55 protein-coding genes (1 of these 55 running past the window's edge) are annotated in these 57,671 nt (G+C 32.8%); 38 read left to right on the top strand and 17 right to left on the bottom strand.

The window, feature by feature from the left end; translation table 11 throughout:
• The 7 genes from thiC to OIU80_RS17165 form a co-directional block, all read left to right on the top strand.
• Positions 1-1,206, top strand: partial view of a phosphomethylpyrimidine synthase ThiC gene (gene thiC, locus OIU80_RS17195; RefSeq protein WP_264288218.1) — the 3' portion only. The gene continues 618 nt to the left of window position 1, outside the view; the window shows 1,206 of its 1,824 coding nt (coding positions 619-1,824); its start codon lies beyond the left edge, outside the window; the stop codon is at positions 1,204-1,206.
• A 56-nt stretch (positions 1,207-1,262) separates the two neighbouring features.
• The gene (locus tag OIU80_RS17190) at positions 1,263-1,859 is read left to right on the top strand and encodes a thiamine phosphate synthase (protein ID WP_264288217.1); all 597 of its coding nucleotides are present in this window, start codon (positions 1,263-1,265) and stop codon (positions 1,857-1,859) included.
• Complete coding sequence (locus tag OIU80_RS17185) at positions 1,826-2,581, top strand: hydroxymethylpyrimidine/phosphomethylpyrimidine kinase (RefSeq protein ID WP_264288216.1); 756 nt, start codon at positions 1,826-1,828, stop codon at positions 2,579-2,581. The genes OIU80_RS17190 and OIU80_RS17185 overlap by 34 nt, the downstream gene beginning before the upstream one ends.
• The gene (locus OIU80_RS17180; RefSeq protein WP_264288215.1) at positions 2,571-3,209 is read left to right on the top strand and encodes a thiamine phosphate synthase; all 639 of its coding nucleotides are present in this window, start codon (positions 2,571-2,573) and stop codon (positions 3,207-3,209) included. The genes OIU80_RS17185 and OIU80_RS17180 overlap by 11 nt, the downstream gene beginning before the upstream one ends.
• Positions 3,190-3,966, top strand: a complete 777-nt coding sequence (locus tag OIU80_RS17175) for a thiazole synthase (RefSeq protein ID WP_264288214.1) — start codon at positions 3,190-3,192, stop codon at positions 3,964-3,966. Before OIU80_RS17180 ends, OIU80_RS17175 begins: the two co-directional genes overlap by 20 nt.
• 148 nt (positions 3,967-4,114) lie before the next feature.
• Positions 4,115-5,236: a 2-iminoacetate synthase ThiH gene (thiH, locus tag OIU80_RS17170; RefSeq protein WP_264288213.1), complete on the top strand. Its 1,122-nt coding sequence runs from the start codon at positions 4,115-4,117 to the stop codon at positions 5,234-5,236.
• Positions 5,237-5,325: 89 nt separating this feature from the next.
• Positions 5,326-6,036: a HesA/MoeB/ThiF family protein gene (locus OIU80_RS17165; RefSeq protein ID WP_264288212.1), complete on the top strand. Its 711-nt coding sequence runs from the start codon at positions 5,326-5,328 to the stop codon at positions 6,034-6,036.
• Here OIU80_RS17165 and OIU80_RS17160 read toward each other — a convergent pair.
• The 4 genes from OIU80_RS17160 to OIU80_RS17145 form a co-directional block, all read right to left on the bottom strand.
• Positions 6,033-6,827: an MOSC domain-containing protein gene (locus tag OIU80_RS17160; protein ID WP_264288211.1), complete on the bottom strand. Its 795-nt coding sequence runs from the start codon at positions 6,825-6,827 to the stop codon at positions 6,033-6,035. The genes OIU80_RS17165 and OIU80_RS17160 overlap by 4 nt on opposite strands.
• Positions 6,827-7,468: a leucyl/phenylalanyl-tRNA--protein transferase gene (gene aat / locus OIU80_RS17155; RefSeq protein ID WP_264288210.1), complete on the bottom strand. Its 642-nt coding sequence runs from the start codon at positions 7,466-7,468 to the stop codon at positions 6,827-6,829. Before aat ends, OIU80_RS17160 begins: the two co-directional genes overlap by 1 nt.
• 75 nt (positions 7,469-7,543) lie before the next feature.
• The gene (locus OIU80_RS17150; protein WP_264288209.1) at positions 7,544-7,912 is read right to left on the bottom strand and encodes a DUF3127 domain-containing protein; all 369 of its coding nucleotides are present in this window, start codon (positions 7,910-7,912) and stop codon (positions 7,544-7,546) included.
• A 23-nt stretch (positions 7,913-7,935) separates the two neighbouring features.
• Entirely contained in the window at positions 7,936-8,820 is an 885-nt protein-coding gene (locus OIU80_RS17145) for a flavin reductase family protein (RefSeq protein WP_264288208.1), read from the bottom strand.
• A gap of 157 nt (positions 8,821-8,977) precedes the next feature.
• Here OIU80_RS17145 and OIU80_RS17140 point away from each other — a divergent pair, with 157 nt between their 5' ends.
• A complete protein-coding gene (locus tag OIU80_RS17140; RefSeq protein ID WP_264288207.1) occupies positions 8,978-10,132 on the top strand; it encodes a sensor histidine kinase in 1,155 nt (384 codons plus the stop codon).
• Between the two features lie 68 nt (positions 10,133-10,200).
• Here the strand turns inward: OIU80_RS17140 and OIU80_RS17135 are convergent, their stop codons facing one another.
• Together OIU80_RS17135 and greA are read right to left on the bottom strand one after the other, a co-directional pair.
• A complete protein-coding gene (locus OIU80_RS17135; protein WP_264288206.1) occupies positions 10,201-10,587 on the bottom strand; it encodes an HIT family protein in 387 nt (128 codons plus the stop codon).
• Positions 10,588-10,653: 66 nt separating this feature from the next.
• The gene (greA, locus tag OIU80_RS17130) at positions 10,654-11,130 is read right to left on the bottom strand and encodes a transcription elongation factor GreA (protein ID WP_264288205.1); all 477 of its coding nucleotides are present in this window, start codon (positions 11,128-11,130) and stop codon (positions 10,654-10,656) included.
• Between the two features lie 156 nt (positions 11,131-11,286).
• Between greA and OIU80_RS17125 the strand changes: the two genes are divergently transcribed.
• Positions 11,287-11,703: a Rieske (2Fe-2S) protein gene (locus OIU80_RS17125; protein WP_264288204.1), complete on the top strand. Its 417-nt coding sequence runs from the start codon at positions 11,287-11,289 to the stop codon at positions 11,701-11,703.
• Between the two features lie 58 nt (positions 11,704-11,761).
• Here the strand turns inward: OIU80_RS17125 and OIU80_RS17120 are convergent, their stop codons facing one another.
• The 5 genes from OIU80_RS17120 to OIU80_RS17100 form a co-directional block, all read right to left on the bottom strand.
• Positions 11,762-13,957 carry a TonB-dependent receptor gene (locus tag OIU80_RS17120; RefSeq protein WP_264288203.1) on the bottom strand — a complete coding sequence of 732 codons (2,196 nt, stop codon included), beginning with the start codon at positions 13,955-13,957 and terminating at the stop codon, positions 11,762-11,764.
• A 259-nt stretch (positions 13,958-14,216) separates the two neighbouring features.
• Positions 14,217-14,621 carry an alternative ribosome rescue aminoacyl-tRNA hydrolase ArfB gene (arfB, locus tag OIU80_RS17115; protein ID WP_264288202.1) on the bottom strand — a complete coding sequence of 135 codons (405 nt, stop codon included), beginning with the start codon at positions 14,619-14,621 and terminating at the stop codon, positions 14,217-14,219.
• Positions 14,621-16,729 (bottom strand): DUF4301 family protein, encoded by a 2,109-nt coding sequence (locus tag OIU80_RS17110; RefSeq protein WP_264288201.1) that lies wholly within the window; start codon positions 16,727-16,729, stop codon positions 14,621-14,623. The genes arfB and OIU80_RS17110 overlap by 1 nt, the downstream gene beginning before the upstream one ends.
• Positions 16,690-17,313 carry a nicotinamide riboside transporter PnuC gene (pnuC, locus tag OIU80_RS17105; RefSeq protein WP_264288200.1) on the bottom strand — a complete coding sequence of 208 codons (624 nt, stop codon included), beginning with the start codon at positions 17,311-17,313 and terminating at the stop codon, positions 16,690-16,692. Before pnuC ends, OIU80_RS17110 begins: the two co-directional genes overlap by 40 nt.
• Before the next feature lie 32 nt (positions 17,314-17,345).
• The gene (locus tag OIU80_RS17100) at positions 17,346-18,074 is read right to left on the bottom strand and encodes a geranylgeranylglyceryl/heptaprenylglyceryl phosphate synthase (RefSeq protein ID WP_264288199.1); all 729 of its coding nucleotides are present in this window, start codon (positions 18,072-18,074) and stop codon (positions 17,346-17,348) included.
• Positions 18,075-18,169: 95 nt separating this feature from the next.
• On the opposite strand from OIU80_RS17100, the gene OIU80_RS17095 reads away from it, so the two are divergent.
• From OIU80_RS17095 to OIU80_RS17085, 3 genes are all read left to right on the top strand, one after another.
• Complete coding sequence (locus tag OIU80_RS17095; RefSeq protein ID WP_264288198.1) at positions 18,170-18,766, top strand: Crp/Fnr family transcriptional regulator; 597 nt, start codon at positions 18,170-18,172, stop codon at positions 18,764-18,766.
• 75 nt (positions 18,767-18,841) lie between these two features.
• Complete coding sequence (locus tag OIU80_RS17090; protein WP_264288197.1) at positions 18,842-19,123, top strand: hypothetical protein; 282 nt, start codon at positions 18,842-18,844, stop codon at positions 19,121-19,123.
• 2 nt (positions 19,124-19,125) lie between these two features.
• The gene (locus tag OIU80_RS17085) at positions 19,126-19,515 is read left to right on the top strand and encodes a group III truncated hemoglobin (protein WP_264288196.1); all 390 of its coding nucleotides are present in this window, start codon (positions 19,126-19,128) and stop codon (positions 19,513-19,515) included.
• Between the two features lie 472 nt (positions 19,516-19,987).
• On the opposite strand, the gene OIU80_RS17080 is transcribed toward OIU80_RS17085, so the two are convergent.
• Complete coding sequence (locus OIU80_RS17080; RefSeq protein WP_264288195.1) at positions 19,988-20,620, bottom strand: 4'-phosphopantetheinyl transferase family protein; 633 nt, start codon at positions 20,618-20,620, stop codon at positions 19,988-19,990.
• Between the two features lie 298 nt (positions 20,621-20,918).
• Between OIU80_RS17080 and ahcY the strand changes: the two genes are divergently transcribed.
• From ahcY to OIU80_RS17065, 3 genes are all read left to right on the top strand, one after another.
• A complete protein-coding gene (gene ahcY / locus OIU80_RS17075; RefSeq protein ID WP_264288194.1) occupies positions 20,919-22,235 on the top strand; it encodes an adenosylhomocysteinase in 1,317 nt (438 codons plus the stop codon).
• A 177-nt stretch (positions 22,236-22,412) separates the two neighbouring features.
• Positions 22,413-24,731, top strand: coding sequence for a patatin-like phospholipase family protein (locus OIU80_RS17070; protein ID WP_264288193.1), 2,319 nt, complete (start codon positions 22,413-22,415; stop codon positions 24,729-24,731).
• 278 nt (positions 24,732-25,009) lie between these two features.
• Positions 25,010-25,495: a hypothetical protein gene (locus OIU80_RS17065; RefSeq protein ID WP_264288192.1), complete on the top strand. Its 486-nt coding sequence runs from the start codon at positions 25,010-25,012 to the stop codon at positions 25,493-25,495.
• A 60-nt stretch (positions 25,496-25,555) separates the two neighbouring features.
• Here the strand turns inward: OIU80_RS17065 and OIU80_RS17060 are convergent, their stop codons facing one another.
• A complete protein-coding gene (locus OIU80_RS17060) occupies positions 25,556-27,400 on the bottom strand; it encodes a hypothetical protein (RefSeq protein WP_264288191.1) in 1,845 nt (614 codons plus the stop codon).
• 344 nt (positions 27,401-27,744) lie between these two features.
• On the opposite strand from OIU80_RS17060, the gene OIU80_RS17055 reads away from it, so the two are divergent.
• The 13 genes from OIU80_RS17055 (at position 27,745) to OIU80_RS16995 (ending at position 36,119) form a co-directional block, all read left to right on the top strand.
• Positions 27,745-28,311, top strand: a complete 567-nt coding sequence (locus OIU80_RS17055) for a hypothetical protein (protein WP_264288190.1) — start codon at positions 27,745-27,747, stop codon at positions 28,309-28,311.
• Positions 28,312-28,540: 229 nt separating this feature from the next.
• Positions 28,541-28,825 (top strand): hypothetical protein, encoded by a 285-nt coding sequence (locus OIU80_RS17050; protein WP_264288189.1) that lies wholly within the window; start codon positions 28,541-28,543, stop codon positions 28,823-28,825.
• A 6-nt stretch (positions 28,826-28,831) separates the two neighbouring features.
• A complete protein-coding gene (locus OIU80_RS17045) occupies positions 28,832-29,455 on the top strand; it encodes a hypothetical protein (protein ID WP_195737790.1) in 624 nt (207 codons plus the stop codon).
• 10 nt (positions 29,456-29,465) lie between these two features.
• Positions 29,466-30,557: a WG repeat-containing protein gene (locus OIU80_RS17040; RefSeq protein WP_264288188.1), complete on the top strand. Its 1,092-nt coding sequence runs from the start codon at positions 29,466-29,468 to the stop codon at positions 30,555-30,557.
• A 45-nt stretch (positions 30,558-30,602) separates the two neighbouring features.
• Complete coding sequence (locus OIU80_RS17035) at positions 30,603-31,061, top strand: hypothetical protein (RefSeq protein WP_264288187.1); 459 nt, start codon at positions 30,603-30,605, stop codon at positions 31,059-31,061.
• Positions 31,062-31,065: 4 nt separating this feature from the next.
• Positions 31,066-31,656, top strand: a complete 591-nt coding sequence (locus tag OIU80_RS17030; RefSeq protein ID WP_264288186.1) for an SMI1/KNR4 family protein — start codon at positions 31,066-31,068, stop codon at positions 31,654-31,656.
• A gap of 2 nt (positions 31,657-31,658) precedes the next feature.
• Positions 31,659-32,270 carry a hypothetical protein gene (locus OIU80_RS17025; RefSeq protein WP_264288185.1) on the top strand — a complete coding sequence of 204 codons (612 nt, stop codon included), beginning with the start codon at positions 31,659-31,661 and terminating at the stop codon, positions 32,268-32,270.
• 65 nt (positions 32,271-32,335) lie between these two features.
• Positions 32,336-32,668, top strand: a complete 333-nt coding sequence (locus tag OIU80_RS17020) for a DMT family transporter (protein ID WP_264288184.1) — start codon at positions 32,336-32,338, stop codon at positions 32,666-32,668.
• Between the two features lie 105 nt (positions 32,669-32,773).
• Positions 32,774-33,235 carry a GNAT family N-acetyltransferase gene (locus tag OIU80_RS17015; RefSeq protein ID WP_264288183.1) on the top strand — a complete coding sequence of 154 codons (462 nt, stop codon included), beginning with the start codon at positions 32,774-32,776 and terminating at the stop codon, positions 33,233-33,235.
• Positions 33,236-33,500: 265 nt separating this feature from the next.
• Positions 33,501-34,352: a bifunctional helix-turn-helix domain-containing protein/methylated-DNA--[protein]-cysteine S-methyltransferase gene (locus OIU80_RS17010; protein ID WP_264288182.1), complete on the top strand. Its 852-nt coding sequence runs from the start codon at positions 33,501-33,503 to the stop codon at positions 34,350-34,352.
• 130 nt (positions 34,353-34,482) lie between these two features.
• Positions 34,483-35,196 carry a 2OG-Fe(II) oxygenase gene (locus OIU80_RS17005; RefSeq protein ID WP_264288181.1) on the top strand — a complete coding sequence of 238 codons (714 nt, stop codon included), beginning with the start codon at positions 34,483-34,485 and terminating at the stop codon, positions 35,194-35,196.
• A gap of 82 nt (positions 35,197-35,278) precedes the next feature.
• A complete protein-coding gene (locus tag OIU80_RS17000; protein ID WP_264288180.1) occupies positions 35,279-35,524 on the top strand; it encodes an Ada metal-binding domain-containing protein in 246 nt (81 codons plus the stop codon).
• Positions 35,511-36,119, top strand: a complete 609-nt coding sequence (locus tag OIU80_RS16995) for an alpha-ketoglutarate-dependent dioxygenase AlkB family protein (protein WP_264288179.1) — start codon at positions 35,511-35,513, stop codon at positions 36,117-36,119. Before OIU80_RS17000 ends, OIU80_RS16995 begins: the two co-directional genes overlap by 14 nt.
• Positions 36,120-36,152: 33 nt before the next feature.
• Here OIU80_RS16995 and OIU80_RS16990 read toward each other — a convergent pair whose 3' ends face one another.
• The 3 genes from OIU80_RS16990 to gldJ all read right to left on the bottom strand — a co-directional run bounded on the left by OIU80_RS16990 (position 36,153) and on the right by gldJ (position 39,970).
• Positions 36,153-36,674 (bottom strand): GrpB family protein, encoded by a 522-nt coding sequence (locus OIU80_RS16990; protein WP_264288178.1) that lies wholly within the window; start codon positions 36,672-36,674, stop codon positions 36,153-36,155.
• A 261-nt stretch (positions 36,675-36,935) separates the two neighbouring features.
• Positions 36,936-38,219, bottom strand: a complete 1,284-nt coding sequence (locus OIU80_RS16985; RefSeq protein ID WP_264288177.1) for a UDP-N-acetylmuramoyl-tripeptide--D-alanyl-D-alanine ligase — start codon at positions 38,217-38,219, stop codon at positions 36,936-36,938.
• Positions 38,220-38,284: 65 nt separating this feature from the next.
• Entirely contained in the window at positions 38,285-39,970 is a 1,686-nt protein-coding gene (gene gldJ / locus OIU80_RS16980; protein WP_264288176.1) for a gliding motility lipoprotein GldJ, read from the bottom strand.
• A gap of 222 nt (positions 39,971-40,192) precedes the next feature.
• On the opposite strand from gldJ, the gene porU reads away from it, so the two are divergent.
• The 8 genes from porU (at position 40,193) to OIU80_RS16940 (ending at position 52,420) form a co-directional block, all read left to right on the top strand.
• Positions 40,193-44,035 (top strand): type IX secretion system sortase PorU, encoded by a 3,843-nt coding sequence (gene porU, locus OIU80_RS16975; RefSeq protein WP_264288175.1) that lies wholly within the window; start codon positions 40,193-40,195, stop codon positions 44,033-44,035.
• A gap of 35 nt (positions 44,036-44,070) precedes the next feature.
• Positions 44,071-45,240 (top strand): type IX secretion system outer membrane channel protein PorV, encoded by a 1,170-nt coding sequence (gene porV, locus OIU80_RS16970; RefSeq protein WP_264288174.1) that lies wholly within the window; start codon positions 44,071-44,073, stop codon positions 45,238-45,240.
• 73 nt (positions 45,241-45,313) lie between these two features.
• Positions 45,314-45,796: a cytidine deaminase gene (gene cdd, locus OIU80_RS16965; protein WP_264288173.1), complete on the top strand. Its 483-nt coding sequence runs from the start codon at positions 45,314-45,316 to the stop codon at positions 45,794-45,796.
• A 155-nt stretch (positions 45,797-45,951) separates the two neighbouring features.
• On the top strand, positions 45,952-46,950 hold the full coding sequence (gene pdhA, locus OIU80_RS16960; RefSeq protein WP_264288172.1) for a pyruvate dehydrogenase (acetyl-transferring) E1 component subunit alpha: 999 nt from the start codon (positions 45,952-45,954) through the stop codon (positions 46,948-46,950).
• A gap of 3 nt (positions 46,951-46,953) precedes the next feature.
• A complete protein-coding gene (locus tag OIU80_RS16955) occupies positions 46,954-48,588 on the top strand; it encodes a pyruvate dehydrogenase complex dihydrolipoamide acetyltransferase (protein ID WP_264288171.1) in 1,635 nt (544 codons plus the stop codon).
• A 93-nt stretch (positions 48,589-48,681) separates the two neighbouring features.
• Positions 48,682-50,529, top strand: coding sequence for a hydrolase/aminopeptidase (locus OIU80_RS16950; protein ID WP_264288170.1), 1,848 nt, complete (start codon positions 48,682-48,684; stop codon positions 50,527-50,529).
• A 381-nt stretch (positions 50,530-50,910) separates the two neighbouring features.
• Positions 50,911-51,453, top strand: a complete 543-nt coding sequence (locus OIU80_RS16945) for a carboxymuconolactone decarboxylase family protein (RefSeq protein ID WP_264288169.1) — start codon at positions 50,911-50,913, stop codon at positions 51,451-51,453.
• A gap of 88 nt (positions 51,454-51,541) precedes the next feature.
• Complete coding sequence (locus tag OIU80_RS16940; protein WP_264288168.1) at positions 51,542-52,420, top strand: AraC family transcriptional regulator; 879 nt, start codon at positions 51,542-51,544, stop codon at positions 52,418-52,420.
• Here OIU80_RS16940 and OIU80_RS16935 read toward each other — a convergent pair.
• Positions 52,417-53,661: a glycosyltransferase gene (locus OIU80_RS16935; protein WP_264288167.1), complete on the bottom strand. Its 1,245-nt coding sequence runs from the start codon at positions 53,659-53,661 to the stop codon at positions 52,417-52,419. The genes OIU80_RS16940 and OIU80_RS16935 overlap by 4 nt on opposite strands.
• Positions 53,662-53,770: 109 nt before the next feature.
• On the opposite strand from OIU80_RS16935, the gene miaE reads away from it, so the two are divergent.
• Together miaE and OIU80_RS16925 are read left to right on the top strand one after the other, a co-directional pair.
• Positions 53,771-54,352, top strand: a complete 582-nt coding sequence (gene miaE / locus OIU80_RS16930; protein WP_264288166.1) for a tRNA-(ms[2]io[6]A)-hydroxylase — start codon at positions 53,771-53,773, stop codon at positions 54,350-54,352.
• A gap of 26 nt (positions 54,353-54,378) precedes the next feature.
• A complete protein-coding gene (locus OIU80_RS16925; protein WP_264288165.1) occupies positions 54,379-57,150 on the top strand; it encodes an AsmA family protein in 2,772 nt (923 codons plus the stop codon).
• Positions 57,151-57,671: the final 521 nt, after the last annotated feature.

The following is a 57,671-nucleotide window of genomic DNA, read 5'->3' as shown; positions in this document are numbered from 1 at the left end:
AGCGAACCTATGATTGTAGGACGTAATTTCTTGGTGAAAATAAATGCTAATATTGGCAACAGTGCCGTAACATCGACCATTGAAGAAGAAGTTGAAAAAGCTGTTTGGGCTTGTCGCTGGGGAGCCGATACTATAATGGACTTATCGACAGGAAAAAACATTCACGAAACTAGAGAATGGATTATTCGTAATTCGCCTGTACCTATTGGAACAGTTCCCATTTATCAAGCTTTAGAGAAAGTAAAAGGAATCGCCGAAGATTTAACTTGGGAAGTTTTCCGTGATACACTTATTGAACAAGCCGAGCAGGGAGTTTCTTATTTTACTATTCACGCAGGTGTTTTATTACGTTACATTCATCTTACCGCCGAACGTGTTACAGGAATTGTATCTCGAGGTGGATCTATAATGGCAAAGTGGTGTTTATTTCATCATAAAGAAAACTTCTTATATACCCATTTCGAAGAAATTTGCGAAATCATGAAACAGTATGATGTAGCATTTTCTTTAGGAGATGGCCTTCGTCCAGGTTCTATAGCCGATGCCAATGATGCAGCACAATTTGCCGAATTAGAAACGTTGGGCGAATTAGCTAAAATTGCTTGGAAACATGATGTTCAGGTATTTATAGAAGGTCCAGGTCACGTACCAATGCACATGATTAAAGAAAACATGGATAAACAATTAGAACATTGTAACGAAGCTCCTTTTTACACTCTAGGACCATTAACTACAGATATCGCACCAGGTTACGACCACATTACTTCGGCCATTGGAGCTGCAATGATTGGTTGGTATGGTTGCGCAATGTTATGCTATGTTACACCGAAAGAACATCTTGGTTTACCAAACAAAAAAGATGTAAAAGATGGTGTTATCACTTATAAAATCTCAGCGCATGCTGCCGATTTAGCCAAAGGCCATCCGGGAGCACAATATCGTGACAATGCATTAAGCAAAGCCCGTTTTGAATTCCGCTGGGAAGATCAATTTAATTTATCATTAGATCCAGACACCGCAAGAGAATTTCACGATGAAACCCTTCCTGCCGAGGGTGCAAAAATTGCTCATTTCTGCTCTATGTGTGGACCAAAATTCTGTTCTATGAAAATATCTCAGGAAATACGCGACGTGGCTGCAGCCGAAAAAGGAATGCAAGAGAAATCAGAAGAGTTTATTGAGCAAGGAAAAGAGATTTATATTTAATTTCAGAAGAAAAAAGCAAAAGAAAAAAATAAGAAATAGAGCATCGAAGAAAGATTATGATAGTACTATCAAATCCGACAATAATAGCAAATGAAATCAATGTAATCCATTCTCTTTTTGAGGAAGGATTACAATTGTTTCATGTACGGAAACCTGATTATTCAATTAAAGAAATGATTTCGTTTATAGCCCAAATAAATCCTGAATTCCGACAACAATTAGTATTACATAGTCATCATGAATTGATAGAAAATTTCAAAATCAACCGAATTCATTTTACCGAAGAAAAAAGAAAAAAATACAATTTAGAAAAATATAAAAACAGAGATATTCACTTATCAACGTCAACACATTCAATTACCGATTTTAATGCATTAGCTCCTGAATTTGAATATGCTTTTTTGAGTCCAGTTTATCCAAGTATTTCTAAAGAAAACTATTTCCCAGAAACAGATTTATTAGAAGCGATAAAGAACAGAACTAATACAGCTACCAAACTAATTGCTTTGGGAGGAATTAATGCTGAAAATATAGAAAAAACGCTGACAGCTGGCTTTGACAATATTGCTTTGCTAGGAACTATTTGGAATACCGAAAACACAATTAAAAATTTTAAATCATGTCAAGAAATCGTCCTTTCGTACTTACAATAGCTGGTTTTGATCCTTCTGGTGGGGCTGGTGTTTTGGCAGATTGCAAAACTTTTGAGCAACATCAAGTGTATGGACTTGCCATAAATACCGGAAACACTATTCAGACAGAAAAAGATTTTTTTGAGATAGAATGGACATCACTTGATTTTGTATTACAATCTATAAAAACACTATTCGGAAATTATGATATAAAGGTGGTGAAAATCGGTATTGTTCCTTCTCTACTTTATTTAAAGGAAATTATTTTTAATATAAAAGAACTTTCTTCTAAAACTCAAATAGTCTGGGATACGGTTTTAAAATCTAGCACCGAATTTGATTTTATTACAGTCGAAAACAAATCCGATTTAAGCGAGATACTATCTAAAATTGATTTGATTACACCAAATTATAATGAAATAAAAAAACTATTTCCTGACTTCGATTTTAACCAAAGCCTATTAAACAAACAAATCCAAACGGCTATTTTATTAAAAGGCGGACATAATACCAAAGCCATCGGAACTGATCATTTATATAGCCAAAATGAAATTTTCATGCTTCCGCCAAATACTACCAAATGTTATGCAAAACATGGCTCGGGTTGCGTATTATCATCAGCTATTACTGCTAATTTGGCTTTGGGTCAAGATTTAAAATCAGCCTGTATAAATGCCAAAAATTATATCGAAAAATACTTGAATTCATCTTCAACCTTAATCGGATATCATTATGTACAATAAACTACAATACATCTCTCAAGGAAACTCAATCGAGGCACAATTGTACAATATTCATCAAGCATTAGATAATGGTTGTGATTGGGTACAAATGCGTTTTAAAAACCAAACATCGAAGAATTCTTTCGCTTTAGCAGAAGCTGTAAAGTTTTTATGCGAAGAATATCTCGCTAATTTTATCATCAATGATAATGTATATCTAGCACAGCAAATTGCTGCCGATGGAGTTCATTTGGGGCTTTCAGACACAAAAATAGATGACGCTCGAGCTATATTAGGAAATACTAAAATCATTGGAGCAACTGCTAATACATTCGAAGATATTACAACTCATATAAAAAATGGTTGCGATTATATTGGTCTTGGCCCGTTTCAGTTTACAACAACCAAAGAGAAATTAAGTCCGATTTTAGGTTTAGAAGGATATCATGAGATTATGCAAAAAATAAAAAACCACAATCTCGAAATTCCTATTTATGCTATTGGCGGAATCACATTAGAAAACGTTGACCAATTAATAGAAACTGGAATTCACGGTATTGCTGTTTCTGGAATAATTACCAAAAGTCCCGAAAAAGGAAAACTCATTACTCAACTTAACGAAAAATTATATGCAAACGTCATTATTTAAAATAGGCGATAAATTACTTGAATCCCGTTTGTTTTTGGGAACAGGGAAATTTGGCTCAAATCTGGAAATGGAAAAAGCCATTTTGGCTTCGAGAAGTGAATTGGTTACGGTTGCCTTAAAGCGTATTGATTTAGAAACTGAAACGGATGCTATTTTATCCCACTTAAAACATCCGAGGATTAATTTGTTACCAAATACATCGGGTGCCAGAAATGCAAAAGAAGCCATATTTGCAGCGCAATTAGCACGTGAAGCATTAGAAACCAATTGGCTAAAACTCGAAATTCATCCTGATCCAAAATATTTAATGCCAGATGCTATCGAAACTTTAAAAGCCACTGAAGAATTAGCCAAACTAGGCTTTATTATCCTACCCTATATTCACGCTGATCCTGTTTTATGCAAACGCCTTGAAGATGTCGGAACAGCAGCCGTAATGCCTCTGGGCTCTCCTATTGGTAGTAATAAAGGATTAAAAACAATAGATTTCTTAGCCATTATAATAGAACAAAGCAATGTTCCTGTTATTATCGATGCCGGAATCGGAGCCCCATCAGACGCGGCAAAAGCAATGGAACTAGGTGCTGATGCCGTTTTGGTTAATACCGCAATCGCTGTAGCAGGAAATCCAGAATTAATGGCTGAGGCTTTTAGAGAAGCTGTAATTGCTGGTCGAAAGGCTTATGAGGCTAAACTAGGAAAACAATATCATCAAGCAGTAGCTTCGAGTCCATTGACTTCTTTTTTATATGATTAATCACCTTAACCGCAAAGGGCGCAAAGTTTTACGCAAAGTTAGCTAAGCTTTGTCTCTTAGTCGCAAGGCTGTGAAACTTTGTGGCCTTTGCGTAAAACTTTGCGCCCTTTGCGGTTAAAAAAACTCTTTGCTGTAAAAATCACTCCAAATGAACACATTCAAATCTGTTTTTAATCAATACGACTGGAATGCCATCCAATCCAAAATATACCAAACCTCCCCTCAGGATGTAGAACGTGCCTTGACTAAAAACAAACGTAATCTCGATGATTTCCTGGCTTTAATTTCGCCAGCAGCTTTGCCTTATTTAGAGCAAATGGCACAAGAATGCCATGAATTAACCAAGAAACGTTTTGGAAAAACAATCCAAATGTATGCACCGCTTTATCTAAGTAACGAATGCCAAAATATTTGTACGTATTGTGGCTTTAGCTTAGATAACAAGCTAAAACGAAAAACACTTTCTGACCCAGAGATTAAACTGGAAGTTGAAGCTCTAAAAAAAGTTGGATTTGACCATGTTTTATTAGTAACTGGCGAAGCTAATTATACCGTCAACATTAATTATTTCCTGAATGCGATTGCTCAAATAAGAGAACATTTTTCGATTATTTCTGTTGAAGTTCAGCCTCTTTCTACTGAAGAATACGAACGCTTACATGAAGCTGGCGTATATTCTGTTTTAGTATATCAGGAAACCTATCATCAGGAAGTGTATAAAAAGTACCATACTAAAGGCAAAAAATCAAATTTTGATTTTAGATTAGAAACTCCTGACAGAATTGGAACTGCGGGTATTCATAAAATCGGATTGGGTGTTTTGTTAGGCTTAGAAGATTGGCGCACTGATAGCTTTTTTAATGCTTTGCATATCGATTATCTTCAAAAAAAATATTGGCAAACTAAATATTCGGTTTCTTTTCCCCGATTGCGTCCCGCCGAAGGAATCATCGAACCTAATTTTATTATGGATGATAAAGACTTAACACAACTTATTTGTGCGTACCGATTATGGAATGAAGATTTAGAGATCTCGATATCCACCCGTGAAAATGAAAAATTTAGAAATAATATCATTCCAATTGGAACAACAAGCATGAGTGCAGGCTCGAAAACAAACCCTGGTGGATATGTCGTTGACCCACAATCATTGGAACAATTTGAGATTAGCGATGAACGCTCCGCCCAAGAAATAGCAAAGATTATTACTGATTGCGGCTACGAACCTGTTTGGAAAGATTGGGATCGAACATATAGTCAAATGTCTTAAAGTCGAAAGTCTTAAAGCCTTAAACTTTACCTCATAGTTTGCTTTTAACTTTTGACATTATGGCTTTCCGACTTTAAAACCAAAATTCAATGAGTATTATACAAGATTTTTTACGTTATAACCGCCAAATGATGTTGCCAGAAATTGGTGATATCGGTCAAGAAAAAATAAAACAAGCAAAAGTGTTGGTTATCGGTGCTGGAGGTTTAGGCTGTCCAATTTTGCAATATCTAGCAACCGCCGGAGTAGGTACAATTGGCATTGTAGATTTTGATATAATAGAAATTCACAACCTGCATCGCCAAATTTTATATACTAAAGATTCTGTTGGTCAAGCCAAAACTCCAACTGCCCAAACTGTAGTCGAAAAACTAAATCCACTAATTACCGTTATTCCTTTTGATGAAAAATTAACTCCCAAAAATGCATCTAAAATTATCCAGAATTTTGATTTTGTTGTAGATGGTTCTGATAATTTTAAAACCAGATATTTAGTTAATGATACTTGCGTGAATTTAAACAAAACATTGGTTTACGGAAGTATTCTGAATTTTGAAGGACAAGTAGCAGTATTTAACCGTAATGGCAGTAAAAATTTACGTGATTTATTCCCTGAAATGCCCGATCCAAAAGATGTACCTAATTGTAACCTCAATGGCGTTCTAGGAACATTACCCGGAATAATTGGTACTATGATGGCGCACGAAACATTAAAGCTAATTCTGGATTTACCTGCATTAAATAATGAATTAGTACTTTTTGATACGATAAACTGGAATTTCACCAAACTGAATTTCTAGAAAACTATAGTATTACCAACGCTAATAACTCCTGAATTTAAACTAACAATATTGGTTCCGAATAAAACGGAATTATTAACAACCCTATATTTACTTAAGGTTTTTAGAGGTTCTTTTTTTAATTTACCATTTTCAGGATCATTATTAACCATAATGCACCTTCCACATGGTTTTACGTTTTTAAATTGTACTTCTCCAATTTTAAAAGTCGTAAAATCATCTTCTTCATGAGGAGTCTGAGTGCTTATTACAATATTTGGGCGAAATCTTAAAATGGTGATTTTATCTGCTAATTTTTCATTTAGAAAATCTAAACTTTCGCTTCCTATCATTAAGTACGGATAACCATCGGCAAGGCTAACATTGAAGGTTTCTTTTAGTTGGGAACTTTCATGTTTACGATCTCCCGATTTTATGATTTTAACCAGTTTACATTCAAAACCTAATTGTTCACTAAACCAATTTGAAGTCAACTTATTTACCTCAACAACTTCGCTTTTATCATCCCAGACATTTACTCCTATCGGATTATCTAAATGTTCTTCAATAGAAAATTCATGCTTATAATCCTGAAAAGTAATGTTGATTTTCCCATCTGAAATTTGTGGATAAAACTGACTTAAAATTCGATGTTCTCTTTGTGTTATAAATTTATTATCCCCATCAACTAACATCCATCTTCGATCATGTTCGAATCCCATTTCTTCTGCAAAAGCATTTTGGTAACTAATTCCTGCTAAACTTTTTATCGGATAAATATAAATTTCTTTTACAACATAAATTGCGCTCATTACTTCTTCTTTTCTAAAATAGACATAAATTCTTCACGATCGATTTCTCGGCACCCTAAACTTTCCAAATGTGGATTATAAACCTGACAATCTAATAGTTTATAATTCTCTTTTTTTAATTGAGTTACTAAAGCTATAAAAGCAACTTTAGATGCATTAGACACCTTAGAAAACATACTTTCTCCACAAAAAACATGTCCCAAATCTACACCATATAAACCGCCTACCAATTCATCATTTTCCCATACCTCAACCGATTTTACAAAACCCTTCTCATGAAGTTTACAATAGGATTCTATCATGTTATTAGAAATCCAGGTTCCGTTTTGACCATCTCGTTTTATCTTCTGGCAATTCGAAATTACATCTCTAAAATTCTGATTGAAAGTAACTTTGAAACTATTTCGATTAAGAATATTGCGCATACTTTTGGATACAATTAATTCATCCAAAAACAAAACCATTCTAGGATTAGGCGACCACCAAATTATAGGTTCTCCTTCATTAAACCAAGGAAAAATTCCGCTACGGTAAGCTAATTGTAGGCGCTCAGTAGATAAATCACCTCCAATTGCCAAAACCCCATCATAATTAGCTTCTGAAACTGGTGGAAAAAATAAAACTTCAGATAAATGATACATCTTTAAGTAAAATATAAAACCCGACAAATTTAAAAAATTGCCGGGTTTGTTTATTATAAAATCAAAACCTATTGATTAAAATGGTAAATCATCTGGTTCGTCTTCGTTTAAGTTTGTTGCTGGAGCAAAAGCTTCTGCAGCTGGCATTGGAGGTGTTTGAGCTGGAGTAGCATCTAATCTTTCAATTCTCCATCCTTGAATACTATTAAAATATCTCGTTTCTCCTTGTGGATTAACCCATTCTCTTCCTCTTAAGTTAATTGAAACTTTTACTGGATCTCCTGTTTTATAACTACTCAACAAATCGCATTTATCTTGAGTAAATTCGATCATGATATGTTGAGGATATTGCTCTTCTGTAGTAACTACAAGTTCTCTTTTCTTGAATGATGCACTAACTTGTTGTTCTGGATTAACAACTTTTACTTTTCCTGTAACTTCCATCTCCGTTTTTATTTAATTGTTATTTATTTTTTTATTTTTTTAGCTAAAAGCACTTTCCAGGCCGATATTACATCGTTTTCATTAAGATACTTTTTAGCTTCTTGGTGTACTTTTACCTCATCATCTGAGCTCAATACTCCTTTTACAGAAAAGTTTTCTTTCACAAATATACTAACTTCTTCTGTTGTAGGCAAGGCTTCAATATTGCCTAATTTACCTAAATCGTTCCCATCAAAAACAGAACTTGCTTTTACAAAATCTGGTACGGCATCTACTCCTATTCCTAAAGTTGTAAGTGGTTTTTCAACTTCAAAAAGCCCTTGATTTGATCTTGAATACCAATTACTGCCTAAACGAGAAACCAAGTCTATTTTATATTGATCTATTGCTCCATTTTCATCTAAAATTGCTTCATGAATATGTATTTTAACTACTTCACAAAGAATAAGATTTCCTGCCCCACCTTCAGTACCCAAAGGGATAATCTGAGTTACTTTGCATTCAAACTGTACAGGTGATTCTTTTACTCTGTATGGCTTTACAATATCTGACGGAATTTGTGTTAATCCCGACTTTATAAATTCATTTACTCCATCAGCATATTCTGTACTTGCCAACGATGTTTGTTGCACGATATCATAATTAACTACATTAATAACGACTTCCCGTGTTGCTTCTGCATTTATTAAAGTATGTTTTATAGAATTATCACGTACTCTTCGAGATGGTGAAAAAACCAAAATTGGCGGATTGGCACTAAAAACATTGAAGAAACTAAATGGTGATAAATTCGGATTTCCGTCTTTATCTATAGTACTCGCAAAAGCAATAGGCCTTGGTCCAACCGCACTTTGTAAATAACCTTGCAATTTTGCAGTCGGAATTTCCTTTGGATCAATACTAATCATACTTTTATTTTTCTAATCATTTTTAGAAGACAACAAAAGTACATAAATCGTTTAAGTTTCGAAAGAGGTCTATTGATTTTAAAAATAAAAATCTTTGTATGCATACAAAATATATACTGTGTTTATTTCGTTATATTTATACCTCAAAATTTAATTTATGTTTTTTTCAGAAAGAAGAAATACAACCCGATGGATCATTATTTGCGCTTCCTTTTTGATTATTTCCTTAATTCTTTGGAATACTTACACCTTTTTTCAAATTTTTAAAAACGAAGAGCGGCTAAAAATGAATCTTTGGGCAAATGCTCAAAAAACATTGATTAACGCTGATGAAAATAGCGATGTTGAATTACCTCTTCAAATATTCAGTAACAACACTTCAATTCCTATTATTTTAACCGAAAAAGATAGCATCATAAGTGCTATAAATATTGATGAAACTATTATAAAAGATAAACATAGAGCTACCTCCTTTTTAAAAAAATTAAAACGGGAAAATGAAGCAATTGTAATCGAATATGCCCCAGGAAAGCATCAGGAACTTTATTATGGTAATTCCGAACTATTGAATAAACTCAAATATTATCCCATTGCTCTATTGTTGATTATTTTCTTGTTTGGAGGCTTGGTATACAATTTTTACAGAAGCACAAAAATGGCTACTCAAAATAAACTCTGGGCAGGAATGGCTAAAGAAACGGCACATCAAATAGGAACTCCTCTATCGTCATTAATCGGCTGGGTTGAATTCTTAAAAACCGAAAACATTGATGAATCTATTACTTCTGAGATTGAGAAAGACATCGAACGCCTACAAACTATCACAGATCGTTTTTCGAAAATAGGCTCTACTCCTGTACTTGAAAACAAAGATATTGTTCAGGAAACATTAAATACTTATGATTATTTACAATCCCGTTTTTCTAAACAGGTAAATTTCTCTTGTCAGATGCCCAAAACTCCAATTATGGTTATGATTAATCCAATCCTTCATAGTTGGACTATCGAAAATTTGGTAAAGAATGCCATTGATGCAATGAAAGGAAAAGGGAATTTGACATTGAAAATTGAACAAGATGGAAACTTAGTAAAAATAAATGTTTCTGATACAGGAATCGGAATTCCTAAGAACCAATTTAAAACCATATTTGAACCCGGATTTACGACCAAAAAAAGAGGTTGGGGTCTTGGACTTTCTTTAACAAAAAGGATTGTTGAAGAATATCATAGTGGAAAAATAAAAGTCTTGCAATCAGAAGTTGGTAAAGGAACTATCATTCAACTGAATTACAAAGTAAATTCTCCTTCATAAAAATAAAAAACCACAAACTCTTTTATTGAATTTGTGGTTTTATTTTATTTAAAACTTGCTAATTAAGACTATAAATTTGCCTGAATACTTTTGGCTAAATCTTCAAATTCTTCTTTAGTAAGTGATACTTTATTATGGAAACGCATTTCATCCATTTCGTTAAGCGGAATTAAATGCACATGTGCATGAGGAACTTCAAGTCCCACTACTGCCATTCCTACTCTTTTACATGGAACTGTCTTTTCTAAAGCAATAGCAACTTTCTTAGAAAACTGCATTAACCCAAGATATAGTTCATCATCCATATCAAAAATCTTATCGATTTCCTGCTTCGGAATACAAAGTGTATGTCCTTTGGCATTTGGATTTACATCTAAAAATGCTAAGAAATTAGCATCTTCAGTAATTTTATAACTTGGAATTTCTCCGTTTACTATTTTGGTAAATATTGACATTGTTTCGTTCTTTTATTTGGTTAATCGTTTAACCGATTTAATGATTAAACAGTTAAGCTAAAAAATTTAGTCTCTTGTGATTTCTAGTATTTCAAATTTCAAAACACCATTAGGGACAGTGATTTCGGCAATTTCTCCAACTGACTTACCAAGTAAACCTTTTCCTATTGGAGAAGTTACTGATATTTTTCCTGTTTTTAAATCTGCTTCACTTTCAGCAACAAGAGTATAGGTCATTTCCATACCATTGCTTTGATTTTTAATTTTCACATTAGAAAGCACTAATGCTTTAGAAACATCTAATTGCGACTCATCGATTAATCTAGCGCTCGAATACACTTCTTCCAATTTAGAAATTCGCATTTCAAGCAAGCCTTGAGCTTCTTTAGCTGCGTCATATTCTGCGTTTTCAGATAAATCACCTTTATCTCTTGCTTCGGCTATATCTTGAGATGCCTTCGGACGCATTACACTTTTTAAGTGCTCCAATTCATCTTTTAACTTTTTTAATCCTTCTGCTGTATAATAAGATACTTTACTCATAACTTCATGGTTTATATAAATAGAAAAAATCCCATCGGGACGGGATTTCTTATTACAAAGATACTATTATTTTTAATAGTACATAATTATATGTTAATCATATAGATTTCAAATCTAATTAAATTATTTTTGTTACACTAATTCTTTTTACAATCAATGAAAAAAATCTGGCTTTTACCCCTGTTTATTATCTTACTCATATCCTGTAGTGATAGTCGCGAAAGAAGTAAGAATCCTAACATTCCAAATTATTCAGTAAATCTTACTGTAGATACAAACTTACCTTTGTATAGCGACCTAAAATTCATTAGTAATCCTGTATTCATTCCGAACTATGGTGCTAAAGGATTAATCATAATGAAAACAGGTGAAGGGACTTATAATGCTTTTGATGCCGCTTGTCCTAATCAGGCCATATCATCTTGTAAAGCCATGACTATTGATGGTATAATGGCTGTTTGCTCCTGTGACAAAAGCTCTTATAATCTATATACAGGATTAGGTGATCTTGAGTATCCTATGAAGCAATATCGTGTCGATGCAGCTGGAAATATATTACGCATCTATAACTAAAAATAAAAAAGCCTGAAAAATAAATTTTCAGGCTTTTTAAATATAAAACTAAGTTGGCTTAAAACTTAAGTGTTAATCCTGCTAAGAAATTAATTCCTGCTTGTGGATAATAAGATGGATAGATATCCCACATGGCTCCGTTTGAAACATATTTTTTATCCAGAATATTATTTACCAATCCTGTTATAGTTATTGATTTAAATATTGATTTAGGCTTAATTTCATAAGAAACGTTCAAATCGTTTGTAAAATAATCAACTAACTTAGCTGCTGGCAATTCTATATTATTCATGTATTGTTCTCCTACATACTTTTGCAATAGCGAAACATACAATCCTTCAATTGGTTTGTAAACAATGATGTTTCCTACTATTACTTCTGGAGAATAAGCTATACTTGTAGTTCCATAATTTTCACCTTCTATAGCTAAATCAATATTTTTATTGCTACTCAACGTAAAATTTGGTCTTATTATAAATTTCTCCGATAAGGTAATAGTAGCATCAACTTCTAATCCTAAGCGGTAACTTTTTTCGGTATTAGCGCGAATTGGAGCTCCAACATCATCTAACCTTCCTGTTAAAATTAACTGATCTTTATATCCCATATAATATACATTTGAAGTCAATTGCACTTTATCTGAATTATATCTCCAACCCAACTCGAAATCATTTAATTTCTCTGGTTTAACATTCCCTCCTTCATAATCCGTTCTGTTTGGCTCACGATTGGCTCTTGCATAAGAGAAATACAACGTGTTTTTTAAATTGATTTCATAATTTAAACCCGCTTTAGGATTAAAAAAATTAAAACTATCATCGACTAAACCTGTTTCGGCGCTATTGGCTTTATACTGCACATTTCGGTATTGCAGATCTCCGTAGAAACTCAATTTTTCAGTTAATTGATAATTTGCTTTAGCAAAAATATTTCCGTCTGTTTTAACCGAATGATCGTCGTAATAATGATCTCCAAGTTCTGTTTGAGCAGCATTTCTCGCCCAAATTACTTTACCAAAATGATCCCCTTCATATCTATTCCAACCTCCTCCTAAAATTACATCTAGTTTTTCATCTTTATACTTTAAAGAGAATGTTGTTCCGTAAAAATCATTATCCAACAATTTTTGACGAATTAAATCGGTACCCGGAACCAAAACTCCAAAACCATCATCTACTAGTTTAGTTGGTTGAATCCCTCCATAACCTTCAACTGGTTCATCATACTTATAATTTTCGTAGTATCCTTTTCCTTTAGTATAGTGAAGCGCAAAATTCGTACTCCATTTCTCGGATATAAATTCGCTCCAATGTAATTGATAATGATTTTGATTATAATTATCTGTTTCATTATCATAAAAACGAGTATTCCCTAATGCATCTTTATACTTTCCTGCAGAGTTATATGTTCTGTCGGTAATTAAAGTTTCTGCGTCGATACCATTCCAAGATTGATATGTCTTTTCGGTTCCTCCAAAAACCAATGCTTTGATTAAAGTCGTTTTACCTACATAAGTTCCTTGCAAGAAATATGATTTTAAATCGGTACTTGCTCTATCTATATATCCATCTGATTTTATTGTAGATAAACGTCCCGCTATTTCAAAATGGTCATTTAATAATCCTGTGCTAAACTTTACTGTATTTTTCAATGTATTGAATGAACCAAATGATGTAGCTATTTCACCCGTAGCCTTTGCAGCATAACTATCGGTCAATAAATTCAAACTTGCTCCAAAAGCACCTGACCCATTTGTTGAGGTACCAACACCTCTTTGTAATTGCAAACTCTCTACAGAAGAAGCAAAATCTGGCATATTCACCCAAAATGTTCCCTGACTTTCCGCATCATTATACGGAATTCCGTTTATAGTAACATTTACCCTCGTTGCATCGCTCCCTCGTACACGGATTCCGGAATAACCTATTCCGTTCCCTGCATCTGAAGTGGTAACGACCGATGGCATATAATTCATAAGTACAGGAATATCCTGGCCTAAATTTCTGAATTTAATATCTTTTTTATTTAAATTACTAAAACTAACTGGTGTTTTTGTAGTAACACGCACCGCCGAAACTAATACATTATCAAGCTGATTTACTTTGGTAGTATCTTGTACTTGAGAGGTAGAAGAAAGAGAATAGAAGAAAGAAAATAAAATTAAGAAAAAAGTCTTGAAGTTTTTTGCCTTTGTACCTTTGTACCTTGGCACCTTTGTACCTATAAAAGTACCTTTAATAAAAATAGTATTCATCCGTAAAAAGATTACGAATAAAAGGGGGAATTATTCTTTTGTTAAATTAATAAATGATTGTTTCATGACAAAATATAGCATGTACGCCAACAATTGTCATTTTTTCCCTTAGCAACATTACTTGCTCAGGTTCTTTGGGTATGATCTCAGCTCGTTATTTAGAGCACCCCTTTGAGACGTCGCAAAAGTAGAAAAGATTTTTAGATATTTTGACTGTTTGTCTATTTGATTTTTTAAATTAACTAAAATCAAAAAAACACTAATCTAAATTTGGTTTTTTCCTAGATTTCTTAATTTCCGAAATGTTTTTTTTATCCTTAATTCGCTTACGAATTACAGCTTTTGGAATCTTCGTTGCTTTTCGAGGTTTCTGAATTATTAAAGCATTTTTAATCAATTCTAAAAACCGTTTTGTTACAATGCTTTTATTTTTTAATTGACTTCTGTCTTCATCGCAATTCAATATCAAAATAGCTTCTGATGTTAGTCTTGTCGTTAATTTTATTTCCAAAAGTGTTTTTTCTTCATCTGATAAAGATTGTGAATTCCGTAAATCAAAAGTTAAAACTACCTTCGAGGACACTTTATTCACATTCTGTCCACCTGCACCACTGCTGCGAACAGCTTTATAAGTTAGCTCTGTAACAATTTTTTCTATTTCCATTATTGTGGCTGATGTGCTGGTTTTAATAAATCGTTTACTGTTTTCACAGGATTAAAAGTAATTATTGGTACCGCCACAAAAACGGTTAGCCAATTTGCCATTGCTCCATTCCACAATCCTGGTAATTCGTATCCTTTCACACTATCTTTACCAACGCTTTTTTCGACTATAAAACCTGCGTTATGATTTATAAATTTTGTTAAATCAAACTTTTCATTTTTATAATTTTTGATACCGCAAACCAAATCTACTGGATTAAAATGAGTTGCATTTGCTAAAATCGCTGCTTGATTTTTATCTGCTAAATCTACCTGAGAAGCTTCTACAATCTGAAGCGAAATCACTCCTTTTTCATCCTGAACCCAAAATGGGCCTCCTCCTGGCTCCCCTTCATTTTTCACCATTCCACATACGCGGATTGGTCTATTCAGCACTTCTCTCATTATGTCTAATTTACTTTCAAAAGTCAGCTTTTCAAAATCTATTTTTATATTTAAATTTTGCTTTAAAAACAAAACTACCTCAACAATTTTTTCTTCTGTTATTTCTTGATTTTCGATTTCAATTAGGTAACCAAAAACTTTCTTCTGTAGTTCTATTAAGATACCTGCTAAGGCTTTTTTATATAAAGCAATTTTATCGACATGGTTTTGAATCACATTATCAATGTTCTTAATAAAAATAACATCGGCGTCCAGATTATTTAAATTGTCAATCAAAGCACCATGTCCACCTGGTCTAAAAACCAATTTCCCTTCTTCTGTTCTAACTGGTTTATTCTCTAAATCAACCGTAATTGAGTCCGTACTTTTATTTTGATAGGAATAACTAATATCTATTTTTGTTCCTGACTCTTGTTCAAATTTCGTTTTAACAATGGCTACACATTCTTCAAATTGACTCTGATGTATTTCTGAAACCGTAAAATGTAAATTTGAAACCGAATTTGAACTGGCGTAATAAGCACATTCATGCAAATGTTCCTCTATAGGATTTGCAATATGAGTTTTATATTGATGAAAAGGCAAAACAGCTTTTGGTTTATTGGCAAAGTCAAAATAATCTGAAGCCAATAACATTTTTATAAAATAATAATTTTTATAATCTGTACCCAAAGAATCAAAATCAGGATATACTTTTTTTAATTTTTTATCTACAGTTTCAAAGAAAGGAAACTTATCCATCCCTATAATAAAAAGAGATAATTGACTTTCTTTTTTTCTATTGATATAAGCATTAATGCTTTCTTTTTCAATATTAAAATCATTTAAGAAAGCACTCAAAAACTTAAACATTCTACTCGCCGCCCCTGATGCTGGAACGAATTTTTTTAATTTTAAAGTTGCTTTATTAGCATCAAACAAAATAGCTTTTGTTTCAAAATCTGCTTCTGATAGACTCAAAATTCCATTTGAAACTGTTGCTGGACTTATTAGATGGCTTTTATTAATTCCGTTTTTAAAAATCTGCAATTGTTTCTTTATCTTTTCAAAAGAAATACCATGCTCATAGATTTGTACAAAATCTGCCGAAGAAAACCCTAATTCTTTAGCAAGTACTAAATTATTAATGATTTCTACTGCTTTGGCCAATCGTGATTTTTTATTTCCCGAAAGGGTTATATACGGTTTTTTAGTCTCTATTAATGTTTCTTTAAAAACTGAAAAAACACTTTCTCGTTCTTTTGGACTATCTCGTATATCGTCTTTTTCCCAAGGAACATCGATATCAGTAAGAAAAAACAAATCATATTCGTGCTCTAATGCAGCTTCATTTAACAATGGATTACAATAATCATAATACATCTCTGAGAACACCTTGGTTACCATAAGATTAGTATCACAAAATAAAAATTTACTTGCTAAAACTAATTTATCGTTTTCTAATTTGGTTTGTCCGTAAGCAATTGGCATCATATCTTCTTCTACACAAATATGCTGATTTTCTTCCCATTTTTCCTGAAGATAATCACGTGCAAACTCAGGCACCCACTCTGTTTCATAATACGAAGCAAGTTGCTGAGCTAAAGTCGTTTTACCGGTACTCTCTGGGCCAAACAAAGCAAATTTTAATATTCTTGTATCTTGTTGTTTAAGATTTTCTTCCATTCTAAATAAGCTGAAATAGCCAAAATTGTAAAAATTAAATATTGGAACGATAACATTCCTAACCCACGATATGCATATAAAGGCACTACAATAATGTCGCCAATAATCCAAAGAGTCCAATTTTCTATCTTTTTCTTTGCCATATACCACATTCCAGTAAAGAATATGCCTGAGGCAAGAATATCGACATAGTTATCTTTATGTAACTCGTAATCAAAAAATTTATAGATTCCGAAAACTACAAAAATTGTAATACAAAACAAGGCAATGCCTATTATTTTTTCTTTATTGTTGGTACGCGTAATCGGCAAATTATCTTCCTGGCCAGTTCCTTTTGACCAGTTATACCAGCCATAAATACTCATAATCGAGAAATACCCATTAATCATCATGTCTCCTAGGTAACCTGCAATATAAAGTAAATAAACAGAAATAATTGTAGCAATTAATCCTGTAGGATATACCCAGATATTTTCTTTTTTAGCAAACCAAACACTTAATATTCCAAACACAAACACAAGGAACTCGAGTCCTATATGCCAAAGTGGAACATTTTTATACGCATTAAGAAAAAAATCAATCATTGAGCTTGTTTGTTTTTATTACATAAAAGAACTTACGATTCAAAAAAATGAATATCGTTTTCAAAAGCTGTTCCTATAACTACTAAATCTGCCCCCATTTCGTAAGCTTTTTGAATTTGTGACAAAGCTACAATTCCACCACCAACAATTATGGGTATATTTACATTTTGAGAGATTAGTCGAATCATTTCTAACGGGACGGCTTGTTTTGCCCCACTTCCCGCTTCCAGATAGATTAATTTATTTCCTAACATTTCGCCTGCCTGAGCGGTTGCTAATGCCAAATCAAGATTTGTTCTATCCAATGGCTTTGTCTTACTAACTCTTGCAACTGCCGTTTCATTTCCGCTCTCAATTAAAAGGTAGCCTGTTGGAATAATTTCTAAATTCATTTTTTTTAAAATCGGCGCTGCCTGAACCTGATACTCTATTAAATAATCTGGATTTCGACCTGACAACAACGACAAAAATAAAATTGCATCAGCTTGTCCTGAAATTTGCGATGGATCACCTGGGAAAATTATGATTGGAAAATTAGTTTTTAATTTTAATTGAAAAACTAAATCTTCTAAAATGGTACTTTCGACTAAACTCCCTCCCACAAAAATATGTGTAGCTGGAGATTGGTTTATTTTTAGTAACAAATTATCAAAATTTTGCCAATTTATTTTATCTGGATCCAAAAGAATCGCTAGTAATTTTCGATCCTCGACTTTGGCTAATCGTATTTGTTTGTATATGTCTTGTACTTTTTGTTCCATAACGAGTGTAAAAGTAAAAGTTTTTTTATGCTAGAGAACTATTTTGAATCAATTATATTTGTGTATTCGCTTTAACTAACGAAAGAAACAAGCTTATGATTGCTACGGAGTTACTAGAAAAATATGGCGTAATACAGAAAAAATTTGCAAAAACAACTATTATTTTTGAAGAAGGAAAATTACCTAAGTACTATTTTCAGATTCTTTCGGGTGAAGTAAAGATGAACAATTATAATGATGATGGTCGAGAATTTATTCAGGGAATCTTTTATAAAGACCAATCTTTTGGCGAACCTCCTTTATTCTTAAACCAAAAATATCCAGCTAGTGCAGTTGTTGTAGAAGATGCTGAAATACTTTGTGTTCCTAAGGAAAGTTTCATGAAGTTACTAAATGAAAACCCTGCTATAAGTATTAAGATTATCGAAAACTTAGCACAGCGATTGTATTATAAATCGGTAATGGCCGCCGAAATATCTACTCATGAACCAGAACACCGTGTGTTACGATTGATCGATTATGCTATTGCCAATTTTAATTTTAAGAAAGATGCTAACGGCTACCTCATCAATTTTACTAGACAACAAATTGGAGATTTATCTGGCCTTCGAGTTGAAACTGTTATACGTGCTATAAAATCACTAGAGAAAAAAGGCGAATTAAAAATCATAAACAGGAAAGTGTATCGATAATTATTCCTTTATGATTTGAGTCATAAATGCGAAGCGTATCATGAATGTAACTTTGTTATTCTAAAATTATATATCATGACACTTTATAACTCAACATTCGAAAATTTTAATAAAAGTTACATCGGTTCTGCAACCATGGCAATAATTGGGCAAAGCTGTCTTGGTGCAGCAGCTGCAATGTTTACCCTTGCTAATGGAACTTCTCTAACACAAATGATTCAGCTTGCCATAATTGTATTTGCTAATATCATTGCTAATACTTCTATTCTGGCACAAATGAGCCATAAAACGGTTTTTAACCTAATTATAACAAGCGTATTTTTTAGCACCTTGTTTATTATTATAAATAACATTTAGTTATGAAAAAACAAATAGAAAACAGAGACGACATTTCACTTCTGGTAAACACTTTCTATACAAAAATAAGAGCCAATACTGAAATTGGCTTTTATTTTAATGATATGATTAAAGATTGGGAGGAACACTTAGAGAAACTAACTGATTTTTGGGAAACCAATTTATTTGCTGTCAAAAAATATAAAGGCAATCCTATTGAAGCTCACAATAAAGTTGATGGTCATTTTAACCATCAAATCTCATCACATGAATTTGGGATTTGGCTAAATGTATGGTTTGAAACTCTAGACGAGCTTTTTGAAGGAGAACATGTAGATATTCTTAAACGAAGAGCTCGAAAAATGAGTACATTTCTTTATTTAAGTATGCTTGAAAATCGCCCGAAGGGATAGGTAATTATTATTCTAAGATTATTACGCTAAGTTTCACAAAGAAAACACGAAGTGACGCTAAAAGTTTTTAAAGTTGTATGATTACTGGAACTGAAAACCGTGACTGTTTTTAGCACGCAGATTTGGCGGATTTAGCAGATTATATGTTGGTTTTACTGATTAGCTGAAACTATTTTTTACTGAAACTGATTACTAAATAAAGTCGCAACTGATTACTGGAACTGAAAACCGTGACTGTTTTTAGCACGCAGATTTGGCGGATTTAGCAGATTATATGTTGGCTTTACTGATTAGCTGAAACTGTTTTTTTACTGAAACTGAATACTAAATAAAGTCGCAACTGATTACTGGAACTGAAAACCGTGACTGTTTTTAGCACGCAGATTTGGTGGATTTAGCAGATTATATGTTGAACTTTACTGATTACTGGGGCTAGAAACTGAAACTGTAAACTGCGACTGAATACTAAAAACTACTTCTCCAGTGCATAAACCAAAGTAAAGTTTTCGATTTCTTCATAATACACTACAAAGTCTTTTACTAAATCATCAAAATGTAGACTTGCCAATGTTTTGTTTTCTTCGAGCGAAAAGGAGTTCACTCGAATGTGGTCTTTAAAACTGATTCCTTTTTCGTTTCGGATTTTGAAAATAGCTTCTTTGGCTCCCCAAATTACGGTGAGTTTTTTTATGTATTCTTCTAATACATCTGGGTTTAAATAATCGAATTCTCTATCGACAAATTTATCAGCGATTCGGAGAATTTTTTCACGTTGCAATTCCATATCGATCCCTACAGTTTCTTCACTGATGATAATTGCTGCGAAATTATGTGAATGTGTGATTGATATATAATTATGACAGCTCAAATATGGTTTTCCAAATTCGTCATAATGCAAATCATGATCCGTAAAGCCCATTTCCTGAATAAGCATACGTACGCTTAAAAAGGCTCGCTGGTGCATTTGAGATTTCATTCCGTTTAAACGAAGTTGTGTTTTTTCTTTTAAAACTACTTTATCAAGCAACTCTTCGAAAGACTCAGTTATCTTCCAAATTAAAATTTGTGTTGTTGGGGTAAATTGTATTGTTTGATGTAAAGGCATTTTTTTAATTGTGAATTATTTTCCTGATTTGAAAACTGAATTTCTAATTTAATTTCTGGTCTTTTTAGCCCTGATGGAAGCGGCATCCTTTTTCTGGCTTCTTTAGCCAGGAAAAGATATAGCGGACAGCAGGAAATAGCTTCTCACTTTCAATATCTTCTTACAACAAGTAAATTATTTAGCTAAAGTTCAAAAGATTAAGAAATTAAACATTTCACAAATCTTATAGAAAGTAGTCAAAATTAAAAACCTATTCCGTAAATTTGCAAAAATTTTACAATATACAAATATACTATAAATGAGTACTACAACTACGCCTTTTGTGGCTTTCAAAGTAAAAGACATCTCTCTAGCGACTTGGGGAAGAAAAGAAATTGAATTAGCTGAAGCGGAAATGCCAGGTTTAATGGCTCTTCGTGCTGAATATAAAGACGAACAACCTCTTAAAGGTGCTCGTATTGCTGGATGTTTACACATGACTATCCAGACTGCAGTTTTAATCGAAACTTTAATCGCTCTTGGAGCTGAGGTTACTTGGTCTTCTTGTAACATTTTCTCTACTCAGGATCAGGCTGCTGCTGCTATTGCTGCTGCTGGAATTCAAGTTTATGCTTGGAAAGGTCTTGATGAGCAGTCATTTGACTGGTGTATTGAGCAAACTTTATTCTTTGGTGAAGATAGAAAACCATTGAACATGATTCTTGATGATGGTGGAGATTTAACAAACATGGTTATTGACCGTTTCCCAGAATTGGTTCCTGGAATCAAAGGATTGTCTGAAGAAACTACAACTGGAGTTCACAGACTTTACGAAAGAGTAAAAGCTGGAACTTTACCAATGCCTGCAATCAACATTAATGACTCTGTTACTAAATCTAAATTTGATAACAAATACGGTTGTAAAGAATCTGCTGTAGATGCTGTACGTCGTGCAACTGACTTAATGTTAGCTGGTAAAAGAGTTATCGTTTGTGGATACGGTGATGTTGGAAAAGGAACTGCTGCTTCTTTTAGAGGTGCTGGATCTATTGTAACTGTTACTGAAATTGACCCTATTTGTGCTTTACAAGCTGCAATGGACGGTTATGAAGTTAAAAAATTAAACACTGTAATTGCTAATGCTGATATCATCATTACAACTACTGGAAATAAAGATATCGTTCTTGGTGAGCACTTCGAGCAAATGAAAGACAAAACTGTTGTTTGTAACATTGGTCACTTTGATAACGAAATTGATATGGCTTGGTTGAACAAAAACCACGGTGCATCTAAAATCGAAATCAAACCACAAGTTGATAAATATACTATCGCTGGAAAAGACATCATCATTCTTGCTGAAGGTCGTTTAGTAAACCTTGGTTGTGCTACAGGTCACCCAAGTTTTGTAATGAGTAACTCATTTACAAACCAAACTCTAGCTCAAATCGAATTATGGAAAAATAGCGCTGCTTACAACAATGACGTTTATATGTTACCAAAACATTTAGATGAAAAAGTTGCTGCTTTGCACTTAGCTAAATTAGGAGTTGAATTGGAAACTTTACGTGACGATCAAGCTGCTTATATTGGTGTTCCAGTTGAAGGTCCATTCAAACCAGAATATTACAGATATTAGTATTACGTTTTTAGTACTAAGATTAAAACCCTTGCAGAAATGTGAGGGTTTTTCGTTTTATAGCCTCTTTCCAAAATAAGTAAATCGTTTATTTTTATGCACAAAAACATTTCTTCTAAAAAAATTATACCTTTATAGAATAAGTCTCAATTTCTCAAATACATAAACGTTGTAATCTTGCAAAAAACATCTTATTTATTCGTCTTCTTATTTTTACTTACTCTCCCACAAATTATTCTTTCTCAAGAAAAGAAACCTAAAGTCGTTTTAGTCTTAAGTGGTGGTGGAGCAAAAGGAATTGCACATATTCCACTTTTACAAAAACTAGATTCTTTGCACATCGTTCCTGATCTTATTGTCGGAAATAGTATGGGAAGCATTATAGGAGGTTTGTATGCAATGGGCTATTCTGGTGATAGTATCGAAAAATTAACCAAAGATATTAATTGGGATAAATTATTTGGCGGAGGCCAGTCGTTAAGATCTGTAAGCGTAGAGGAAAAAAGAGAATTCCAGAGATATTTAGTTGGAATAGGAATTAAAGATAAAAAACTAAACAGCGTTGGCTCACTTTTAAATGATCAGAATTTAAGAGAATATCTTTCAGAATTAACCTATCCGGTATATAATATTAAAGATTTTGACAGCCTGCCAATACCGTTTAGAGCCATGGCTACCGATTTGGCCGAAGGAAAAGAGGTTATTCTAAGCAAAGGCAATTTAGCTTATGCCATGAGAGCGAGTATGTCATTACCAGGTATTTTCAAGCCTATGACTTACGGAAAAACAGTATTAGTCGACGGAGGAGTATTGAATAATTTTCCGACAGATGTCGCCCAACAAATGGGGGCTGACATTATTATTGGTAGTGATGTTGGAGGTGGATTGGAACCAATAGACAAACTGAACAATCTTATAACTATATTGACTCAAACCAGTATGTTTCCGAGTAATATTAAGAACCCAGCAAACCGAAAACTCTGTAATATCTTAGTAGATCACCTACCAAACTTACGTTTTTCTACAGCAGATTTTTCTGATAGCGAAGAAATCTATAAAGATGGTAAAATTGCAACAGCAGAAAACCTTCCAGCTCTAATTGCATTATCCGAAAAATTAAAAGGATACACACAACGAACTCACGAATTACCAAACATACCTGCAGAATTTATTCTTGACACTATTGTTTACAAAAAAATCAGTCCAGAAAACCTTGCGTTGGTATTAGGAAGAACAAATCTCAAAACTAATGTAAAATATACCAACAAAGATTTAATAGCAGGCATTAACAGAGCAATGGGTACTAATCTTTTTGATGAGATTACATACAGCTATTTCATCAAAGATGACAACAAGCTAGGAGTCACAATATTTGGTCATGAACGTGCCAAAAACCAACTGAACACATCGGTACATTACGACACTTACCGAGGCGTTGGAATCATTTTTAATTACACCGCCAGAAATGTTCTTGCCAGAGCATCTCGTCTCCTTTTAACAGTCGATATTGCAGAGCAACCAAAAGCACGAATCAATTTTCAGAAAAATTTTGGAAAAAATAGAGATTGGTGGTGGTCATCTGAACTTTATGGAGCCTTTTTAAGGCAAGAGATTTATTTTAACGGTAAAGCTTCGGATAATGTACTTTATAATTCATTAGAATTTAATAATGAAATCAACAGAAATTTAAATTCACTAGAAAGTTATTTTGGCTACGGTTTACACTATCAATACGCCCATTTAAAACCAAAATACGACAGAGAATACAATCCTAACTCAATCGATATTACGAATTACTCCTTAAACAGTATAGAATTAAACATGCATTATTCCTACAATGATATGGATAAAGTTTTCTTTGCTGAAAATGGAACAATTATAAAAGCAAATGTAACCCGATCATTATTATCAGATGTCTACACCTCTTTTAACGACCCTGATCGAACAAGCATATCTGGTGCAACCAATGGTTATACAAAATTTGGCTTCAGCTTTGAAAAGAGAACACTCTTAAAAAAGAAAATTACAGGAATCATTGGGTTTGATTCTTATTTTATTTTTGAGGATAAACTTAAAGACAATCAAATCTCATTTTCGGATTTTGGTTATGCATCAAAATATTTCTTAGGAGGAAACATACCAAGCTCAGGTAGTAATCGTTTTTCATTTCCTGGCTTACATGAAGACGAACTCAATGTTTCACAATATATGGGCTTAAAAATTGCTTCTCAAATAAATCTTATGGGAAAAATTTATCTAACTCCCCATTTTAATATCGCGACTGTTGGGTTTGAATCTTTTGATAAATACATTAACAAGGTATTTAGCCCCAAAGGAAATTGGGATGATATCTCTGACCCTAGCCTTGTAATATCCGGAGGAGCTTCTATTTCCTATCAGTCAATTTTGGGTCCTATTCATTTTGATACTTCCTGGATAAATAATATCGACAAAGTACGATTGTTTTTTAGTGTCGGATTGTCACTCAATCCTTAAAAAAATCTCATAACTAAATTGGGTTTCTTTTTTTTAATCTAAACTCATAAATCTAAAATTTGGGCGTACCACCATTAAAAAAAGAGCCGATGAGCATTACGTTCATTGGCTCTTTCTTTAATGCTGTCGGGCTATCCGCGCTACTTCGGTAGCTTGCTCCTATCCCTCACGCAAATGATAATAGCACGTAAAAATTAATCAGATATTCGACATTCTTTTTGAAATTTAAGTATATTTTTGAAATCCAAAACCAAATTACGAGAACCTTCTTCATTACATTGATTATAAATACATTACCTCTTTTTGTAAGTGCACAAACCCATCATTTTATAACAGATATAGAAAAAGATAAAATGCTAAATCAAGCAAAGAATCAAGCAGAACAAAAACTACAACAACAAAATTCCTATATAGAGCTTCCGAAAACACTTCTTTTGAAGCCTCTTTCTCGAAATCGCATAGAAAATGCTGAAGCCAAATTAGTAAGAGAAGAGCGAAAACTGAAAAAACTGGAAAATGAAGCACAAGAAAAAAAAGATGATTTAAAAACAAAACAAGAAAAATTACTAAATCTTAAAAATGCTTTGAAGAATACTAATAATTCTGATCGCCAAAAAAATATTGAAAGAACCAAGGAGCAAATAGCTAAAATTCAGAATGAACTAAACAAAATTAAAATTTTGATAGAGTCAAGATCAAAAAAAGTAACAGACCTTGAAATAGCAATGGAAGAAGCCAAATTTAAAAGAGAAGAAGATTATTAATAATATCTCAAACCCGACAGATTTTAAAAATCTGTCGGGTTTTGTTTTTAGCACTGCTCCTTATTCGTAGACAAAAATTCGCTCAACAAAACTAGCTTCTGACTTTTCTGAACTTAGCGATCCCTCAAAAAACATTTCAGTCCAGTTTTTTTGATTATCAATTTTAAGATATTCCAGTTTTGTAGTTAACTTAATTTTTCCATCCCCAAAAAAGGAATCCGAACTTGATTCTTCTATTCTTCTATTCTCAGAGTTGTATTTTCTATAAATTACCATCTCATCCAAATAAACAGAATCCTCTTTATTATTCTTCGAATGTTCTTCTATAAGGTTTCCTTTTTCATCATAAACTAATTCATCTTGAGACTCGGTTAATTGCGTTTCTCCTCCCTGATAATCATAAGAAAAGCTTGTTTTTATAATGCGATTTTTATTATATTCATATTTTACCACATTTCTTAAAGTATCATTATCCGAAGAATAACTTTTCTCTTCTAATACTTTATTTTCTGGCCCGTAACTATAGATTGTTTTACCAAGAACATTTTCTTCGTCATCATACATTATCGATTCTATCTTTTGTTTCAAACTATTATACTTGTTCTCTGGATAATCAGATTTTTTAGGAAACATTTCATCTTTCACAAACTCTCCATTTGAATTCTTTTTATAGGTGGTATAATTTTGCATTTTACCTTTTACATACTTGCCGTTCTTTTTGATTGCATAGTAAAAATTCTCCGTGTACTCTTTAATGTTTCCGAATAATTTCTCATCCCATTCTGCAGATAATTGTGGTGCATTGTAATCTGCTGCCATCATTTTTTTAGGCTCAGGCTCTTTCAAATTCGGAATCATCTCAAAAGTCCTTTCTATGCCATAAATAGGTTCATAAAGAACAAAATCATTTTTAATTGGGGCGATAGTTTCGATAAAAATATACTTGCCTTCTTGATTTACTATATCGTCAATAGTGAATGTTTTTTGATATTCTTCAAAAGTCATTGCTGGATTGGCTTTAAAAGCATCAAAAACGCGTTTATTTACATTCCCGCTTAAATCACTATAACCTGCCCTTTTATCATTGATTTTTTTATTTTTCTTCTTTAATTCTGCCACTTCCTTATCGCTGTAATTGACCAATACATTACCTATTTCATCATAATTTATCAAATGAATTTTATTGTTTCTATCGAGATTTTTCGAATCGACTACTTCTATCAGAACCACATTATTAATAATATCAATTAACTTATATTCAATATCATTTAATCTGAATTTACTCCCTATATCCTTTTGAGAAAGCTTTACCTGAGAATAATCAGTAATGAATTTAATATTGTAAATCACACTCCCTTGAATTTCAGAAAGCTCATTATTGTTTTTAAAGTTTACTGCATTATTTACCTGATCTTGCTTACGCAGGGTCGTATAATTCAAATTAGTGACTTTTCCGTTTTTGTATTTACCCATAAACTCGCTTCCAAAAGAAGTTCCGCCAACATTCTTAATTTCAATCAACTCTTTTTTCAAATTAAACAACTTGCTTGTTACAGGGTGAAAATCTACAATATAAACCTCTTCATTCTCTTTATAATAAGATGGAAATCGAGAATTAAACAACAAGTCATATCCATATTCAGATTTCTCCAATTTCAAAACCCCTCGTGAGATAAGAGTATCTACTGAAGAATTTATTACCTCTTCAGATTGGATAATTTTCTTTTGAATTTCATCAATTCTTCTATTTACTTTTTTAAAAGGAAAATCAGGAACTTTAAAGGTTGCTTTACTTATTTCATAAGTAATTTTATAAATCATCTCTTTTTCCTCTTTACTAGGTTCCTTATTTTGGGAAAACACAGAAAGACTAAAGCCCATTAAAATCAATACAATTCTATTCATTTGTTTTTTTTTTGAAAAGTACAGTTTTTTGTACGAAAAATCCAAATCTAATAGACAAGAAAATTACGAGACATTATCTCAATCCCAACAAGTTTAAAAAACTTATCGGGGTTTCTTTTTTTTAATCTAAAATTTGGGCGTACCACCATTAAAAAAAGAGCCGATGAGCATTACGTTCATTGGCTCTTTCTTTAATGGTGTCGGACTATCCGCGCTACTTCGGTAGCTTGCTCCTATCCCTCACGCAAATGATAATAGCACGTAAAAATTAATCAGATATTTTTGAATAATTTTTAAAATATAAATCTACATTTGGATCCTACAAACTAAACTAAACCCAAATCATGAAAACACGCTTTATTTTAATGCTATTATTAATGTTACCATTTTTTGCTTCTGCGCAATTCAACAACCAAGCTAGAGCCATGCACCAGCAAATGAACAATCAGAATCAAAAATGGGCAACTGAGCGTAGAACATCGGATCAGCAATGGCAAATGAGAAATATGATGTCACAGACAAATAAAATTCAGACTGCTGAAAGCAAATTAGCCAAAGAGGAAAAAAATAAAAAGAAGCTAGAAGAGAAAACGGAGAAATTAAATGCTGATTTAAAAACAAATCAAGATAAATTGGCTACTCTTAAAAACAATAATAATCCTGAGCTTCAAAAAGACATCGAAAAATCTGAAAAGAAAATAACAAAGTCTGAAGAAAAACGAAACAAAAGCAGAACGAAACTAGAATCAAGTTCTAAAAAAGTAGACGACTTAAAAAAACAAGTAGAAACTGCTAAGTCAGAAAAAGAAGAACTAGCCAAAAAAGAAGAAGAAGAAAAAAGGGCTAGAGAAGAAGAGAAAAAAAAGAAACAAACAGAAAAAGAACAACAAAAGAAAGCTTCTAAAAATTAAACCAAATCTTTTAACATAATAAACCCTCGCTGAAATGTGAGGGTTTATCTTTTTACAACCAGGAAGTAATTCCTAGATAATATTTATATATTAGCTATGAAACATTATTAGAATAAAAAAATACTTTAAAATCAAATCAGGAATTAGTTGACGATATCAACTTAATGGACTTGAATATTTTAAAACCTCAACCACTTATAATGTAAATAAACCTGATTAGATTAAAAATATGATTGAAAAAGTTTTATGTGAGCAACATGGATCAAAAGATATGTCTTTTGCCTGTATTCATCTTGCAATGGCAATAGACAAAAAAGAAAAAGTTGGCTTTTTTTATTCCGAAGCAGAAGAAGACCTACCTCAAATTGCTTGGTGCGGATTATGCGAACAATGGCTATTGGATAATGGTGAAGAATGGAATGAAGCATTTGAAACTCTAGCCGATTTTAAGATATTATGCTCCGATTGTTATGACGAAGCCAAAGAAATTCAGTTCGAAACTGATAAAATATAAACAAACATGATTTCTACTAAAGACTTTAAATTATTACCCGATAAAAAATCATTACAGCATATCTGCAAAGCAATTTCTGTATTAGATGCTATTATTTGTCAAGAATGGGAATATCGCTATTACTTATACAACTCTAAATGGGCAGAAGATGAAGAGTACTTCGGCATGAGAGATGGATCTGGCGATTTAATGGATATTCTTTTTCTTGAAAATCATTGCGTAATTAGTGGTTTTGCACACGAATTTCAATATAATCAAAAAAGTGATTTGACTAAGAATCTGCCTGAAATTTATAATCAATTTATTTTTGATGAACCAGTTGTCACAAACGGCACAACATTTTGTTTATGGACAAATGAAACCGAAAATTGGGAAGTTGGAGAGGTTAAAGATTTCAATGATAATTCAGAAGATTTACTCGCTATTTTTGATGGAAATCCACAAACATACATCGATTGGGCAAGCGAGTATTTTGAAGAAACAGGAATTCCGTTAAAAACCGTAACCGAAATCTATGAAGGTAAGGTCTTAACCAAAGAAATGGTTTTGTCTATTGTAGATGAAATTGAAGATTGGGAATTACTAGAAGAAGATTTAAAAGAAATAAATTACGAATACGATTTTAAATAGACTAACAGCAATGAAACGCATTTTTCTGCTTTATATATTTCTCTTTATAAACTGTACGTTATTTGCACAAAGCAAAGAAGATACATGGACTGCCTTTTGGGATAAAGACACCACACATACCGGATATAAAGATAAAAACGGTATGATTAAAATCGAACCTAAATTTATGGGGATGACAATTGCCAATAAATTTGATGATATCATTGTTGTAACCGAAGAAGAAAATCAAAGCTGGAAAAGCTATTACCTAACAAAATCAGGCAAAATAGTTGGTCGAGATAGTTTGTACATATTCGATAATGGTCCTGATTGCGAGAATGAAGGTTTTATCAGATTTAGAGATCACAAAACGGATAAAATGGGAATGTTTAATCGTGATGGTAAAATTGTAGTTCCTGCCGAATACAGCAACTTAACCAAAGCTATAAACGGAATGATTATAGCGCTAAAAGGAGCAGAAAAAGCAATGGCACCAGGAACTGATGGTCATTTTAGCTGGGCTGGTGGAGACGACAATCTTATTGACATCAATAATAAAATCCTGATTGAGAACTTTGTGTCTAATGATGAGCTGAATTTTTATTCCGTAGAAAAATCTAAAGAACCTAGCAAAGACCCAACAAGAGATAGTTTTCTTGGTGTGGATGGACAATATTATTCGTTTATAAATTATGACAAAGAGTTTACATTATGGTTAAAAAACAGTTTACTATCCGATTTATCCAAAGACAATTTACTAAAACATTCCTATGAAGAAATCTTTTATTGGAAAGAACCAATTGGCTGGATAAATGAACCAAAAACTACATTCATTAATAAAAACTATAAACTCATAAAAGATAAATTACTGGAACTTAATAATCCTACTTGTGATTACTTTGTTACAACCAATGGGTTGAATCAATTTATCTACGAAGCAGACAAATACGATCAGTACTTTAATAATTGTAATGAATCTAAAGATTGGAAATACCCAATAAAGAGTATTATTATTACTCACCGTGATAAAAAAGATTCCACGCAAGATCATTTTGATTTTTTAAGAACCGAAAATGGATATCAGTTAATAAGTGTTTCGATACGTAAAGGAAAACTTAAATAGTTTTTAGATTATTGGATTTTTAGAATCCTTCTCAAAAAACAAATTATGACAAAAGAAGATTTTAAAATCAGTTTAAAAAAAGCCCTTGATGGCCTTATTGATTTTACGCAGGAAATGGTAACAAACAAATTACCGCATGTTTATAAATTCATAATTAAAACCAATTGCTCATACGATGGAAATGAATTAGAAGACGATGAAGAAATTTATCCTGATGATAAAATTAATGAGTCAAGTTCAATTAATCCCGCGACAGAATTAACAGTAATTGATTATTTATGGCGAAATGATAAAGTTCCGCAATGGATTAATGTTCAAATTAGTAGTTGTGATTCTAATTTTAGTTACATAACATTAGAATGCTGCGGAAGATTTTCAGCTTTATTAAATCACAAAGATGGTCCTTTTCGTGGTTTGGGACCTAATATTCCCTATCGTTATATTGACCAAGATTCAGGAGAACTTCTTGTAAAAGTAGATTTAAATAAAATTAATAAATCTTAAAGCTATGTGGTACGACAACTATACTTTTTTCGATAAACAAAAAGGATTTACAGAAACAAACTCAGCACAGATCTGGAATAAAGAACTTCCTGATAAGTTTTTCTTACCAATTGAATTACAAGAATTATTACAGCACTCTAATGGAGGCGGAATAATAAATGGTGACCGCGAATTTGGTTATTTCTCTTTATACGAAATAAGCGACTTTTATATTGAATATCAATTTGATAAATACACACCTCTCTTTATGCCTATTGCTTTTAACGGTGGTGGAATATTTTATGCCTACGACTTTAGGAATCCGACAAACATTAATCTTGTAGCTGTAAGTGCAGGTGTTTTGGAATACGAAAGTTCTATTATTATTGGAAAGACATTAAAAGAAGTACTTAGCAAAACAATTAATATTGAAGATGAACTAGATATTCTTTATCCTAAAATAGAACTTACTGAAGATGAAAAACAAGTAATTGAACTTCATAAACAACTTAACGAGTTGAATACTAACAGAAATAACATTACACCAAAAGATTATTTATTGACAAAACGAACACTTGAAAATAAAATTAAAGAATTAGGTCTTAAAACAAAATAAATATGACCACAATAAAAAACTATCAGGAGGTTGTCAAAAAATCGAGAATCTATGTTGACTTTAATGAAATGATTGACTTTGATTTGGTATTATTATCTCAAAAAGATAAAAAATTAAATTCCGTAGGAGTTGAAGTTGAATTGAGAGAAGGAATGGAAATTGCTATTTATATGGATGATGAACAACCAAATGGTTTTAAAGACAATTTAATTGCAAGTGGAATCGTAGAGAGAAATCATTCTAATTTATTTGAAATTGCGAAATGGTGCTGCCGAATTGATGAAAACGGAATTCAACATGAAAGCGATGAAATCGAAAAGAAATTAAAATCTAAAGATGCTACTATAGTTATAAATACATTACTAGAAACAACTTTCCATAACCAAAACTGGGAATGGGTTCAGGATTTATGCATCGAATTACTCGAAAATAAAAATCCTGATATAAGTGGCTTGGCTGTTACCTGTCTCGGACATATTGCCAGAATACATAGAGTTATAGATAAAGAAAAAGTTCTAAAAGCATTTGAAAGCAGAAAAGACGATGAAGCTATTAACGGAAGAATAGAAGATGCAATTGAAGATATTAATGTGTTTGTAACTGGTAAAAAATAAAACAATATTCAACGAATTCTTCTTTTCACTAAAATACAAAAGCTAACTTTGTAAAAACGTGAATTATGAAAAACTTTTTATTTTTAGGGATTGCCATTATATTTGAAATCATTGCAACTTCGGCATTAAAAAAATCAGAACAGTTTACTCAACTTCTCCCAAGCATAATAACATTTATCGGATATGCAGGTGCATTTTACTTCCTGAGTTTTGCTATAAGAACAATTCCTGTTGGAGTTGCATATGCTATTTGGTCTGGAGTTGGAATTGTATTGATTACCATTATTGGGGCTGTATTTTTTAAACAAATTCCCGATTTACCCGCAATAATCGGATTGGCATTAATTATAATAGGTGTTATTGTTATCAATGTTTTTTCTAAAACTGCATCACATTAGATTAAAAAATAAACTATCAAAAAGCATAAAAATTTAAGATGCTTTAGTTTTACAAATTCCTTTTTATTCGAAAAACCGCATCGCATCCATCTTAAACATCTTCCAATGAACTTAAGAAAAGCTACTATTTCTGACCTAAAAGAAATGCAGGAATTATATATAGAAACTATTAAACATGTTTGTAAAGATGATTATACGCCATTTCAAATTAATGTTTGGATTTCAGGAGCTAAAAATACGGAGCGCTGGATTGACGTAATCAATACACAATTTGTTTTACTAGCTATTATACAAGATAAAATAACAGGTTTTGGAACTTTGAAAAATGGAGATTATATTGACTTTTTTTATATTCATAAAGATTTTCAGCGACAAGGAATAGCCAACAGACTCTTAACTGAATTAGAGTTTGAAGCAAAAAAACAGCATTCAAAAGTCATATCATCTGATGTAAGTATAACCGCCAAACCATTCTTTGAGAAAAAAAGATTTATTGTAAAAGCCGAACAACGAAACATAAGATTAGGCGTTGAACTTATCAATTACAAAATGGAGAAGCAATTATAACACTAAAAGTCTAACGGAGTAAATCTCTCGCAAAGTCGCAGAGACGCAAATTTTTAAATCAATCTTTGTCGACGTACTTTACGCCCTTCGACTTCGCTCAGGATGACAATATTGCAGAAAACTTTGCGTCTCTGCGGCTTTGCGAGCAAAAAACATAGCGTGCTTTGCGTAAATCTTAGCGCTCTTTGCGGTAAAAAAACAGCAAGTTTCGGATTTTATGCCCGCAAAACCCTGCCGATATTTGCTTTATAAAATTGGATGAAAAATGAAGACTCAGGAAAACATTAATTATAATCGCATTGCCGATGCAATAGATTATATCAAAGCTAACTTTAAGCAACAACCCAACTTAGATGAGGTTGCCGAAAAAGTACATTTAAGCCCGTTTCACTTCCAGCGTTTGTTTACCGAATGGGCTGGAACAAGTCCGAAGAAATTCTTGCAATATATAAGTGTCGAACACGCCAAGAAAATCCTTAAAGAAAACAATCATGCCACTTTATTTGATGCCGCTTTTGATACGGGACTTTCAGGTACAAGTCGTTTGCATGATCTATTTGTAAATATTGAAGGAATGTCTCCTGCCGAATATAAAAATGGAGGCAAAAAATTAATGGTTAATTTCAGTTTTGCCGAAAGTCCGTTTGGGAATATTATTGTTGCTTCGACTAGTAAAGGGATTTGCTTTATGGCTTTCGCCGAAGATGAAGAATCTGGATTTGAAGACTTAAAACACAAATTCCCCAATGCAACATTTACTCGAAAACTAGATTTAACTCAACAAAATGCTTTATTTATTTTTCAGAATGACTGGAGTAAATTATCCGAAATAAAACTACACTTAAAAGGTACTGATTTTCAATTAAAAGTGTGGGAAACATTACTTAAGATTCCAATGGGCCAACTTTCTACATATGGTTCGATTGCCCAACAAATAGAAAAACCAAATGCTTCTCGTGCCGTAGGAACCGCCATTGGTAGTAACCCAGTAGCTTTCCTTATTCCGTGTCACCGCGTTATTCAATCATCAGGAACCTTTGGCGGCTATATGTGGGGAAATACCCGAAAAACAGCAATTATTGGTTGGGAAGGTTCACAGGTAAATCCAATAATATAAAATTACACATCGTATTTCTGTAAAGAATCTTGTAGACAATCTTTGCGTAGATACACTGCGGAGTACCTCTACAATAAAAAATACGCAGATATTATGATGAATCAATTTTAAATTACATCTAAACTTATTTATGCAAAACATACAATCAAAAATTGCTTCTCTTAATTGGGAAAGCATCACCGAATCTATGCACGAAAGCGGATTCGCAATTATTCCCAATGTGATTAATAACGAACAATGTGAAGATTTGAAATTCGATTATGATAATCCTAATTTATATCGAAAAACAGTTGTAATGGAACGCTATCGTTTTGGTTTGGGCGAATACAAATATTTTAATTACCCGTTGCCTGATTTAATCCAAACGATTCGTTCGACTATTTATACTAAACTTGTTCCAATTGCAAATGCATGGATGAAAGCGTTGAATATAAACACTGTTTTTCCTGAAACTCATGAGAAATTACTCGAACAATGTCACGCAAACAATCAATTAAAAGCAACTGTCTTAATTTTAAAATACGGTAAAAGCGGTTTTAATACCTTGCATCAGGATTTGTATGGAGATGTTTATTTTCCGATACAGATTGTACTTTTTCTAAATGAACCCGACGAAGATTTTACTGGTGGTGAATTTGTATTAACGCAACAAACACCTAGAGCACAATCAAAAGCCATTGTCCTGAAACCTAAAAAAGGTGACATCCTGGTTTTTACCACCAATTTTAGACCTGTAAAAGGTTCAAAAGGTTATTACCGTGTTAATATGAAACATGGTGTTAGCGAAATTCATTCTGGTGAAAGATATACGTTGGGGATTATCTTTCATGATGCGTTAAATTAAGGTACAAAGCCCTCAGAGGTTTCAATATACAGTATATCTATAGAGACGCACTGCGGTTCATCTCTACAATACAAATAAAACAATGATTTATCACATTGAAATTTCAGATTCAGATCTCCGAAATAAGATTAAAAATGCGGAAATTTGCTTTGGTGGAAACCGAAAACTAAAAATTTACGGAACATTAAAATGTGCTTCTGGCAAAAGAATGAAACGTGAGAATCGAGCTTTCTTTTTAACCGAAAATGAAGCTAAACAAAATGGTTTTAGACCTTGTGGACATTGCATGAAAACCGAATATCAAAACTGGAAAAATGGACTTATTTAATCCTCAAACTAACGAAACAACCAATCTGCTTCCTAAAGATGGAACTGTAAATTATTACGGAAAATTATTTTCCAGAGAAGATTCGAACCATTATCGAGATATATTGCTCAATACTATCGAATGGAGAAATGACGAAGCAATTATCTTTGGGAAATTAATAATTACGAAACGTAAAGTAGCTTGGTATGGCGATTCTCCTTTTGAATACACTTATTCTAACACTACAAAAAAAGCACTTCCATGGACAAAAGAATTACTCCAATTAAAAACTGTTATTGAAGAAAAAACTGGAGAAACTTTTAATTCTTGTTTGCTTAATTTATATCATTCCGGCGACGAAGGAATGGCGTGGCACAGTGATGCCGAAAAAGATTTGAAAAAGAATGGTGCTATTGCTTCGGTAAGTTTTGGTGCGGAACGAAAATTTGCTTTCAAACATAAAGATACTAAAGAAACAATTTCTTTAATTTTAGAACACGGTAGTTTATTGGTCATGAAAGACACTACTCAAACCCATTGGTTGCACCGATTACCACCAACAAAAACAACATCTAAGCCTAGAGTAAACTTGACTTTTAGAACTATTGTTGAGTAAAATAAAAAATTAAAACTATCAAGAGGTTATGATTTATAATAATCCGCATTTTTTATAAATATCTAATATTACCGATTCTTTACCTAAAAGATAATTATCTATATCGTTTGGAAATTTTTTGGCCATTTCAATTTTTATCTGGCTATATCTATCCCTTTCATCTGCATGTGTACGCAGATAATTCCGAAAAGTAACATGGCGTTTTAATTCCTTGGATTCTTTATTACATACATACAAATGATGCTCCATAAGATGTTCCTTATTTTTATAACTAAAGGCTTCTCGACCCGTGATACCTAAATCACCCACATGCTCGTAATCAATCTCTTTCAGCTTTTGCGTAACTATCGAAAACAAATCATTTTCGACTACAATATCTATATCTATAATTGGTTTTGCATGTAAACCCTCTACCGAAGTACTACCAACATGTTCAATTGACAATACCTCGTCCTTTATAGCGACAAGTAATTCTCCTTCGATTCTTTTAAATTCACTCACCCAATTAGGATTGTACGGGACAACAATTATATTCCAATTTTCAGCGCCAATCATATAGCTATTTTTCACAAATATAATAATTGATTAGTAACGCATCTTGGGTAAAACATTATAATAGAAAACAAACAATGCTTCTTCTAACATTTCGGTTAGAACTTTTGCAAGATCAACAATTGTCCAACCTTCTAGTCTCTATTTATTAAGAACAGAATAAAAAACTTTAAGCTGGTTGTCATGGATATTATCAATACTTTAAACAAAAAAAGCCATCCGACGCGTCGGATAGCTTTTTTAGGGATATTTAAGAGTGTTATTTTAAATAAAATTCAATGTTCTTTCCAGAGCCATTCCTCTGGAACCTTTAATAAGCATAGTTGTCTCATTAAAAGTTAGAGTACCTAAATAAGCTACAAAAGTATCAAATGAATCAAAAAAATGTAAATTATGCTTTTCCATTTTATGCTTATAGAAAGAAGGCCCGATGAAATAGCAAATTGCCTTATTTTCATCTAAAAGTGACGTTACAATAGCTTTATGCTCCTGTTCACTTTCGGAACCAAGCTCAAACATATCTCCCAAAATCATAACTTTATTTTGCTTCTCTAATTGAATAAAATTTTCGATAGCAACAGCCATACTACTTGGATTTGCATTATATGCATCCAAAATAATTTCGTTTGTACCTTTTATCAATAATTGAGAACGATTGTTTTCAGGAATATAACTTTCTAAAGCTTCTTTTATAGCTAAGTCTTCTATCTTAAAGTATTTTCCAATTGCAAGCGCAGCACTTATATTATTAGCATTATATAGTCCTATTAAATGCGAAGTAATAGTTTGGTCACCAAAACCTAAAACAACAAAAGGATTTGCTGTAATAGTATCTATAACAACATCGGCATCAGTTTTTTTATATCCAAATGTAAAATTCTTAATAGCAGTGGTTTTCTCTACCTGAATTGGGTCTTCAAGGTTAACAAAAGCAATTTTATTGTACATAGAAAGATACTTATACAACTCGCTTTTTCCTTCAATAACGCCTTCTATTCCTCCAAATCCTTCAAGGTGAGCTTTACCAAAATTAGTCACATATCCAAAATCAGGCTGAGCCAATTCACATAAAAAAGCTATCTCTTTTTTATGGTTCGCTCCCATTTCTACAATACCAATTTCAGTGTCTTTTGTAAACGACAACAAGGTTAAGGGAACACCAATATGATTATTTAGATTTCCAATTGTAGCTTTGGTTTTGTACTTTTTAGAAAGCACAACATTTATTAACTCTTTGGTTGTTGTTTTACCATTACTTCCTGTTAAGGCAATAATAGGTAATTGCAAATAAGCTCGGTGAAATTTTGCTAATTCCTGCAATGCGGTCAAACTATTCTCAACCAAAATTGTTCTTTGATCAATAAAGTAAGAAGCATTATCGATAATTACAAATAAGGCTCCTTTTTGCAAGGCCTCTTCTGCGAATGTATTTGCATCAAAATTCTCTCCTTTTATAGCAAAAAACATTGAATTTAACTCTATTTTACGGGTGTCAGTCGAAACTGACTGACATTGTAAAAATAAATTATGAATGTGAGCAATATCCATTTTAAAATAGATTTAAAACAATAAAAGCCCTAATCAAAGGGCTTTTATTACTATTATTAAATTTCTTAATTTCTAGGTGATTTTCTTTTTTCAGATTTTGGTCCTACTCTTGACATTGCACATCTGAAACCAATGTAATCAGTTGCCATATCTTGAGGGAAATATCTTCTTTGAGCTGGATCTAACCAATATGCTCTATCTCTCCAAGAACCACCTTTGTAAACTCTTACGTTATCATTTACCAAAGTTGTTCTTTTGCTTGACTTATCATATTTTCTAACCATGTTACCTAAACTATCTGTTGTTACATTATGTTTAGGAGAATTATACATAGCTTGTTTTGCTTTCTCTGCAGCAGTTTCCTCTCCAGATCCTCCAAAATCATAATACTTAGTCGATTGTTTATCCCCATCTCTATAATTGATGTTATCACTTGTAGAGAAGTTTTGTCTTAAATAAGTTTCTTGCTCATCAACTGGCACTTGCGCAATATCTCCAGGGAAATTTCTTGCTACAATTTTACCATTACTTAATGTATCGTATTTAATAGTTTCTTTAGTAACGATTTCTACTTTACCATCTTTACCAATTTTATTTTTAGCATAAAGATTTCCTCTAAAGTAGTTAAAGTCATTTGCTTCATTATCAATAAGAGGTCTGTAAACATCGGCAACCCATTCGGCTACGTTTCCAGCCATATCATACAATCCAAAATCATTTGCAGGATATTTTTTAACTTCGTTTGTAATATCTGCACCGTCATCAGACCATCCAGCTATACCTCCGTAATCACCATTTCCTTGTTTAAAGTTAGCCAATTGATCTCCTCTTGTTGCTCTTTTTGCAGAACGAGTATAATCTCCAGACCAAGGATATTTCTTTTGTCCTTTATAGATATTGTATTCTCTTTGTCCAACATCTGCAGCAGCAGCATATTCCCACTCTGCCTCAGTTGGTAATCTATATTCAGGTAAGATAATTCCAGAAGAACGTTGTGCATAAACATTTTTAGGCTCTTCTGCAGTTTCTCCTTTTTTAGCTCTTTTTACTTTTTTACCTTCTTTTAAAACAATTTCCTCATTTCCTCCAAATGTAGATGTAGGCGCGATTAAATATGTTTCTGTATTAAAGTTACTTTCAGCACTAACATCATTTGTTTTAGCACCTTTTTTAAGATATCTATTTTTTTCAAGAATAGCTTCGTTTACACGATTTGTTCTCCATTTACTAAACTCAACTGCTTGAATCCAGTTTACACCAACTACAGGATAGTTTGCGTATGCAGGATGTCTTAAGTAGTTATTAGTCATTGTTTCATTATAACCTAAACGGTTTCTCCAAACTAAAGTATCTGGTGAAGCTCCTTCGTATATATGTTTGTAATTTTCTTCTGTTGGTGGAAATACTTTTTTCAACCACTCAAGGTATTCTAAGTACATCATATTAGTCACCTCAGTCTCATCCATATAAAAAGACTGCACGTGTTGTTGTGTTGGCGTATTGTTCCAATCATGCATAACATCATCCTGAACCTTACCCATGGTAAATGTTCCTCCTTCTACAAAAACTAGTCCTGGGCCTGCTTGTTGTTTTTTGTTAGAAACATTTTGTGCTGTTCCATTAATACTATTAACGTCCCAACCCGTAGCTCTTGATGCACTCGAACTAGATTTTTTACTACAGCTAGCCATTCCCAGAACCAATGTCATAGATAACATTAACTGTAAGGCCATAATTTTGTTTACTTTCATACTCTTTAGTAGGTAATAATTTAGGTGCTGCAATATAATAATTAAAATTAATTTGCAACATCAATTATAAAAACAATTATAAATATTTCATGTACCTGATTTTTGTCAAATCATCTCACATTACTCGAACGCAAAAATATACTTTTTATTATTTACTATAACACTAAATACTATATTTTTACTTGCCATAATATAACAATGACATTTTCGTTAAAACATACAATGAAAAAGACACTACTATTTTTTTTTATCTTATTATATATCAACTCTTTTGCACAAACAAAAGACGATATCATTTTAAATTGGCTTGACAAAAAAGACATGTATTTTGGCGACTTTAAAGTAAATGCTCCTTTATTTTCGGGCAATAACTACCATTTAAATGCCGACACAAAGTCAATTTTATATACTTTAAACCTTACACAATCTAATTATTCTGAAAATAGCAACGTCCAATTATCCAATATAGTCTACGAAACAATTTCAGAAAATCAACTTGGAGATTTAACATTAAAAAACATACCAAAAACCACAAATGAATCGATAATAATTTCATCTGCAAGAGGAATAAATCAAGCTTTATTAACTTTATCTCCAATAATTAATGATGGAAATGGATACAAAAGAGTAAAATCCTTTACCTATAATATAATAACTAATTCTCAAAGCAGCACTTCTTCAAGAACATCATTAACTAGAAAAAGTGCAAACATCTCCAATTCTGTATTATCATCAGGAGATTGGTACCGATTTTATATCGAAAAATCAGGTGTGTACAAAATATCCAAAAGCTTTTTACAAAGCCTAAACTCAGACTTAACGAAAACCAACCCCAAAAAGATAAAAATATACGGTAATGGAGGAAGAATGCTTCCTTTATCCAATGCAGTCTTTTACCCAAATGACTTAACAGAAAATGCTATTCAAATTATTGGCGAGAATGACGGAAGTTTTGACAATGATGATTATATTTTATTTTACGCAGAAGGTGTTGACACCTGGAGCAACGAAAGTAGAACCAATAACAATTTATACGACAACAAATCATATTACTATATAACAGCTCAAGGAGGAGACGGAAAAAGAATCTCGCAAATGCAATCCCCAACAGGAAGCAGCACCATAAATATCTCAACATTTGACAGCTATCAATATCACGAAAAAGACCTTACAAACATTATACATTTAGGCCGAGAATGGTACGGTGAAGCATTTGACATTAACAACGAACAAGAATTTGATTTTAGCTTCCCAAATATTGACACTTCAATCCCTGTCAAAATACAAGTTAAAACAGCATCTGCTTCCTTTACGAATACAACTTTTAAAGTTACTGCAAACGGACAAGACATAGGAAACATTAATTTCAGTTCAATAACCCCAAATTCTGAGATTAAGTTCTACACCGACTCTTTGCCCTCAAACAAAACATTTACTGGAACAGAAAGCATAAAAATAAAACTCTCCTACAACAACGGAGGCGTTCCAGGTTCGAAGGGTTATTTAGATCGAATCAACCTAATTGCAAAAAGAAAACTACAAGGCTATGGAAAACAATTTCCTTTTCAATATGATCTAGCAGATTCAAGTATCGGAATAGTAAATTACAATTTAACAAACACCGCTGGAATTACCCAAATTTGGGATGTTACAGACATATATAACGTAAGTACTATTGAAAATTCAAGTCAAAGCACAATCAACTTTAAAGCACAATTAGGTGAAGTAAGAAAATATGTAGCTCTCGACCCTTCTGATTACTACACTCCACTTAAAGAGAACAAAACCAAAATCCCTAATCAAAACTTAAAAGGAACAATTCTAAAGAACAATCAGGGTACTTTTCAAGATGTTGACTATATCATCATCACACCTTCTTTTTTATTGAATCAAGCCGAAAAACTAGCCAATTTTCACAGATCTTATTCTAATTTAAACGTAAAAGTAATCACAACAGAATCTATATACCAAGAATTCTCATCTGGAAAACAAGATATAGCAGCTATTCGAAATTGTATCAAATACGTCTACGATAATGCATCTACTCCAGAAAAAAGAATTAAGTATGTCAATCTTTTTGGAGATGCTTCTTTCGATTATAAAAATAGAATCACCAATAACGGAAATATTGTACCTATATATCATTCATTAAGAAGCAACAGTTCAGGAGAAGCTTCATTTGCATCTGATGACTTTTATGGACTAATGGATAATAACGAAGGAAATATAATTTCTTTCTTTGGAGGAATAGATATAGCTGTAGGAAGAATGCTTGCTAACGACACCAAACAAGCAAGCGAAATGGTTAATAAAGTACTCGAATACCATGATATAAAATCATATGGGAATTGGAAAAATAATTTTGTATTAATAGCCGACGACTCCGACAAAGCTTCTGATGCTACTCTACAAAGTCGACAAAACAAATTAGCTGATATTATCACTACTGAAAAACCTTTCTTTAATGTAGACAAAATATTTTTAGACTCTTATGTAGAAGAAGCTTCAGCAGGAGGAGCAAGATACCCTAAGGCAAGAACAGACCTATTTGATGCTTTCGAAAAAGGAGCTCTAGTCTTTAACTACTTAGGTCATGGTGGTGAAGACGGCTTAGCAGGTGAACGAATTTGGGGAAAATCAGATGGACAAAATCTAAACAATCAATATAAATATCCTTTATTTATAACCATTACGTGCGAATTCTCAAGATTTGACGACCCAACAAGACCAACTGCTGGCGAATATACTTTCTGGAACCCAAAAGGAGGTGCCATAGCCATGCTTACAACCACAAGATCTATCGGGCAATTTAGCGCAGAAAATTTTAATGATATCTTATCCAAAAACTTATTATCATATGGTTCCAATCAATACACTACAATTTCAGAATCATTGCGAATATCCAAAAACAGCAATCCTAGCTCTTCTAGCAATGTCATTGTATATATTGGTGATCCAGCCTTAATGCTAGCAATCCCAAAGCCAAAAATAAAACTAACAAAAGTAAACGATGTTGTTATTTCTCAACCAATTGACGACTTTAAATCACTAGCAAAAATCAAATTATCAGGAGAGATAACAGATGAAAACAATAATTTACTAACAAACTACAATGGAGAATTAACAACCGCAATATTCGACAAAATAATTACAGCTTCTACACTTAACAACAACGGATTTAGCCCACCAATGCAGTTCAATACTCTGGGAGAGACTATTTTTAGAGGAAGCGCTTCAATCACCAATGGATTATTCGAATTTAGTTTTGTAGTTCCAAGAGACATCCGAATTCCGTTAGGCAATGGAAAAATTAGCTTCTACGCAAAAAAACAACAGCTTCTTGAGAACCAAACAGGCTATGATACTACAATAAAAATAGGCGGTATAAATGAAAATGCACCTCAAGACAATAATAGTCCAAAAGTGCAGTTATATATGAATGATGAAACATTTGTATCAGGAGGGGTTACAAATGAATCTCCTTTTTTACTTGCAAATCTTGAAGATGAAAACGGGATAAATACTGCAAGCGGAATTGGACATGACATAGTTGCAATTTTAGACGGGGACGTAAGTAATCCTTATATATTAAACGATTACTACCAAACCAAGTTAGATGATTACACGCATGGAACATTACGTTTCCCATTTCGTAATTTAGCAGTAGGCTTGCACACAGTTTCGGTTACAGCCTGGGATGTTTACAACAACCCCGTAACTGCCGAAATTCAATTTATAGTATCAGGAGATGATACAATTACATTAACGCATGTTTTAAATTACCCAAATCCGTTCACAACCTATACTGAATTTTGGTTTTCACACAACAGACCTTATGAACCCTTAGAAGTTCAAATACAAGTAATGACAATTACTGGAAAAGTTGTTTGGACTAAAAATCAAATTATTACTACCGAAGGTTTTTTATCTCGGGACATAACTTGGAACGGAAGAGACGATTTTGGAGATCGAATTGGTAAAGGAGTTTATATTTATAAATTAACCGTCAAATCGAACACAACAAATAAAAAAGCAGAAAAAATTGAAAAACTTGTCATACTTTAATTAAATATTATATTTGTTTACTATTAAAAACCTAGATGAAAAAAACTACCCTCATTTTAATCTGCCTTTTCATAGCTACCCTAGCAAAGGCACAAGAAAGAACAATCACAACCGCAGTACCCTTTTTACTAGTAGCTGCCGACGCCAGAGCAGCAGGTATGGCCGACCAAGGAGTCGCCACATCTGTAGACGCTTTTTCTCAACAATGGAATCCCGCAAAATATGTCTTCTCAGAAGACAAACAAGGATTTTCAGTTAGTTACACCCCCTATCTTACTGATTTAGTAAATGATGTTTCATTAGGACAAATCACCTATTTCAACAAAATAAACGATCGTAATGCCTTTGCAGCGAGTTTTCGTTATTTTGGTTTTGGTGATATTGCATTACGAGAAACAGATAATCCACTAGAACAAGAAAGAATTGTATCTCCAAATGAATTTGCTCTTGATGGATCTTATTCCTTGAAGCTAAGTGAAAAATTTTCGATGGCAGTAGCGGGAAGATATATTCGTTCCAATCTTAAAATTGCATCCGAAAATATAGATGCATCTCCAGCAAGTTCTTTTGCGGTAGACGTTGCCGGTTTCTATCAATCAGAAGAAATTGCATATAGCGATTTTAACGGAAGATGGAGAGGTGGTTTTAACATTCAAAACATAGGTCCAAAAATAAAATACGACAATGACGAAATCAATGCTAATTTCTTACCAGCTAATTTAAAAGTAGGTGGAGGATTTGATTTTATCCTAGATGAATACAACAAAATTGGTTTAGGTGTAGAATTTAGCAAATTATTGGTACCAACACCACAAGACCCAGATTTAAATGGTGACGGTACAGTTACCGCAGATGAAAGAAATCAAAATAGAGAAGATTACCGATCAATAGGCTGGGCATCGGGAATTTTCAAATCTTTTGGTGATGCTCCAGGTGGCTTTAGCGAAGAATTAAAAGAAATCACCTACAGTATTGGTGCAGAATATATGTATCAAGACTCATTTGCATTCCGAATGGGATACTTTCATGAAAGCCCAGAAAAAGGAGCTAGAAAATTCTTCTCTTTAGGTGCAGGTTTCAAATACAATGTTGTTAAAGTAGATGTTTCATACCTATTCTCTACTTCAAACGTAAAAAATCCATTAGAAAACACACTTCGTTTCTCTCTAACGTTTAACTTTGGGGACAAATACGAAATATATTAATACAAAAGAATTACAATTATAACAATCCAAATTTCAATACTATGAAATTTGGATTTTTTTTCCTAAATACATAATGAAAGAAATATCTATTACAACACAATTTTCAGTTTTTGAATCTATCGAAGAACTTTCAAAAGACATCCAAGACTTAATGAACGAAGCAATCGCTATTCGTAAAAAAGCCTATGCCCCATATTCTCAATTTAGAGTTGGCGCAGCATTACTTTTGGATAATGGTAAAATTGTTTTAGGCTCAAATCAAGAAAATGCAGCTTATCCATCAGGACTTTGTGCAGAACGAGTAGCTATTTTTCACGCAGGAGCCATTTACCCTGAAGCCAAAATTTTAAAAATTGCAATTTCAGCAGCTTCAGACACTAATCAGACAACAGCTCCTATCCCACCATGTGGATCTTGTAGACAATCAATTGCAGAATATGAAATAAAACAAGAGACCCCTATCGAAATTTATTTCATGGGCGAAATAGGTGCCATTTATCAATCGGCATCCCTAAAAAATTTACTTCCTTTTATGTTTGATAAAAAGTTCTTGTAAAAAAAACCAAAAATTAGCGTTTAAATTTTAGTTCTAAGTAGGAATGTCTTATTTTTGCATCCCGACCCATCGGGCGCAAATTTGTGGGAGGAAACTATTTTGCGTTATAGGCAACAATTGATAACAGAAACACTTTAGCAAAAGAAAGAATTCAGATGAAAGAAGTTACAAAAGAGGTATATTTAAAGTGGTATGAAGACATGCTACTTTGGAGAAAGTTTGAAGACAAACTAGCAGCATTGTACATCCAACAGAAAGTAAGAGGATTTCTTCACCTATATAATGGTCAAGAAGCTGTACTAGCTGGTGCATTGCATGTCATGGATTTGACAAAAGATAAAATGATAACTGCTTACAGAAATCACGTACAACCAATTGGTATGGGTGTTGACCCAAGACGTGTAATGGCTGAACTTTTAGGAAAAGCAACAGGAACATCTAAAGGAATGGGTGGTTCTATGCACATTTTCTCAAAAGAACACCGTTTTTACGGAGGTCACGGAATTGTAGGTGGACAAATTCCTGTAGGAGCTGGTTTAGCTTTTGCAGATAAATATTTTGAAACAGGTGGTGTAACTATGACTTATTTTGGTGATGGTGCAGCAAGACAAGGTTCTTTACATGAAGCTTTTAATATGGCTATGTTATGGAAACTTCCAGTTGTATTTATTGTTGAAAACAATGGATATGCAATGGGAACTTCTGTTGAAAGAACTGCAAACCATACTGATATCTGGAAACTTGGTTTAGGATACGAAATGCCTTGTGGACCAGTTGACGGAATGAATCCAGTGAAAGTTGCTGAAGCTATGTACGAAGCAGTTGAAAGAGCACGTCGTGGTGATGGTCCAACATTCTTAGAAATGAAAACATACCGTTACAGAGGACACTCAATGTCTGATGCACAATTATATCGTTCAAAAGAAGAAGTAGAAGAATACAAAAAAATTGACCCAATTACACAAGTACTTGATGTAATAAAAGATCAAAAATTTGCTACTGAAGAAGAAATTGAAGAAATCGACCAAAGAGTAAAAGATTTAGTTGAAGAATGTGTGAAATTTGCTGAAGAATCTCCATATCCTGATTTACAACAACTTTACGATGTAGTATACGCACAAGAAGACTATCCATTTACACCTCATAAACTATAAATCATGGCGATAAAAGTAACAATGCCTCGTTTGAGCGATACTATGACGGAAGGAACGGTAGCAACTTGGCTTAAAAAAGTAGGAGACAAAATTAGCGAAGGTGATATCCTTGCTGAAATTGAAACCGACAAAGCAACAATGGAATTTGAGTCTTTCAACGAAGGAACTCTTTTATATATAGGAATACCTGCTGGAGAAACTGCTCCGGTTGATTCATTATTAGCAATTATAGGAAACGAAGGCGAAGATGTTACGGCATTGATCGCTGGAGGAGATGCTCCTGCTGCCGAAGCTCCAAAAGCTGAAGCTACTCCTGCTGCAACTACAGAAGCAACTGCTCCTGCAAAAGCTGCAACAGAATTACCAAAAGGTGTTGTTGTTGTAACTATGCCTCGATTAAGTGATACTATGACTGAAGGTACAGTTGCAACTTGGCTTAAAAAAGTTGGCGATGCAATTGCTGAAGGTGATATTCTTGCTGAAATCGAAACTGACAAAGCAACAATGGAATTTGAGTCTTTCAATGAAGGAACATTACTATACATTGGTATTCAAGAAGGAAACACAGCACCTGTAGATAGTTTATTAGCTATCATCGGACCTGCTGGAACAGATATTTCTGGCATTGCCGAGAACTATACCGCTGGTGGCGCTCCTGCAAAAGCAACAGCTACAGAAGAGACTAAAGCAACTCCTACTCAAGAAACAGCAGAAACTGTTGAAGTAGTTAGTGATGGAAAAAGAATTTTAGCTTCACCTTTAGCAAAGAAAATTGCTTCAGATAAAGGAATTCAATTATCACAAGTAAAAGGAACTGGTGAAAACGGTCGTATCGTAAAAAGCGATATCGAAAACTTTACACCTGCAACTCCTGCTCCTGCTCAACCAGCTGCAACAGCTGCTAAAACTCCTGAAGTTACTGCTGCTGCACCAAAAGTTTTTGTTCCTGCTGGTGAAGTTTTCACAGAAGAGATCAAAAATTCTCAAATGCGAAAAATTATTGCTAAGCGTTTAGCAGAATCATTGTTTACAGCTCCTCACTACAACTTAGTGATAGAAGTAAGCATGGATGACGCAATGACATCTAGAGCAACAATAAATAGCGTTCCAGATACAAAAGTATCTTTTAATGATATGGTAATCAAAGCTTGTGCTTTGGCATTGAAAAAACACCCAAAAATTAATTCACAGTGGAAAGAAGATGCTATCATCATCAACCACCATGTAAATATTGGTGTTGCTGTAGCTGTTGAAGATGGATTAGTAGTTCCTGTATTGAAATTTACAGATGCTATGAGTTTATCTCAAATTGGCGCTAGCGTAAGAGATCTTGCCGGAAGAGCTAAAAACAAAAAATTAGGACCACAAGAAATGGAAGGAAGTACTTTTACAGTATCTAACCTTGGAATGTTTGGTATTACAGAATTCAATTCTATCATAAACCAACCAAACTCAGCTATCCTTTCTGTAGGTGCAATTGTAGAGAAACCAGTAGTTAAGAACGGTCAAATTGTAGTTGGAAACACAATGATGTTATCATTAGCATGTGACCACAGAACAATTGATGGAGCAACTGGTGCTCAATTTTTACAAACATTGAAACAATATATCGAAAGCCCAGTTACTATGTTGGCATAATTCGTTACTATTTTATATTAAAAATCCCATTTTGAAAGTTCAAAATGGGATTTTTTTATTTAATTTACATTTTTAAATCAATTTTTTATAAAAATGAAAAAAATATATCTACTAACCATCTTCTTGACGGCATTAGCCTGTCAGAAAAAAGACGAAACAAACAAACCAACAGCTGTTAAAGACGAACACTCTTTTTCAAAACCAGAGCTAGCCGTTGTAAAACACTTAGACCTTGACATTAAAGTTGATTTCGAAACACAATCTATCACAGGAAAAGCATCTTGGGAAATCGACAACGTTAGCAAAGGCAACGAAATTATCTTTGATGAAAACACTCTTAACATCACCAAAGTAACTTTAGGAGATGATGAAAAAGAAACCAAATTTGAACTTGGAAAAGAAATCGAATTTCACGGAAAACCACTTCACATTACAATTGAGCCAAATACAACCAAAGTAAATATCTACTACAGCACAACCAAAGACGCTGTAGCGTTACAATGGCTAAAACCTGAACAGACTGCAGACAAAAAGAAACCTTTCCTATTCTCGCAAGGAGAAAGCGTTTGGTCACGTACCTGGATTCCATGTCAGGACTCTCCATCAATTCGTTTTACTTATAATGCAAAAGTTACAGTTCCTAAAGACTTAATGGCCGTAATGAGCGCTGTTAACCCGCAAAAGAAAAATGATACTGGGGTTTATACTTTTAAACAAGACAAAGCAATACCATCTTACTTAATGGCAATTGCAGTTGGAGACATAGAATTTCAATCAATCGATGATAGAACAGGTGTTTATGCAGAACCATCAATGCTAAAAAAATCAGCTTGGGAATTTGCTGAGCTTGGAAAAATGGTAGTTGCGGCCGAAAAACTTTATGGTCCTTACCGTTGGGGACGTTATGATGTATTAGTTTTACCACCTAGCTTTCCTTATGGCGGAATGGAAAATCCTAACCTAACTTTCCTAACTCCTGGTGTTATCGCTGGTGACCGTTCATTAACTAGTTTATTAGCGCATGAATTAGGTCATAGCTGGAGCGGAAACTTAGTTACCAATGCGACATGGGATGATATTTGGTTAAACGAAGGGTTCACCACTTATGTAGAGCATAGAATTGGTGAGGCAATCTTTGGTGAAAAAGAATTTGAAATGCAAAACGTTATCATCCGCAAAGAATTAGTTGACAATGTAGCTGAATATGGAGACACAAATCCCGACACAAGATTAAAAGTAAGCCTTACAGGAAGAAATCCTGATGATGGAATCAGCATGATTCCTTATGTAAAAGGATATGCTTTTTTAAGAGTTATTGAAAATGCGGTTGGACGTGAAAAATTTGACGTTTTCATTAAAAACTATTTTGAAGCACACGCTTTTAAATCTATTACAACAGATGATTTCATTAAATACTACAATGAAAACCTTATAAAAGGAGACAAAGCACTTACTGATAAAATAAAAGCCGAAGATTGGATTTACAAACCTGGAATTCCATCAAATATTACTCCAGTAAGCTCTGCTGATTTTGATGCAATTGATAAAATCCAAAAAAGCTGGAGAGAAACCGGAGTTAAAGGATTAAGTCAAAAAATTACAACAACTGCAGAAAAACAGCATTTTATAGATAATCTACCAACAGACATCACTGCAAAAGAAATGGAAGCACTTGATGGTGAATTCAACTTTACAAAAGGCGGTAATTTCGTTATCAAACGTCAATGGTTTATTCCATCGATTCGCTATAAATACACAGCTGCTAATCCTGCAATTGAACAATTTCTGATTTCAAGCAGCAGAACCGGATCGGTAATGATGCTCTATAAAGAAATGGCAAAAACACCGGAAGGAAAAGTTTGGGCAAAACAAATTTTTGACAAAGCTAAATCTGGTTATCACGCAACAACCGTTCAAGCTGTTGAAGGCGTTTTAAAATAGTATTCAGTTTCAGTTTACAGTCGCAGTCTCAATTTTCAGCTTACAATTTGACCAAAGACTGCGACTGAAAACTGCAAAGCAAAAAATCCCCAGTTACACCTTGTAATCGGGGATTTTTTTTATTCTTATTTGTCATTTCGAGGAACGAGAAACATTCTTGTGAAAACAATTGCCCGAGCCCCGATAGAAGTGGAAATCCTTTTGCTTTTTTCTTTAAAAAGCAAAAGATTATAACGAATAGCGGGATTAGCTCCTAAAAAAAACTACAGGGAAAATTATCCATTACATAGCGTAAATTCTCCATGTCCTAAAATCTGTAATCGTAGCACCTTTGTAATGTCAAAAGACAACAACAAATAAATAACACAAAAATTAAATACGATGACACGATTAACAGCATTAAACCCAGAAGAAGTAACAGGAAAAACTAAAGATTTATTCAACGCTGTACAAGCAAAATTAGGAGTTGTTCCGAACATGATGAGAACAATGGGAAATTCTCCAGCAGTACTAGAAGGTTATTTAAACCTAAGCGGAGCTCTAAGCCATGGAAAATTAGGCAGCAAAACAGGAGAATTAATCGCCTTAGCAGTTTCTGAAAGTAATTCATGCGATTACTGCTTGGCAGCCCATACCTTTATTGGAGAAAAATTAGTAAAAGCAGATCCAGCTGTTTTGCAAGCAGCAAGAACTGGAAACTCAACCGACATAAAAATTGAAACTATTTTACAATTTGCTAAAACACTAATCAGCAAAAATGGCTTAGTAAATGACGAAGATGTAAACAAAGCAAAAAATGCAGGAGTCACTGATGCTGAAATTGCTGAAACAATTGGACATGTAGCTTTAAATATTTTAACAAACTATTTTAACAATACAGCCAACACAGAAATTGATTTTCCTGCAGTGACAAGTTTAAATTAATAAAACTAATTCAAGCAAAAACGCTTTATAAAGATAGTTCTGAATTCTTTTCATGACTATCTTTATATTTTAAAAAACAAAAAAAATCATGAGCAGTCAGAATGCTTTCACTTTAATTAATCCACAAAATGGTAATCTAGTTTTTAAGCTGCTTCCTTTTGACAACAATAGTCATTTTGACCATTTGCAACGCAATAATTATTTCTCATTAATATGGGTAGCCAAAGGAAAAGGGAAAGTAAAAGCTGATTTTGCTGAATATCATTTTGAAGAAAACTCACTCCTAGCCTTTTCCCCTTATCAACCTTTTATGCTCTGTGTAAGCGAACCGATTGAAGGAATTGCAATTCACTTTCATCCCGACTTTTATTGCATTCACATGCATCAAAAAGAAGTTTCTTGTAATGGTATTTTATTCAACAATGTTTATCAACCTCCTTTTACAATCATTACTGAACAAGCTGCAGCAACTTTTAAAATGGTTTTAGAACAAATGAAAACCGAAATTCAAAATGCAGAATTAGCGCAATATGAATTATTGATTTCGTACTTAAAAATATTCTTAATTACAGCTTCCCGATTAAAAAATGAACAATTAGAAGAAATGAAATCAGTGCCTAATTCGAAAGAACCTTTTATTCTTCAGAACCTGAAAGATGCCATTGAACTAAATTTTAAAACCAAGCATTCAGCAGGAAATTATGCTGAATTACTGAATATTTCTCCAAAAGCACTAGCGAAGTTATCTAAAACTTATTTCAATAAAACATTAACCGATTTAATCGCAGAAAGAATAATAATCGAGGCCAAAAGAGAATTATACATGACCAACAAAACAGTCAAAGAAATTGCTTATGAATTAGGTTATGAAGACGAACATTACTTTAGGCGATTTTTTAAAACTAATGCCGATGTATCACCACAAATTTATAGAGAAACAGTAGGTTTTGGAAAAATGGAAGCTTAATTTTTATTTTTTGCCTCAATCCATTTAGACATGTATTTTGTACTTCTCATGGTATGATATTGCAACATACTTCCTATAAAGTTATTATTGCGATGCGATTGCAAATTAGATTGTATATAGAAAATCATTTTCACGAAATCTGTCGCAAAATTATCTTTTAAATAGCGCGTATTAATTATTTCAATTCCTTTTAGTTGAGCTTCGTTCCAACTATTTTTATCTTGATATAATCCTACAGCTGCTTTGGCAATATCTTCAGCATCATCAATAATAAAACCATTCCAAGGTAGCTTACCATTCATCGCTTCTGCACCTATTGTTGTTGTTATACTAGGTGTTCCAACTTCCATAGCTTCAACTAACTTCCCCTTTAAACCAGCACCAAATCGTATCGGAGCCAAAACCATCCTAGCTTTTCGAACTACTTTCTGAGCATTATCTGCACGTCCCATAATACAAAAACCAGATTTAGGGTGATGCAATTGTAATACTTTTTGTGAAGGATAAGCGCCATAAATATTTAAAACTGCATCTGGTAATTGTTTTTTTATCAAAGGCCAAATTGACTCTTTTAGATATTGAACAGTATTCCAATTGGGTTCATGCAAAAAATTACCAATAAAAATAAAGTCAGCCCTCTCATCAAAAGAAGGTAATTCGTCTAGCATTTGCTTTGAAATTGGCTCTAACAAAAAAGGTAAGTAATACAATAAAGCAGTATCAATTTTAAATACCGACTCTAGTAATTCCATTTCAAACTCAGAAATTATCAAAGACAAATCACAACGTAAAATACTAGCGATTTCTCTCTTGGCTATTTCTTCTGAAAATAAATCCTTAACTACAAAATTTCTATTTTCTTTGAATGCTTTTTGGCGGGCATGACGCAAACAATGCAAATCTTCTGTATCCAAAATACGCAATGCATCAGGACAATTTTCAGATACACGCCACCCAAATTGTTCTTCAATCATAAACCGATCAAACAAAACAACCGATGGATTTAATTCTTTTATGTAATTATCAAAACTGGAACAATTTAGAGCAATCGTTTTTTTCTCAATTCCTAACGCAGTCAAATCAATCATAAAATCACTATCCAAAGCTGGACTAGCAAATGTAACATCAAATCCTTGCTCTTGAAAAATCGAAATTAATTGCATCATTCTTCCTCCTGCTGCCGATGAATTTGGCTCAGGCCATACAAAACCAATTATTAAAAGCTTTCTAAGCTTATTCATACCTAAATTTATTTCAACTACAAAATAATACTATTTAAGTGGCAATATCATCATTAAATCCAAAAATCAGGAATAAAACACTAATTTTGTAGGTTATAAATTAAATATCATGTTAGGATTAAAATTAGCTACAGACCCACGTTGGGTAAACATTGTCGAATCAAATATCGAAGAGATTCTAACCGACCATGCTTGGTGTGAGCAAAAAGCTGCTTCAAATGCAATTAGTCTAATAACTTACAATTCAGAATTAGAAGAATTAGTAACTGAGCTATTGATAATTGCAAGAGAAGAATTAGAGCATTTACAAATGGTACATGATTTAATTAAAAGGAAAGGATTAACTCTTGGCCGTGAACGCAAAGATCATTATGTAAATGAATTATTTAAATTCATGAAAAAAGATGGTAGTCGAAAAGATGCATTAGTTGATCGTCTGTTATTTTCTGCTATGATTGAAGCCAGAAGCTGTGAACGCTTTAAAGTGCTTTCAGAAAATATTCAAGATCAGGAATTAGCAAAATTCTACCGTGATTTAATGATATCAGAAGCAGGACATTACACTACTTTTCTTGGATTTGCAAGAAAGTACACAGACAATATAGATGTTGATAAACGTTGGGCTGAATGGATTGAATTTGAAACCTCAATTATAACAAACTATGGCAAACAAGAAACTATTCACGGATAAAAACTAATTTTTTCAATATACATATTATGGCAAAAAGTAATCTAAAACCCATTTTATACAGAATAGTAAAATACATTGGAATAGCGCTTGTCGTTATTTTAGCATTACTTTTTATAACTCCTTACGTTTTTTCAGATAAGATAAAAGAAGAAATAAAAAAAACAGCAAATAAGAAACTTAATGCTGAGCTAAATTATTCGGATGCCAACATTTCTTTTTTTCATCATTTTCCATCATTAACTTTAACTTTAAATGATTTAAAATTAAATGGATCAGCTCCATTTCAAAAAGAAAACTTTGTTACTGCTAAGGAAGTTTCTTTTGGTATCAACATAAGTAGTTTATTCTTTGGAGAAACCGTTAGCATAGATCAAATATATTTATCTAATTCTTTTATTAATGTGAAAGTTAATAAAAATGGAGAAGCAAATTATAATGTTTATAAATCATCCGAAGCTGAAGCAGAAAAAGCAGATGAGAATAGTGATGATACCTCTTTAAAATTAGAAAAAATTGAAATCATCAATAGCAAAATAGTCTATGATGATCAATCAACCAATGTACATCTGGATGTTTTTGGGTTTAATTATTCTGGAAAGGGAGATTTAAGTAAAGATATCTTCGATTTATATTCAAAAGCTAGAATCGAAAAGCTTAACATCTTATATGAAAATGAGCCTTACTTAATGAATAAAAAGGTAGATGCTGACTTAATTACAAAAGTAAATGTAAACTCTTTATCATTCTTTTTCGAACAAAACAATTTAAAAATAAATCAATTGATTGTCGATTTTAAAGGGAAATTTGACTTTTTGAAAGACGGTTATAATATCGATTTTGTAATAAAGTCAGATAATAGTCAATTACATGATGTGTTTACAGCATTCCCTCCTAAATTCATTACCTGGCTATCAAAAACAGATTTAAAAGGAAATACAAATCTATTACTTACCTTAAAAGGTAAATATATCGCCTCACAGAACATTGCACCAGATTTAAACGTCGATTTAAAAATAAACGATGGTTATGTAAACTATAATAAAAGTTCATTTCCTGTTTCAAATTTAAATCTAGATATAAATACAAAATTACCTTCATTAAATCCAGACCTTTTAATAGTTGATGCAAAAAACTTAGCCTTAAACATAAATAAAGATTATTTAAAATCTAAATTTTATGTAAAAGGAGTAAATACTCCAGAAGTAAACGTTGACCTAAACAGTCAGATAGATTTAGAAAAACTAACTCAGGCATTTGGAATTCCAGATATAGAGTTAAAAGGGAATCTTATTGGCGATATTAAAGCAAAAGGTATTTTTGATTTAAAAAACAAACTTTTCCCAGTAACCTCAGGTACTATAAATTTAAAAAATGGATATATAAAAACTAAATATTATCCAAATCCAATTACTGATATAACTATCGTATCAAAAATTAATAATGATAAGGGAACTTTTGATGATTTGAAAGTTAAATTATCACCAGCACAAATAACCTTTGAAGGAAAACCCTTTTTTATTAATGCTGACTTGAGCAATTTTAATGATCTTACTTATGATATTAAAGCTAAAGGAGAACTAGATATAAGTAAAATATATCGAGTTTTTTCTCAAAAAGGATTGGATTTAGATGGTTCAATTAAAGCCGATTTAGTTTTAAAAGGCAAACAAAGTGATGCCGAAAAAGGAAACTACAGCAAACTTAATAATAAAGGGACTCTTGAAATTAAAAATATCGGAATTGTATCTGAATATCTGCCTAAGAAGTTTATTATTAAAGAAGGTATTTTTAAAATAAACCAAGACAAAATGTTTTTCAAAAACTTTACGTCAGCATATGGTCAATCAGATTTTAAAATGAACGGATATTTACAAAATGTCTTTAATTTTATGACAACCAAAACTGGTGTCTTAAAAGGATCATTTGTCATAAATTCAAACTACATCAATGCTGATGAATTTATGTCGAGTACAACTACTGAGATAAGTAATACAACAGCTGCCCCTAGTACAAGTACTGAAGTGCCAAAAGTAGAAGTAACTCAAACAGGAGTCATTATAATTCCGAAGAATTTTAATTTGCAATTTCAGGCAAATGCACAAAAGGTAAATTTCAATAAACTAGCCTTAAATAATGCCAAAGGAAATCTTAAAATGAATAAAGGGATTTTAACTATGCAAAATACAGGTTTTAATCTAATAGGTTGCGAAGTAAACATGGATGCAACTTACCAATCCTTAACGATGAAAAAAGCTTTGTTTAGCTACTCTATTAAAGCTACAGATTTTGACGTTAAAAAGGCCTATAATGAAATTGAAATGTTTAGAAAAATGGCTAGTGCTGCAGAAAAAGCACAAGGAACTATTTCGCTAGATTACAAATTAAAAGGGAGACTTAATGCCAACATGGAACCTGTTTATCCTTCAATAGTAGGTGAAGGAGTTATATCTGTGAAAGATATCAAGTTATATGGTATGAAAATGTTTAATGCTGTAAGCAAAACAACAAGCCATGAAGCTATTAAAAATCCGCAAATCACTAAAGTTGACATTAAGAGTAGCATCAAAAATAATATAATTACCCTAGAGCGATTCAAATTCAAATTTGCAGGTTTCAGACCAAGAATAGAAGGAACAACCAGTTTAGATGGAAAACTAAACATAAAAATGAGATTAGGCTTACCTCCATTAGGAATTTTAGGAATTCCATTAATAATCAAAGGAACTAAAGACAATCCTAAAATAAAAATAGGAAGAAAATCAGAAGATCTAGAAGAAACTCAAGACACTGAAGATTAATCTAAATAATCACATAATCCACAAACCTGCTCAATCGAGCAGGTTTTTTTATACCTATACATGAGAGATAAGATTCTTTAGTCATTATTCAACTAAACTCTTTTCAGTTATTCCTATTGCCATTTTAAGGCTTTATTTTTAATGATTACAGTCAAAATGATAACTTATATAATAGATTGAAAATTATTGTTTGTAGTCTATAATATGTATTTCATTCAAAATAATAATACAATAGATTACCATAAAGTTTGTTTCGCAGCATTTATAAATCTATTTCTTCCAGATTATATTACGTGAAGTTGCACACAGATTCATTTTCATTAAACTGCAAAATTAGCTTACTAACAATTAACTAAGCTATTTCGCTAAGAGCCATAAAGATTAGACAGAGTCACGCTAAAATAATTTCTCTCAAAGTCGCGAAGTCGTAAAGGTTCAATTTACATACGAAACAAATATTATAATATAACCCCAATATTGTCTTCCTGCCCCAAAGAAGAATCTCCAGTTTCATGAATCAC

Source organism: Flavobacterium frigoritolerans (assembly GCF_025847275.1).
Classification (GTDB): domain Bacteria; phylum Bacteroidota; class Bacteroidia; order Flavobacteriales; family Flavobacteriaceae; genus Flavobacterium; species Flavobacterium frigoritolerans.
Note: the sequence above shows the minus strand (reverse complement) of the source record. Positions and strands in the feature narration are given on the sequence as shown.

What these genes read in the sequence shown, in the direction of transcription:
- OIU80_RS16945 (WP_264288169.1), top strand. Translation starts at nt 50,911, where the DNA reads ATGACACGATTAACAGCATTAAACCCAGAAGAAGTAACAGGAAAAACT.
- porV (WP_264288174.1), top strand. Translation starts at nt 44,071, where the DNA reads ATGAAAAAAACTACCCTCATTTTAATCTGCCTTTTCATAGCTACCCTA.
- OIU80_RS17090 (WP_264288197.1), top strand. Translation starts at nt 18,842, where the DNA reads ATGACACTTTATAACTCAACATTCGAAAATTTTAATAAAAGTTACATC.
- OIU80_RS17125 (WP_264288204.1), top strand. Translation starts at nt 11,287, where the DNA reads ATGAAAAAAATCTGGCTTTTACCCCTGTTTATTATCTTACTCATATCC.
- OIU80_RS17110 (WP_264288201.1), bottom strand. Translation starts at nt 16,729, where the DNA reads ATGGAAGAAAATCTTAAACAACAAGATACAAGAATATTAAAATTTGCT.
- OIU80_RS16985 (WP_264288177.1), bottom strand. Translation starts at nt 38,219, where the DNA reads ATGGATATTGCTCACATTCATAATTTATTTTTACAATGTCAGTCAGTT.
- OIU80_RS17045 (WP_195737790.1), top strand. Translation starts at nt 28,832, where the DNA reads ATGATTTCTACTAAAGACTTTAAATTATTACCCGATAAAAAATCATTA.
- OIU80_RS16925 (WP_264288165.1), top strand. Translation starts at nt 54,379, where the DNA reads ATGGCAAAAAGTAATCTAAAACCCATTTTATACAGAATAGTAAAATAC.
- OIU80_RS17190 (WP_264288217.1), top strand. Translation starts at nt 1,263, where the DNA reads ATGATAGTACTATCAAATCCGACAATAATAGCAAATGAAATCAATGTA.
- OIU80_RS17185 (WP_264288216.1), top strand. Translation starts at nt 1,826, where the DNA reads ATGTCAAGAAATCGTCCTTTCGTACTTACAATAGCTGGTTTTGATCCT.
- OIU80_RS17140 (WP_264288207.1), top strand. Translation starts at nt 8,978, where the DNA reads ATGTTTTTTTCAGAAAGAAGAAATACAACCCGATGGATCATTATTTGC.
- OIU80_RS16935 (WP_264288167.1), bottom strand. Translation starts at nt 53,661, where the DNA reads ATGAATAAGCTTAGAAAGCTTTTAATAATTGGTTTTGTATGGCCTGAG.
- OIU80_RS17050 (WP_264288189.1), top strand. Translation starts at nt 28,541, where the DNA reads ATGATTGAAAAAGTTTTATGTGAGCAACATGGATCAAAAGATATGTCT.
- OIU80_RS17025 (WP_264288185.1), top strand. Translation starts at nt 31,659, where the DNA reads ATGACCACAATAAAAAACTATCAGGAGGTTGTCAAAAAATCGAGAATC.
- OIU80_RS17100 (WP_264288199.1), bottom strand. Translation starts at nt 18,074, where the DNA reads ATGGAACAAAAAGTACAAGACATATACAAACAAATACGATTAGCCAAA.
- OIU80_RS17015 (WP_264288183.1), top strand. Translation starts at nt 32,774, where the DNA reads ATGAACTTAAGAAAAGCTACTATTTCTGACCTAAAAGAAATGCAGGAA.
- OIU80_RS17060 (WP_264288191.1), bottom strand. Translation starts at nt 27,400, where the DNA reads ATGAATAGAATTGTATTGATTTTAATGGGCTTTAGTCTTTCTGTGTTT.
- OIU80_RS17035 (WP_264288187.1), top strand. Translation starts at nt 30,603, where the DNA reads ATGACAAAAGAAGATTTTAAAATCAGTTTAAAAAAAGCCCTTGATGGC.
- miaE (WP_264288166.1), top strand. Translation starts at nt 53,771, where the DNA reads ATGTTAGGATTAAAATTAGCTACAGACCCACGTTGGGTAAACATTGTC.
- porU (WP_264288175.1), top strand. Translation starts at nt 40,193, where the DNA reads ATGAAAAAGACACTACTATTTTTTTTTATCTTATTATATATCAACTCT.
- OIU80_RS17145 (WP_264288208.1), bottom strand. Translation starts at nt 8,820, where the DNA reads ATGATTAGTATTGATCCAAAGGAAATTCCGACTGCAAAATTGCAAGGT.
- OIU80_RS17005 (WP_264288181.1), top strand. Translation starts at nt 34,483, where the DNA reads ATGCAAAACATACAATCAAAAATTGCTTCTCTTAATTGGGAAAGCATC.
- gldJ (WP_264288176.1), bottom strand. Translation starts at nt 39,970, where the DNA reads ATGAAAGTAAACAAAATTATGGCCTTACAGTTAATGTTATCTATGACA.
- OIU80_RS17175 (WP_264288214.1), top strand. Translation starts at nt 3,190, where the DNA reads ATGCAAACGTCATTATTTAAAATAGGCGATAAATTACTTGAATCCCGT.
- OIU80_RS17080 (WP_264288195.1), bottom strand. Translation starts at nt 20,620, where the DNA reads ATGCCTTTACATCAAACAATACAATTTACCCCAACAACACAAATTTTA.
- aat (WP_264288210.1), bottom strand. Translation starts at nt 7,468, where the DNA reads ATGTATCATTTATCTGAAGTTTTATTTTTTCCACCAGTTTCAGAAGCT.
- ahcY (WP_264288194.1), top strand. Translation starts at nt 20,919, where the DNA reads ATGAGTACTACAACTACGCCTTTTGTGGCTTTCAAAGTAAAAGACATC.
- OIU80_RS16990 (WP_264288178.1), bottom strand. Translation starts at nt 36,674, where the DNA reads ATGATTGGCGCTGAAAATTGGAATATAATTGTTGTCCCGTACAATCCT.
- OIU80_RS17055 (WP_264288190.1), top strand. Translation starts at nt 27,745, where the DNA reads ATGAAAACACGCTTTATTTTAATGCTATTATTAATGTTACCATTTTTT.
- OIU80_RS16940 (WP_264288168.1), top strand. Translation starts at nt 51,542, where the DNA reads ATGAGCAGTCAGAATGCTTTCACTTTAATTAATCCACAAAATGGTAAT.
- OIU80_RS17180 (WP_264288215.1), top strand. Translation starts at nt 2,571, where the DNA reads ATGTACAATAAACTACAATACATCTCTCAAGGAAACTCAATCGAGGCA.
- OIU80_RS16950 (WP_264288170.1), top strand. Translation starts at nt 48,682, where the DNA reads ATGAAAAAAATATATCTACTAACCATCTTCTTGACGGCATTAGCCTGT.
- cdd (WP_264288173.1), top strand. Translation starts at nt 45,314, where the DNA reads ATGAAAGAAATATCTATTACAACACAATTTTCAGTTTTTGAATCTATC.
- OIU80_RS17120 (WP_264288203.1), bottom strand. Translation starts at nt 13,957, where the DNA reads ATGAATACTATTTTTATTAAAGGTACTTTTATAGGTACAAAGGTGCCA.
- OIU80_RS17030 (WP_264288186.1), top strand. Translation starts at nt 31,066, where the DNA reads ATGTGGTACGACAACTATACTTTTTTCGATAAACAAAAAGGATTTACA.
- OIU80_RS17040 (WP_264288188.1), top strand. Translation starts at nt 29,466, where the DNA reads ATGAAACGCATTTTTCTGCTTTATATATTTCTCTTTATAAACTGTACG.
- OIU80_RS17000 (WP_264288180.1), top strand. Translation starts at nt 35,279, where the DNA reads ATGATTTATCACATTGAAATTTCAGATTCAGATCTCCGAAATAAGATT.
- OIU80_RS17095 (WP_264288198.1), top strand. Translation starts at nt 18,170, where the DNA reads ATGATTGCTACGGAGTTACTAGAAAAATATGGCGTAATACAGAAAAAA.
- pnuC (WP_264288200.1), bottom strand. Translation starts at nt 17,313, where the DNA reads ATGATTGATTTTTTTCTTAATGCGTATAAAAATGTTCCACTTTGGCAT.
- OIU80_RS17165 (WP_264288212.1), top strand. Translation starts at nt 5,326, where the DNA reads ATGAGTATTATACAAGATTTTTTACGTTATAACCGCCAAATGATGTTG.
- greA (WP_264288205.1), bottom strand. Translation starts at nt 11,130, where the DNA reads ATGAGTAAAGTATCTTATTATACAGCAGAAGGATTAAAAAAGTTAAAA.
- OIU80_RS16955 (WP_264288171.1), top strand. Translation starts at nt 46,954, where the DNA reads ATGGCGATAAAAGTAACAATGCCTCGTTTGAGCGATACTATGACGGAA.
- OIU80_RS17150 (WP_264288209.1), bottom strand. Translation starts at nt 7,912, where the DNA reads ATGGAAGTTACAGGAAAAGTAAAAGTTGTTAATCCAGAACAACAAGTT.
- OIU80_RS17160 (WP_264288211.1), bottom strand. Translation starts at nt 6,827, where the DNA reads ATGAGCGCAATTTATGTTGTAAAAGAAATTTATATTTATCCGATAAAA.
- arfB (WP_264288202.1), bottom strand. Translation starts at nt 14,621, where the DNA reads ATGGAAATAGAAAAAATTGTTACAGAGCTAACTTATAAAGCTGTTCGC.
- OIU80_RS17010 (WP_264288182.1), top strand. Translation starts at nt 33,501, where the DNA reads ATGAAGACTCAGGAAAACATTAATTATAATCGCATTGCCGATGCAATA.
- OIU80_RS17020 (WP_264288184.1), top strand. Translation starts at nt 32,336, where the DNA reads ATGAAAAACTTTTTATTTTTAGGGATTGCCATTATATTTGAAATCATT.
- OIU80_RS17085 (WP_264288196.1), top strand. Translation starts at nt 19,126, where the DNA reads ATGAAAAAACAAATAGAAAACAGAGACGACATTTCACTTCTGGTAAAC.
- OIU80_RS17135 (WP_264288206.1), bottom strand. Translation starts at nt 10,587, where the DNA reads ATGTCAATATTTACCAAAATAGTAAACGGAGAAATTCCAAGTTATAAA.
- thiH (WP_264288213.1), top strand. Translation starts at nt 4,115, where the DNA reads ATGAACACATTCAAATCTGTTTTTAATCAATACGACTGGAATGCCATC.
- OIU80_RS16995 (WP_264288179.1), top strand. Translation starts at nt 35,511, where the DNA reads ATGGACTTATTTAATCCTCAAACTAACGAAACAACCAATCTGCTTCCT.
- pdhA (WP_264288172.1), top strand. Translation starts at nt 45,952, where the DNA reads ATGAAAGAAGTTACAAAAGAGGTATATTTAAAGTGGTATGAAGACATG.